This is a genomic window from Rubrobacter taiwanensis (assembly GCF_004337705.1).
Taxonomy (GTDB): domain Bacteria; phylum Actinomycetota; class Rubrobacteria; order Rubrobacterales; family Rubrobacteraceae; genus Rubrobacter_C; species Rubrobacter_C taiwanensis.
Window position 1 is genome coordinate 56,782 of the sequence record NZ_SKBU01000016.1, and the last position, 56,562, is coordinate 113,343.

Below are 56,562 nucleotides of genomic sequence, written 5' to 3' on the forward strand. Positions count from 1 at the left end.
GTTCCTGCGCGCCGGCCTCTCCGAGAGGGACGGAGATGCGCCGGTCGTGCGCTTCGAGGTGCGGGACACGGGGATAGGCATCTCCCCCGAAGCCCGGAGCCGCCTCTTCGAGTCCTTCTCCCAGGCCGACGCCTCCACCACCCGCCGCTACGGCGGCACGGGCCTGGGTCTCGCCATAAGCCGGCGGCTGGTCGAGATGATGGGCGGCGAGATCGGGGTCGAGAGCGAGGTCGGCCGGGGGAGCACCTTCTGGTTCACGGTGCCCCTGCCGGAGGCCCGCGGAGAGGGCGGAGCGGAGCGTCCCGCGGCGGAAGGCGGCGACCGGGATCTCCGGGGGGTGCGCCTGCTGGTCGTGGACGACAACGCTACGAACCGCATGATCCTGGAGCGCCAGAGCGCCTCCTGGGGGATGATCTGCGCGAGCGCCGCCGGGGCCGCAGAGGCCCTGGAGAAGCTCCGGGAGGCTCACGGGCGGGGCGAGCCCTTCGAGCTGGCCGTTCTGGACATGCAGATGCCGCAGACGGACGGCCTCGGGCTGGCCCGGGCCATCAAGTCCGACCCGGATCTCGCCGCGACCCGCCTCGTGCTCCTCACCTCTCTGGGCCAGCGGCCGGCGACGGAGCTCTCCGCGTTCGGCATAGAGGCCTGCCTCACGAAGCCCGTACGCCAGTCCCGGCTCTACAACGTCCTGGCCGCCGTAATAGACGGCGCGGAGCCGCGGGAGGAGCGTGCGGAGGCCGGGCGGGAGCCTTCCGCCGGCGGCCGGGGCCGGATCCTCATCGTCGAGGACAACCCCGTAAACCAGCGGGTCGCCCTCAGGATGCTGCAACGGCTGGGCTACGCGGCCGACGTGGCCGAGGACGGCGTCGAAGCGCTCGAAGCCCTCTCCGGCGGTGCCCCCTACGCCGCCGTTCTCATGGACTGCCAGATGCCCCGCATGGATGGTTATGAGGCGACGCGGGAGATCAGAAAGCGGGAAGAAGGCTCGGGCCGCCGCATACCCATCATCGCGATGACGGCCCATGCCCTTGCCGGAGAGCGGGAGAAGTGTCTCGCCGCCGGCATGGACGACTACATCGCCAAGCCCGTCAAGCCCGGAGAGCTCGGCGCATTGCTGGCGCGCTGGGTCCCCGGCGAAGAGGCAGGGGAGGAGCCCGCCGCTCAGCAGGAGCCGCTCGACGGGGAGGTGCTCGAGGGTCTGCGCCAGCTCGGGAGTGCGGACGAGCCGGGGATTCTGGAGGAGCTCATCTCCATCTTCGTCGAGGATGCCGAAGTCAGGATGGCGGCGCTAAAAGAAGCCTTCGAGCGGGAAGACAGGACCTCGCTCAGAGAGGTGTCCCACGCGCTGAAAGGCAGCTCGGCCAACATGGGGGCCGTCAGGATGAGCGAGACCTGCCGGAAGCTGGAAGAGCTTACAGCCTCGGGAGCACTCGAAGAGATCGGGGAGGCCATTCTGAGGCTCGAAGACGAGTACGAGGCCACCATCGCCGCTCTGAACGCCTACAGAGACAGATCATGAGGGTTCTGATCGCCGAAGACGACGGCGTCTCGCGCCTCATCCTCGAGAAAGCCCTCCGGAAGTCCGGTCACGAGTGTCTGGCCGCCCGGGACGGAGCCGAAGCCTGGGAGCTCTACCGGCGCGAGGACGTGGACGTCATCATCAGCGACTGGATGATGCCGGAGATGGATGGTCTGGAGCTCTGCCGCCGGGTGCGGGAACACGAATCGTCCCGAGACGGCTACACCTACTTCGTCTTCCTGACCGCGCTCGGGGAGAAGGAGCACCTGCTGGAGGGTATCCGGAGCGGAGCCGACGACTACCTCACCAAGCCGCTCGACCGCGAAGAGCTGCAGGTACGCCTCATCGCAGCCTCCCGCGTCACCTCGCTGCACCGGCGGCTCAGCGAGCAGAAAGAGCAGCTCCGGCGGCTCAACCTCCAGCTCTTCGCGCAGGCCCGCAGAGATCCCCTCACACAGCTCGGCAACCGCCTCCAGCTCCGGGAGGACATAGAGGCCCTGCGGGGCAAGAACCGGCGCTACGGGCACACCTTCGCGGCCGTCATGTGCGACATAGACCACTTCAAGCCCTACAACGACCTCTACGGGCACCTCAGGGGCGACGAGGTCCTGCGCGCCATAGCCGCCACGATAGCCGAAAACTGCCGCAGGGAGGATCTGATCTACCGCTACGGGGGCGAGGAGTTCCTGATCATCCTGCCCGAGCAGGACCTTGAGAGCGCGGTCCTCGTCGCCGGGCGCCTCCGCGGAGCGGTAGAGCGGCTGGGAATCCCCCACCGGGCCAATGAGCCGCCCGGCGTGGTGACCATCAGCGCGGGCGTCGCCGCTCTGGAGGCGGACGCAGAGCGGGAGATCGAGGACCTGCTGCGGGAGGCCGACGCCGCCCTCTACCGCGCCAAGGAAGCCGGACGCAATCGAATCGCTCCCGACCCCTGACCCCCGGCGCTACCGCCTCCCCGCGCGCCGGAGCACGGTCCTGAGCCGGGCCGCCAGCTCGTCGGTACTGAACGGCTTGACTATGTAGTCGTCCACCCCGGCCTCAAGCCCCTCGACCACGTCCCGCTCCCCCCGGCGAGCGGTCAGCATGACCACGGGCAACGCAGAGATCCTGGGGTCCGGGTTCTCCCTCAGGGCCCGGACCGTCTGCAGGCCGTTCAGCCGGGGCATCAGGCTGTCCACGATCATCAGGTCCGGCGGCTCCTCCTCGACCCGTTCCAGAGCCTCCCGGCCGTCTTCGGCCTCAACGACCCTGTAGCCGAGCCCCGAGAGCTTCACCGCCACGATGCGCCGGGTGACCCGGTCGTCGTCCACTACCAGAACCCTGGCCCCCTTCATCGCAAGAGCCTCCCCCTCTCTGCGGAAACGCCTTCTGTGGTATCTTCATTCTAGCCGGTGCTTAAGTTCTGTGCCCTCTGAGCCGATACCGGATAAACGATGCTGAATCTGGAACTGATAAAGCTGGCGATCCTTCTGCTGGCCGGGCTCAACCTCGCCATGATCGTGCTCATCGCCGGGGTGAAGGGGGCCCGGGAGCTCCGGCGGCGCCGGCTGAAGAACCTCTACGGCAGGATAGAGCCCGATCTGGACGGGTTCCTGATCTCCGGCCGCCTCTCCGGCGAGGCGCAGGAGAAGCTCCGGCGGCTCCCTCCCTGGGACCGGGAGATCCTGGCGGCCTCGATCATCCGGCGCGTCTCGCTGCTGCGCGGGGCGGAGAGAGAGCGGCTGGTGCGGCTCGCCCGCGAGCTCGGTCTCGTAGACCGCTACCTCCGGCGCCTGAAATCCCGCCGGCGCTGGAAGCGGGCGCAGGCCGCGGAGAATCTCGGCTACCTCGGCGGCCCCGACGTGGTGGAGCCGCTCACGGCGCTGCTCTCGGACCGGGACGAGACGGTGCGGGCGGTAGCGGCCCGCGCGCTGGCCCGCCTCGGGACGCCGGGTGCCGCGCGGGCGCTGGTCCGGAGCCTGGACGACCCCTCGGAGGTTACCAGCCTCCGGGTCGCGGAGAACCTGGAGAAGCTGGGGCCGCTGGCCACAGAGCCGCTCCTGGCCGTCCTGAGGACCCGCAAGCGGCGGGCCCGGGTGCTGGCGGCGCGGATCCTGGGCAACCTCAAAGCTACGGAGGCCCGGGGCATCTTGCGCAGGATCGCGCTTCGCGACTGGGATGTGGACCTCCGGGCGCAGGCGGTGCTGGCGCTGGGCAAGATCGGCAACCCCGACGACCTGCCCGAGATCATAGAAGCCGCCCGGGACGAGGCCTGGCCCGTGCGGGCTCAGGCGGCCAACGCGCTGGGCATGATCGGAGAGGTCTCCACCATCCCGGTGTTGCAAAAGCTCATGACCGACCCGGAGTGGTGGGTGCGGGTCAACGCCGGGCGCGCCCTCTCCAATCTGGGCGAGACGGGAGAAGAGGCGCTCGCCGAGATCCTGGAGGGAGCAGACCCCTTCGCCCGGCACCGCGCCGCCGCCGTTTTAGAGACCCGGGGCGCGATCCGCCGCCTGGTCGAGCGGCTGAGCGAGAGCGAGCGCGCCCGCAGGACCGTCCGGGCCATGATCCGGGCCGGCGCGACCGGTCACCTCCGGCATCTGGCAGACACCCTGCCCGAGGGCCGGGAGAGGTCGCTGCTGCGGGGGCTGCTGGAGGCCGGGCGTGGGGCCTGAGGGTCTCCTGCTCGCCGTCAACTACGCCATCCTCGGCTACTTCCTGCTCATAAACGGGGTGTACATGGCCCTATATGCCCTCTCCTTCGCCGAGATCTCCGACTACGCCCGGCGGGAGACCTTCTCCGGACTCGACGACCTCTTCACCTCCAACTACGCGCCTCCCGTCTCGGTCATCGTGCCGGCCTACAACGAAGAAGCCACGATAGCCGACAGCGTGCGCTCGTTCCTCTCTTTGCGCTACCCGCTGCACGAGGTAGTCGTCGTCAACGACGGCTCGAAGGACGGCACGCTGGAGGTGCTCAAAGAGGAGTTCGACCTCTGGGAGTCGGACCAGCCGGTGCGTCTGCAGCTCGGGACGGAAAAGATAAGGAAGGTGTACGCCTCGGCCACCGAGCGTCTCATCGTGCTCGACAAAGAGAACGGCGGCAAGGCCGATGCGCTGAACGCCGGCATCTGCGCCGCCCGCTACCCGCTGGTCTGCTGCCTCGACGCCGACATCATCCTGGAGGAGGACGCCCTAATCCGGGCCGCCCGCCCCATGATAGAGTCCGGCGAGGTCGCAGCCGTGGGCGGCATAGTCCGGGTCGCCAACGGCTGCGAGGTGGACAGCGGCCGCGTGGTCGAGGTCGGAACCCCCCGCGCCGCCCTCCCGAACCTCCAGATCGTGGAGTACCTGCGGGCCTTCCTCGCCGGCCGGACCGGCTGGAGCAAGCTGAACTGCCTGCTCATCATCTCCGGAGCCTTCGGGATGTTCCGGCGGCAGGACCTCATCGCCGCCGGCGGCTACGCCCGCGACACCGTGGGCGAGGACATGGAGGTCGTAACGAGGATGCACCGCTCCCTGCGCGAGCGCAACCGCGACTACCGCATACTCTTCATCCCGGACCCCGTCGCCTGGACCGAGGTCCCGGACACCCTGAGGGTCCTGCGCCGCCAGCGGGACCGCTGGCACCGCGGCCTCATCGACACCCTGCTGCGCCACCGGAAGATGCTCCTCAACCCCCGCTACGGGACTACGGGTCTGCTGGGGATGCCGTACTTCTTCCTCTTCGAGTTCCTGGGACCGGTGGTCGAGCTCACCGGCTACGTAGCCTTCGCCGCCGGGCTCGCCCTCGGCATCCTGAGCCTGGAGTTCGCCCTCGCCTTCCTGCTCGCCGCCGTGGGCCTCGGGGCGCTGCTCTCCATCTCCGCCGTCTTCCTGGAGGAGCTGCGGCTCCGGCGCTACCCGCGCTGGCGGGACCTCGCCAAGCTCACCCTCTACGGCGTGCTGGAGAACTTCGGCTACCGGCAGCTGAACACCCTCTGGCGCGTGCTCGCGATAGTATCCTTCCTGAGGAAGAACACCGAGTGGGGAGCGATGGAGCGCCGGGGCTTCGACGCTGCGGAGAGAAAGAGCCCGGCCCGCAAGCCCTGAGGCCCGGTACCGGGGGCAGTGGGCCTGCCTGGACTTGAACCAGGGACCTCCACTTTATCAGAGTGGCGCTCTAACCGGGCTGAGCTACAGGCCCTCCCAGGACGGTAAATATACGACACGCCAGAGCCGATGACAAGCTCATTGAACGAGCCCGGGGCGAGAAGTAAAATCGGGTCTGGAGAAGAGAGCAAGACCCAGGTTCAGAGGCTCACGAGAGGAGCACGGCGACAAGATGGGCGCTAACGGGCTTACCCGGATGACACTCTACGGAATCAACATGGACCTCTTTAGCTCGAGTCCTATCGTAATCCTCAAGGTGGAGGACGAGAACCGTTACCTGCCGATCTGGATCGGGCACGCCGAGGCGAAGTCCATCCTGATGAAGATCCAGAACCAGGAGTTCTCCCGCCCCCTGACCCACGACCTGGCAGCGAACATCATCTCCGGCCTCGGAGGGGTGCTGGAGAAGGTCACCGTGACCGAGCTGCGGGACTCGACCTTCTTCGCCACCCTGAACGTGGAGGTGGGCGGCGAGTCGGTGGAGATAGACTCCCGCCCCTCGGACGCCATCGCCATAGCGGTGCGCACCGGAGCCCCCATCTTCGCCGCCGACGAGGTGATAGAGGAAGCCTCGGTCGTGTTCGAGGAGTCCATGGAGGAGACGCCGGAGGAGGAGGTCGTGGACAAGTTCAAGGAGTGGGTGAACCAGATCTCCCCCGAAGACTTCAAGTAGCGTCCGGCGGAACCACCGCGGCGGCTCGCCGCACTCTCTACCCGGAGCTCCGCCGCTCCCCCCGGGCGGTCCCGGGCGGCCTGTACTCCGGATGCGCCTCTAGAAACTCCTCCACAGATCCGGTACCCCACCCGACGAGAAGCTGGTACTCGGGTCCCGCAAAGCGCAGGCTCAGCTGGTTCTCCCGGCGGGCGCTGCGGCGGGCGTACTCCCACGGCGACTCACCGGGCAGCCGCTCCAGCTGCTCGGCGTAGAGTATCCTGCCGTCCTTCCGGGAACGGATCATTATGAGATCCACTGCCCTCTAAGCCTCTCCTCGCGCATCATCAGACCCCGCCCGCCTTCTGGGCTAGCCTTATAAGTATCGACGCGCCCGTCGCGCGATTCAATAGATGCATCGCGAACCCTCAACGCCTACTCCAGGACCAGCAGGCGCTCGCCGCTCTGCACGGCCTGCCCGGCCTCGACCAGAACCTCCCGGACCACGCCGCCCCTGCCGGCCCGGATCTCGCTCTCCATCTTCATAGCCTCCAGCACGCAGACCGCCTCGTCCGGCTCGACCTCCTGCCCGGCCTCGACCAGAACCTTAACTATGGTGCCCTGCATCGGGGCCACGATCTCCCCCTCGCCGGAGGTCGCCCGGCCGGCCCGCCTGCCGCGCCGGGGCCTGCCGTCGCTCCGCCCCTCACTCTCCCCGGAGTACACCTTCACGCGGAAGAGACGGCCGTTGACCTCCACCTCCACCTCGCGGGCCTCCCTCCCGGGGGGCGCGGCAGCCGCAGGCCCTCCGGCCTCGAGCCGCATCCCGGCTATGTGCTCCGGGATGTATCGGGTCGTGTACTCGCCCTTGAGGAAGTCCTCTTCCTCAAGCACCGCCCTGAAGAAGGGCAGCGTGGTCGCCACCCCCTCAACCCGGAACTCCGTCAGTGCCCGGCGCAGCCGTCCCAGGGCGGCCTCCCGGTCCTCGCCCCACACGATGAGTTTGGCGAAGAGCGGGTCGTAGGACTCGGGCACGAGCCCCGGGCCCTTCAGAGAGGAGTCCACGCGCACGCCGGGGCCGCCGGGCTCCTCGTAGGCCGTCACAAATCCGGGGGCGGGAGCGAAGTCCAGCGCCGGGTTCTCGGCGTTGAGGCGGCACTCGATGGCGTGCCCCCGCCAGTCTACCTCCTCCTGCCGGAGACCCAGCTCCTCTCCGGCGGCGATGCGGATACCCGCCCGCACGATGTCCACGCCGGTCACCAGCTCCGTGACCGGGTGCTCCACCTGCACCCGGGTGTTCATCTCCAGGAAGTAGAATTCGTGGTCCTGAACCAAAAACTCCACGGTGCCGACGTTGTCGTAGTCCACGGCCTCGGCGGCGTGGACGGCGGCCCGGCCCATGGCCTCGCGCATCTCCGGGTTCAGGGCCGGGCTCGGGCACTCCTCCAGCAGCTTCTGGTGGCGGCGCTGGATGGAGCAGTCCCGCTCGCCCAAGTGCACGGCGTTGCCGAACCTGTCCCGGATGACCTGGATCTCGATGTGCCGCGGCCCCGGGAGGTAGCGCTCCAGGTAGACCGCACCGTCCCCGAAGTACAGCTCCCCTTCGCGGCTGGCGCGCTCGAAGGCGGCCCCGACCTCCTCCTCGGAGGCCGCCACGGCGAACCCCTTGCCCCCGCCGCCGGCGGCGGCCTTGACGGCGATCGGGTACCCGAACTCACCGGCGAACGCGAGCGCCTCTTCGGGAGAGCTTACGGGCTCCCCGGTGCCGGGCGTGATCGGCACCCCGGCCTTCGACATCAGGCGGCGGCTCTCCACCTTGCTGCCCATCGCTTCGATGGCCTCCGGGTGCGGCCCGATCCAGACCAGCCCCGCCTCCTCCACGGCGCGGGCGAACGGGGCGCTCTCGGCCAGGAACCCGTAGCCCGGGTGCACGGCCTCCGCCCCGCTCCGCAGCGCCGTCTCCACCAGCCGCTCGATGTTCAGGTAGCTCTCGCTCGCCGGAGCGGCCCCGATGTGGTAGGCTTCGTCCGCCAACCGGGCGTGGAGCGCCTCCCGGTCCGCATCCGAGTAGACCGCCACGCTCCCGGCCCCCATCTCCCGCAGCGCCCGGATTATCCGGACCGCGATCTCACCCCGGTTCGCAACCAGCACCTTCTCGAACAACTACCACCCCTCCTGCTGCAGGCGGGCCGCTACGGCCCAGATGGAATCCCTCTCTCCCACGTGCGGCGGGACCGGCCGTCCCGTCCGCGCGGCGAACTCCCACGCGCTGAACCGCGGCCGGACCTTCTCCTGCCGGGCGCCCCTCAAAACCTCCAGCGCGGCCAGGATCGCGGCCGCCTCCTCGGGCGCGGGTTGCGGCTCCATCCGGTTCATCAGAGCGGGATGTTGCCGTGCTTGCGCCGCGGGCGCTCGGGGCGCTTGGTGCGCACCGTCCGCAGCGCGTTTATCAGGTACGGCCGGGTCTCGCGCGGGTCTATGATGTCGTCGAGGTAGCCCATCTCGGCGGCGACCATCGGGTTGTTGAACTGCTCCCTGTAGTACTCGATGAGCCGCGCGCGCTCGGCCTCGGGGTCGTCGGCCTCGGCGATCTGCCGCCGGAAGATGACGTTCACCGCGGCCTCGGCGCCCATCACCGCGATCTCGCCCGTCGGCCACGAGACGTTCACGTCCGCCCCGATGTGCTTGGAGCACATGACGTCGTAGGCTCCGCCGTAGGCTTTACGGGTTATGACCGTCATCTTAGGGACCGTCGCCTCGGAGTAGGCGTAGAGCAGTTTGGCCCCGTGCTTGATAATGCCGCCCCACTCCTGGCCGGTGCCCGGCAGAAATCCCGGCACGTCCACGAAGGTCACGAGGGGGATATTGAACGCGTCGCAGAAGCGCACGAAGCGCGCGGCCTTGATGCTCGCGTCTATGTCCAGCGTCCCGGCGAGCACCATCGGCTGGTTGCCCACCACACCCACGGCGTGCCCGTCCAGCCGCGCGAAGCCGCAGACGATGTTCTGCGCCCACAGCTCGGCCACCTCAAAGAACTCCCCGTCGTCCACCACCAGCTCGATGACGCGCTTGATGTCGTAGGGGTGCTGCGGCGAGTCCGGGATGATGGAGGCCAGCTCCTCCTCCCGCCGCTCCGGCGAGTCCTCCGGCGGGAAGTGCGGCGCGCCGTCGAGGTTGTTCTGCGGCAGGAAGGAGATCAGGTACCGCACATCCTCCAGGCAGCTCTCCTCGTCCGGAGCGGTGAAGTGGGCCACGCCGGAGCGGCTGCCGTGCGTGAGCGCGCCGCCCAGATCCTCGAAGGAGACCTCCTCTCCCGTTACGGTCTTGATCACGTCCGGGCCGGTGATGAACATGTGGCTGGTCTCCTCGACCATGAAGATGAAGTCGGTTATGGCCGGGGAGTAGACGGCGCCGCCGGCGCACGGTCCCATGATTATGCTTATCTGCGGCACCACCCCGGAGGCCTGCACGTTGCGGTGGAAGATCTCCGCGTAACCGGCGAGCGAGACCACGCCCTCCTGGATGCGGGCCCCGCCGGAGTCGTTGATCCCGATGACCGGGCATCCGTTCTGTACGGCGAGATCCATGACCTTGCAGATCTTCTGCGCGAACACCTCGCCCAGAGAACCGCCGAAGACGGTGAAGTCCTGGCTGAAGACGAAGACCTTGCGGCCCAGGATCTCGCCGTAGCCGGTGACCACCCCGTCGCCCAGGGGACGGTTCTTCTCCATCCCGAAGTTGTAGGAGCGGTGGACCCGGTAGCGGTCCAGCTCCACGAAGGTTCCCTCGTCCAGCAGCCGCTCGATGCGCTCGCGGGCGAGCATCTTGCCCTTCTCCCGCTGGCGCCGCACGGCCCGCTCCGAGGCGGGGTGCGCGGCAGCCTCGCGCAGGCGTTTAAGCCCCTCGATCTTCCCGGCCGTCGTGTCTTCTCCGAGCCTCTCCTTTTGCACGGTCAAGCATTTTAACATGCCGTTTGCCGCCGGGTCCCGCGGCCGGTAGAATCGATGTGCAACCCCCTTGAAGAGAGCACCGACCGGCAAGGGACGGAGGAGACCGATGGAGATATTCGAGAAGCTGGCCGAATACCGCTACGAACAGCTGGTCTTCTGCCACGACAAGTCTACCAGCCTGCGGGCCATCATAGCGATCCACGACACCACGCTGGGCCCGGCTCTAGGCGGCTGCCGGATGTGGCCCTACCGCTCGGAAGAGGAAGCCGTCGTAGACGCCCTACGGCTGGCAAGAGGGATGACCTACAAGGCCGCCGCGAGCGGCCTTAATCTTGGCGGCGGGAAGTCCGTGATCATCGGAGACTCGCGTACGGACAAGTCCGAGGCGCTGCTGCGCTCCTTCGGCCGCTACATCGAGACCCTGGGCGGCCGCTACATCACCGCCGAGGACGTGGGCACTTCTCTCGAAGACATGGCCTACATCCAGATTGAGACCTCCCACGTGGTGGGTGTGGACCGGGCCTCGGGCGGCTCGGGAGACCCCTCGCCCTTCACGGCACTCGGCGTGCTGCAGGGGATGAAGGCGTGCGTGGAGGAGGTCTTCGGCGAGACCTCGCTGGAGGGCAGGACGGTCGCCGTGCAGGGCGTGGGCAACGTGGGCTACCCGCTGTGCCGGATGCTGCACGAGGAGGGGGCAAGCCTGATCGTCACCGACGTGAACCGGGAAGCCGTAGAGCGCGCCGTGCGGGACTTCGGCGCGAAGCCGGTGGACCCGGAGGAGATCTTCTCCATAAGCTGCGACATCTTCGCCCCTTGCGCCCTCGGGGCGGTCATCAACGACGAGACCGTCCCGAAGCTGCGCTGCCGGATCGTGGCCGGCAGCGCGAACAACGTTCTGCTGGAGCCCCGCCACGGCGAGGCGCTGGCCGAGCGCGGTATCCTCTACGCCCCGGATTACGTGATCAACGCCGGGGGTCTGATCAACGTCGCCGACGAGCTGGAGGGCTACAGCGCTGAGCGCGCGCGCAAGCGCGTGCTGCGAATCTACGACTCCGTCAAGAGCATCATCCGCATCTCCAAGCGCGACAGCGTCCCGACGCACCTCGCCGCCGATACCATGGCCCTGGAGCGTATAGAGGCCATAAGCTCGATGGAGCGCCTGCACACCGGACACCCCTACGGCCAGCTCTACCGCCGCCGCGAGGCCCTTTAGAGATCCGCCTCACATCGCCGCTCCGGAGAGACGGGCGCGCCTGTACTCCCGCACGGCGGTCTTGAGCGCCCCGAGCGCGAGGGCGGCGTTCTTGGTGCGCCGGCCGACGATGTCCCGCCCCATGATGGCGACCAGCTCCCCGGAGGAGAGCTCCAGCACCTCGTCGAGGGTTAACCCCCTCTCCAGCACGAGCTCCATCAGAAGGCTGGCCCCGGCGATGGTTATGGTGTCGCCCTCCCCCTCGAACGAGAGGTCCTCCACCCGGAAACCGTCGGTCTTGAGGTAGACCGTAACCCACCCCCCGCACTCCGGATTTCCGACCGAGGCCGCAGCGTCGGCCCCGGACAGGACCCCGTAGCGGCGCGGATCGCCGTAGTGGTCCAGAAGCAGCTCCACCCTCTGCCGGCGGGTCATCGCACCTCCCGCAGGCGCCCGGTCTCCACCTCGTAGACGAAGCCGCGCACGTTCTTGTGCGGGATGAACGGGCTGGCCTGTATGCGGGCAGCGGACTGCCGCACGTCCTCCTCTAGATCCCGGAAGGCCTCGAGAGCGAACGCCGGCTTTACCCCCACCTCCTCCTGGATCCGCTCTTTCACCTCATCGTCGGTGAAGGTGAGCATCCCGCAGTCGGTGTGGTGGATGAGTATGATCTCCCGCGTTCCCAGCAGGCGTTGGGAGATCATGAGCGAGCGGATCACATCCTCGGTCACCACGCCACCCGCGTTGCGGATCACGTGCGCCTCACCCTCCCGTAACCCGAGAATCCCGTGCACGTCGATCCGGGCGTCCATGCAGGCGACCACGGCGACGCCCAGACTCGGCGGCGCCGGCAGACCGCCCCCGTCGAACGACTCCGCATAACGCTCGTTGTTCCTCAGCAGCTCGTCCGTAACGCTCACCTTCTCCCCTCCTTCACCGGAAAGAACGGCGCCGGGATCCGGCGGAGCGAATCCCGGCGCTCCGAGCCCCCTCTCCTTCCGTGGCTACCGCTCGATCGGGGCGCGCACCACGTTGCCCCACTCGGTCCAGCTGCCGTCGTAGTTGCGCACGTTCTCGTAGCCGAGCAGGTACTTGAGCACGAACCACGTGTGAGAGGAACGCTCCCCTATCCGGCAGTAGGCGACCACCTCATCGCCTCTCTTCAAACCCGCCTCACCCTCGTAGATCTCCCGCAGCTCCTCGGCGCTCTTGAAGGTCCCGTCCTCACGCACCGCCTTAGCCCACGGCACATTGGCCGCCCCGGGAATGTGCCCGCCCCTCAAAGCACCCTCCTGCGGATACTCCGGCATGTGCAAAAGCTCCCCGGAGTACTCGGCGGGGCTCCTCACGTCGATCAGCGGCCTGCCGGACCTCATGTGCTCCATCACATCGTCCCTGAAAGCCCGGATGGCCTCGTCGTTGCGCTCGCGAACCGGATACTCGGTGCGCGGGAAGGTGGGCACCTCTTTAGTCATCGGGCGCCCCTCGGCCTCCCACTTCTGCCTCCCGCCGTCCATTACCCGGACGTCCTCGTGCCCGAAGAGCTTGAAGACCCAAAGAGCATAGGTGGCCCACCAGTTGTTCCGGTCGCCGTAGAAGACCACCGTGGTCTCCGGCCGGATGCCGTGGCGGCTCATCAGCTCGGCGAAGCGCTCGGGCGTGAGATAGTCCCGGATGAGAGGGTCGTTAAGATCCTCCACCCAGTCTATCTTGACCGCATTGGGGATGTGGCCGGTCTCGTAGAGCAGTACGTCCTCGTCGCTCTCGATGATGCGTACGTTCTCCGTGTCGTCCAGATGCTCGGCCACCCACTCGGTGGTCACCAAAGCCTCCGGGTGCGCATACCCCTTCTCCTGAATCTGCCGCTCCACGTTCGACATTCTCTCTTGACCCTCCTTACCGAAAGGCGGCTTATACTGCTCTGCGCGAAACATTCTAAACCATATCCGACCAATTTTGTCGGATATGGTCGTGGCGGCAGGATTTTTTTCGAATGAGCCGGGGATGCGCCTGTATACTGGGGCACCGGGGACACGGAAGCGGCACTAGAGCGGAGGTTCCGGGAGATGTCTAGGTACGAGGCCCTGATCGAGCGGGCCGTCGCCGGGAGGCTGGGTCCGGAGGAGGTTCGCGAGCTGGCGCGGTTCGTGTGGGAGGAGCCTGCGCCGGCGGTGCGAGCGGCGGCCGGGGTGCGGGACCGCAGCTTCGGGCCGCGGGTCACCTATTCGCGCAAGGTCTTCATCCCGCTCACCAAGCTCTGCCGGGACAACTGCGGCTACTGCACCTTCGCCCGGTCCCCGCGCCCGGGGGAGCGGGCCTACCTGACCCCGGAGGAGGTGCTAAAGATAGCCCGGGCCGGGGTGGAGGCCGGCTGCAAGGAGGCGCTGTTCACGCTGGGAGACAAGCCGGAGAAGCGGTACGGGGAGGCGCGCCGGGAGCTGCGCGAGCTGGGGTTTGAGACCACAATCGAGTATCTGGCGCACGTGTGCGGGCTCGTGCTGGAGGAGACGGGGCTGCTGCCGCATGCCAACCCGGGCGTGATGAGCGGGGACGAGATAGCGGAGCTGCGCCGGGCGGCCGTCTCGCAGGGAATCATGCTGGAGCAGGTCTCGGAACGGCTGCTCGGGAGGGGTATGGCGCACTGGGCCTCGCCGGACAAGGTGCCTGCGCGGCGGTTGGAGACGATAGAGGCGGCGGGCCGGCTGCGCGTACCCTTCACGACCGGGATGCTGATCGGGATCGGGGAGACTCCGGAGGAGCGGGGGGAGACGCTGCTCGCCATCCGGGAGCTGCACGAGCGGCACGGGCACATCCAGGAGTGCATCGTGCAGAACTTTAGGGCCAAGCCGGGCACGCGCATGGAGGGGGCACCGGAGCCTTCGGAGCGGGAGATGTTGGCGGCGATCGCGCTGGCGCGCCTCGTGCTGCCGCCGGAGGTCACGGTGCAGGCCCCGCCGAACCTGGCCGGCTCCGCCGCGAACGGCCCGCCCGCCTACACCCGCTATCTGGACGCGGGGATAAACGACTGGGGCGGCGTCTCTCCGGTCACGATAGACCACGTCAACCCGGAGCGTCCCTGGCCGCATCTGGACGAGCTGGAGCGGGCCACGGAGGAGAAGGGCTACCTGCTGCTGGAGCGGCTCGCGGTCTACCCCCGCTACGCGCTGGCGGCAAACGGCTGGGTGGATGGGCGGCTAGTTCCGCGCGTGCTGGCGGGTATAGACGCCGAGGGGTTCGCCCGGGTCGAGAAGTGGGCGCCGGGCGCGGCTGAGGGGCCGCCGCGGCAGGCGGTAGACGCCGTGCAGGGCCGGAGGCGGTCGCTGCAGCGGCCGGAGTTCGTGCGGGCGCTCGCCGCCGCCGGGGAGCGGGATCTCGCAGAGGAAGAGATAGCGCTGCTGTTCACGGCGCGGGGCAGCGAGCTGGCCGAGCTCTGCCGGGTTGCCGACGAGCTGCGGCGGGAGGTCAACGGCGAGGAGGTCACCTACGTCGTCAACCGGAACATCAACTACACCAACCAGTGCTACTTCCGGTGCGGCTTCTGCGCGTTCAGCAAAGGTCCGAAGTCGCTGAACCTGCGCGGGGAGCCGTACCTGCTCGACACGGCCGAGGTCGCCCGGCGGGCCCGGGAGGCGTGGGAGCGGGGCGCCACGGAGGTGTGCATGGTCGGCGGCATCCACGGCCGGTTCACCGGCGAGAGCTACCTGGACTATGTGCGGGCGGTCAAGGAGGCGGTACCCCGGATGCACGTCCACGCCTTCACCCCGCTGGAGGTGTGGCAGGGGGCGCAGACGCTCGGGATCTCCGTGCGGGAGTTCCTCATCCGGCTCAAGGAGGCCGGTCTGGACACGCTGCCGGGTACGGCGGCCGAGGTGCTGGACGACGAGGTGCGGGCCATCATCTGCCCGGATAAGGTGAACACGGCGCAGTGGGCTGAGGTTATGCGGACGGCGCACGAGATCGGGCTGCGGGCCACCACCACAATCATGTTCGGGCACGTGGACGGTCCGGTGAACTGGGCCCGGCACCTGCTCGTGCTGCGCGACATCCAGCGTGACACCGGCGGGTTCACGGAGTTCATCCCGCTGCCGTTCGTGCACATGGGAGCCCCGATCTTCCTGCAGGGCCGCTCGCGATGCGGGCCTACCTTCGAGGAGACGGTCAAGATGCACGCGGTCGGCAGGATCGCGCTGCACGGCTACATAGACAACGTGCAGGTCTCGTGGGTGAAGGTAGGGATCGAGGGCGCCAAGATCTGCCTGAACGCCGGCTGCAACGACCTGGGCGGCACGCTCATGAACGAGAGCATCTCGCGCGCGGCCGGGGCCAGCCACGGGCAGGAGATGCTGCCGGAGGAGCTGGAGCGGGCAATCCGCGAGATCGGGCGCATCCCGCGCCGCCGCAACACGCTCTACGGTGAGCCGCAGCGAACGTACGCCGCAGGCTAGATTCCTTATGATCCGGACCGGTGTCGAGGAGAGGGATCCCGGACCACGCTTTTGGGGATGGCCCCTTCGACTTCGAGCTGTGCGCTCCTTTGCAGCCCGAGCCTCTTACCTGGTGAGCGGAGACGAGGGCGTCCCCGGCATGGGAAACCCTCCGGTAGCAGTCCTCGCCCCGGTACAGTTCGTAAGACTCTGGCGGTCCCACCTCCTCTGAGACAACCCGAATCGTTGCCCCCGCCGGCGGCGGGGTTACTCGGCCGCCGGACGGCCGGCCTTCAGCGCCGAGCGCGGCTCCTTGAACAGGCCCGGTATCTCCCCAAGATCTGTGTGCCGGTCGCAGATGTCTAGCAGAGCCTGCGAGGTGCACTGGGCGGCGCTTATCACCTCGACCCGGATGCCGCACTCGCTCTGGAGGTATTCGATCGCTTCGACATAGTCTCCGTCGCCGGAGACCAGCACGTAGACGTCGGCGTGCGCGGCGAGACGCACCATGTCCATCACGATCCCCATGTCCCAGTCGCCCTTGTGCGAGACGCTCTTCTCCCCGTCGGGGCTTAAAGTCTCGTGCACGATCAGGGGCTTGGAGCGCACCTTGTAGCCGAAGCGGTTGAGGTTGTAGACGAACGAGCGGGCGCCGGGGGAGTCGTCCGACTCCTGCTTCTCGACGATATAGAAGGTAGCGCGCAGCAGTTCCCGGTCCTCCACCGCCGCCTCCAGCAGCCTCCCGTAGTCCAGCATGCCGCCCCGGTAGTAGCTCTTGATGGCGTGGTAGAGGTTGGAGCCGTCCACGAAGACGGCTACCCGCTGTGATCTTCCAGAGGATCTCATGGCACAGATGTTAGCAGATAAGCCCGCTGCCGGAGCACGGGCCGCGATGGGGTAGAATCTGGCCCCTGCAGCCCCTATCTGAGGCTGACCCGCAGGAGGAGTAGAATGTTTGCGATGAGAGATTGGGAGAACAGGCTTGGACAGGGTATTCAGGTGCTACGTTGAGAGAGAGGCCGGGCACGCGGCCGTGGTCCCGCAGGGAGAGGTGGATCTGCAGACGGCGCCCGAGATGCAGGCCTGCATCGAGGAGGCCTTCGAGGCCAGCCCGGTGGTCATCCTGGATATGAGCGGGATCGAGTTCATGGACTCCACGGCTCTGTCGGTCCTGATCCGGGCCCGGAGTCAGCTGGGGTCCGGCCTCTCGCTGCGGCTCGCCGCCCCCTCTAAAGCCGCCAGGAGAATACTGGAGGTCACAGGGGCCGCCGACTACTTCGACATCTACCCCTCCCGGGAGGAAGCCGCGAAAGGCGAGAGGTAGCCTCTGAACGAGCTCGCAGAGTATCTGGCTGCCCAGAACACGCTGGCCGTGGGCTTCCTGGCGAGCCTCGCCGCAGGGCTTATGACAGCGGCCGGAGCCCTGCCGGTGATCTTCTTCCGGGAGGTCTCCGCGAAGGTGCTGGACGGCTTTCTAGGCTTCGCCGCCGGGGTGATGCTCGCGGCCACCTCCTTCTCCCTGATCCTGCCCGGCATCGAGGCGGCCGGCGGCGGGGTCTACGCGGCTCTGGTCATGGCGGCCGGCATCCTGCTCGGCGCGCTGTTTCTAGACGCCTCAAACCGCTACCTCCCCCACCGCCACTTCCTGAAAGGCCGGGAGGGAGCCGGCGTAAGCCTGCAGCGGATCTGGCTCTTCATCTTCGCGATAACGCTGCACAACTTCCCCGAGGGGCTGGCCGTGGGGGTGGGCTTCGGCAGCGGAGATCCGGAGGGCATACTCAACGGGCTCACGCTCGCCGCAGGCATCGGGCTGCAGAACCTGCCCGAGGGCCTGGCCGTGGCAGCCGCGCTCGTGGGCCTGAAGTACGGCCTGCCGGCGGCTCTCGGTGTGGCGGCCCTGACGGGACTGGTGGAGCCGGTCGGCGGGCTTCTGGGCGTGGCGTTCGTGAACATCAGCGCGCCGCTTCTGCCCTGGGGCATGGCGTTCGCGGCGGGCGCGATGCTGTTCGTGATCTCGGACGAGATCATCCCCGAAACCCACCGCCGGGGGTTCGAGCGCATCGCCACCTTCGGGGTCATGATCGGGTTCGTCGTGATGATGTTCCTGGATATCACCCTCGGCTAGGGAGCCTCTCTGGCATCCTCCACCCCACACGTTACAATCTAACCCCGTGATATCCGACACCAGAACAGTCCGGATCCCCGAACCCCTGCGGAGGCTGGGCGAGGCCTTCCGGCGGGAGGGTCACGAGCTCTACCTGGTCGGCGGCTACGTCCGGGATTACCTGAGGGGGAGCGGCAAGAAGAAGGATATAGACGCCGCCACCGGGGCCCGGCCGGAGGAGACGAAGCGCATCCTGCGCCCGCTCGCAGACTACCTCTGGACGGTGGGCGAGAAGTTCGGGACCATCGGAGCGAAGGTCAACGGGTACTCCGTAGAGGTCACCACCTACCGCAGCGACCTCTATACGGCCGGCAGCCGCCACCCGGAGGTCTCCTTCGGAGAGAGCCTGGAAGAGGACCTGGCGCGGCGGGACTTCACGATCAACGCCCTGGCCGCCGACGCGGAGACGGGCGAGATCTCCGACCCTTTCGGCGGCCGCAAGGACCTGGAGCTCGGCGTGGTACGCGCCGTAGGGGAGCCTCTGGAGCGCATGCGCGACGACCCCTTGAGAATGCTGCGGGCGGTGCGGTTCGAGATCACCCTCAGCACGCGGGAGCGCCCCTTCGCCATAGCCAGAGACCTGGAGGAGGCCATCCGCGAGAATGCCGGGTGGCTCAAGAGCATCTCGGCCGAGCGCATCCGGGACGAGTTCGAGCAGATACTGCTCTCCGAGAACGCGGCCCGGGGCCTGCGCTCGCTGGTGCGTCTGGGCCTGATGGGATACATCCTGCCGGAGTTTCTGGAGACGCTGGACGTCTCGCAGGAGACGGAGTTCCACCACAAGGACGTCTTCGAGCACACCCTGCTCGTGATCGAAGGCACCCCCCAGGACCCGATCCTGCGCAAGGCGGCGCTCTTCCATGACATCGGCAAGCCCCGGACGCTCGTCTACGAGCACCGATGCACCTTCTGCGGGGCGAAGTCGCTGCTGAAGACGGCCGGAGAGGGCGAGTGCCCGGAGTGCGGCGGCCGCACGGTGCCAAAGAAGATACACTTCTACGGCCACGAGAACGTCGGGGCCGGCATAGCGCGCCGGGCGATGAAGCGGCTGGCCTACCCGAAGGACGAGATAGATGCGGTGGCCCACCTCGTCGCCCACCACATGCGCCCGATGAGCTACGCGGTAGGCCGCGACCCGTGGTCGGACTCGGCCGTGCGGCGCTTCATCCGGGACACGCACCTCTCGCGCGGCGACCGGGAGCTGGCGAACGTAGATATGCTGCTCGAGCTGGCCCGGGCGGACATCACGGGAGGGAACCCGCGGCGACGCAGGATGGCCGAGGCGTCCTGGCGCAGCCTGCGGGAGCGGGTGGATGAGATCCGGGCGCAGGACGAGATCGAGAAGCTGACAAGCCCCCTAGACGGCCACGAGCTTATGCGGCACTTCGGACGCGGGCCGGGACGGTGGATCAAGGAGGTCAAGAACTACCTGGAAGCCGAAGTCGTCGAGGGCCGGCTCGGCCAGGACGACAAGGAGCGCGCCTGGGAGCTGGCCGAAGAGTTCGTCCGCGAGCGGAGGCTCCTCGGCGAGGAGTAGGGAGAGGCTGATGGAAGACCCGCTCGTGTCCACGGAATGGCTCGCCAAACATCTGAACGACCCCGAAATCCGCCCCGTGGACATGCGCGGCTACGTGAAGCTTCAGAACGACCCGGAGCGCGGCACCCAGCGCGCCGAGTACACCGGAGCCCGCGAGGAGTACGAGAAGGCCCACATCCCCGGTGCAGTCTACGTGGACTGGACCCGGGACATCGTAGACCCGGAGGACCCGGTGCCGGTCCAGGTCGCGCCGCCGGAGCGCTTCGCGGAACTGATGAGCAGCCTCGGCATCGGGGACGGCACCCTGGTCGTCGCCTACGACCACAAGGGCGACCAGTTCGCCACCCGCCTCTGGTGGGCGCTCATGTACTACGGCCACGACCGCGTCGCCGTCCTCGACGGCGGCTGGAACAAGTGGGTCTCCGAAGGCCGCCCGGTCACCGCCGCCCCGCCGGACGTCCATCCCGCGGCCTTCACCCCGCACCCCCGCCCCGGGTGGCGCAAGACGGCCGGGGAGGTGCTGGCGGCGAGCGAGAGCGGGAGCGCCCTCATCCTGGACGCCCGCGACCGGGAGCAGTACACCGGCGAGCTGCGGCGCGGCAGGCGCGGCGGTCACATACCCGGCGCTAAGAACCTGCACTCGGCCGCCCTGCGCGACCCGGAGAACGGCACCTTCCGCCCCGTAGAAGAGCTGGAGCGGCTGGTGCGCGCGGCGGGAGTACCCGGGGACAGAGACCACCCCCTCATCGCCTACTGCAACGGCGGGGTCGCGGCCACGGTAGACCTCTTCACCCTCTACAGGCTCGGCTACCGGAACCTGGCCAACTACGACGGCTCCTGGAACGAGTGGGGCCCGCGCGAAGACCTGCCGGCAGAGGAGTAGCTACCAGCTCGCCTTGCTGACGCCCGGGATCTCACCCCGGTGCGCCTTCTCCCGGAAGTTGATGCGCGAGAGACCGAACTTCCTGAAGTACCCCCGGCTCCTCCCGTCTATCCGATCCCGGTTGCGCACCCGGGTGGGCGATGAGTCCCGCGGCAGCCGCTGCAGAGCGAACATCGCCTCCCGGCGCTCCCCGAACGACAGGCCCGGATCGTCGAGCATCCGTTTAAGCTCCCGCCGGCGCTCAGCATACCGCGCCACAACCCGCTTGCGCCGCTCGTTCTTCGCTACCTTAGCCCTTCTCGCCACCCGCCGATACCTCCTTTTCGATTTACTGCTATCAATAAAATGATTTTGTAGACCCTAACCAGGTGGATTATCGTGCAATTATGGATAACATACTATCAAATTATCAAATTCGCTAAGCGGTTGAAGGAGCGGTCCGGAGAGTGGCATGGCGGTCACGACCCCGTATTCTGAGCTGGAAGGAGTGGTGCGATTGAAGGTCCGGCGAGACGCGGTGGTGAGGCTGGAGTACGTCCTGCGGGTGGACGGAGAGGTGGTGGATGAGACCCCGGAGGGAGAGCCCGTGGCGGTTCTGCACGGCCGCGCGAGCGGGCTGCCTCCGGGGCTTGAGAGTGTTCTGGAGGGGCGCGGGGTGGGACCGTTCGAGGCCCGGGTGCCGCCGGAGCTCGGTGCGGGAGAGCGCGACCCGGGGCTGGTCCTGATCGCGAGCCGGGAAGACTTCCCGCCGGGGGCTGTGCTGGAAGCGGGAGAGGAGTTCTACTTCGAGGGCGAGGGTGGGGAGGTCCGCCCGGCGCGGATAGTGGCGGTGGAAGGAGATCGCGTGCGGGTAGACGCCAACCCCGCTCTCGCGGGGAAAGTGTTGGAGTATACCGGCATCATCCATGAGGTGCGGGAGGCGACGCCGGAAGAGGTAGAGCATGGCCACGCCCACGGAGAAGGTGGCGTGCACCACTGAGATCGCGGAGGGTTCCCCAATGAAATTCAGGCAGAAGACACCGGTGACCCTGATCGGGGGCTTCCTCGGAGCCGGCAAGACGACGCTGGTAAACCGCCTCATCTCCTCCGGAGAGCGGCGGTACGGGGTGGTGGTGAACGAGTTCGGCGAGACGAGCGTGGACTCCGCCCTGATCGAGGAGCTTCAGGACGGAGGGGTGGCCGAGATCGGCGGCGGATGTTTGTGTTGTGTCGGGCGGGAGGACCTCTCGGTCGCGCTCTACGGTCTGATCTGCCGGGAGAACCCGCCGGAGTACATCCTGATCGAGCTCAGCGGCCTCGCCGATCCCGTACCCGCGGCGCAGCAGCTCCTGACCACCGAGCTGCGGGGGCTGGTGGATCTGGACTCCATCGTGGCGGGCGCCGACGCCCGCAACCTGGAGCGCACGATGTTCGAAGCCCCGGAGGGCAAGGCGCAGCTCGCCTACGCCAGCGTGGTCGTCCTGAACAAGGCAGACCAGGTCGAGGAGGAGACCCTAAGAGCGGCGGAGAAGATCATCCGCAACCTCAACCCCCTCGTGCGGGTAGTCACCGCCAGCTACGCGGCCGTCGGTCCGGAGGAGGTGACCGGGCTAAAGGCCCTGGACCCCGGCTGGAGGCCGCGCGGGCACCGGGTGGAGCACGGGGCCGGGCTGACCACTTTCACGCTGCGCACCCCGGACCCCCTCCCGCTGGAGCGCTGGATGAGCTTCCACCGGCGCATGATCATCGCCCGCCCCGGGAAGGTGCTGCGGGCGAAGGGGATCATCGAGTTCCGGGAGATGGACGGCCCCTTCGTGCTCCAGACCGTGCGGGAGCTCTATACCTTCGACGAGTACGAGGGCGAGCACGACGGTGGAGCCGAGCTGGTCATAATCGGCCGGAACCTGGACGAAGCCGAGTACCGGGCCGCGTTCGAGCGGGTGGCGGCGCGAACCGGGCCGGATCTCTAAGACCGGCTACTCGAGTTCCGCTGCTTCGAGCTGGCGGGATATGGCGGCGAGCTGGTCCCGCCCCGTTATATCCCGGGCGTCCTGCTCGACCCGCACGATCGGCCGCTTCCCGAACCGCCGCTCTATCTCCTCCAGGTACTCGGCCTGCTGCTCCAGCCGGGAGCGCATGAACTCGCCCTCGGCCACTTCGGGGAGCACCCGGTTCACCAGCAGCGCGCCGACCTCTATACCCTCCCCGGTCAGCGCCTCCAGCGTCCGCGCCGTCTCCTCTATGGGGAGGCGCTCCGGGATCAAGACCAGGTAGAGGGTCGTGTCCTCCAGCAGCCGGTGGCGGGCGTGGTGGAACTTGTCCCGGCGCTCGCGCAGGCGGTTCAGGATGGGGTCTTCATCCGAGGACTCGTCCCCGGCGAGGTTCCTCAGCATCCTCTCCATCCCGGCCACCTTCTCGCGCTGGCGCACCATCCCCTCGACCCAGGCGGTGAGCAGGGCGGGGAGGGTCAGGAGCCGCAGCGTGTGCCCGGTCGGGGCGGTGTCGAAGACGATGCGGTCGAACTCCTCCGGGCAGAGGGCGATGAGATCCACGAAGCGGTCGAAGAGGGCGGACTCCTCGGTCCCGGGGCTGGCCTTGGTCAGGTCCAGGTGCTTCTCGACGGTGGGGCGCACCTCGGGGCTGACGGACTTGCGGGAGTCTTCCTTGATCCGCTCGATATACGCCGCCGACTCGGCCGCCGCGTCTATCTCCGCACCCCACAGGTTCTCCTCCACCTCCACCGGCTCGGAGGCGAGCCGGACGCCGAGCAGGTCGCTCGTGGAGTGCGCCGGATCGGTGGAGACGAGCAGCGTCCTCTCCCCGCGCCCGGCGAGCAGCGCGGCGAAGGCCGTGGCGAGAGTGGTCTTCCCCACCCCGCCCTTGCCGCCGAAGAAGGCCAGGCGGCGGGGACCGTGGTGCCTCAACAGCAGAACCCCGACTCAGGGAACCGGTTCATCCCCATCCGCCGGTGCCACCGGTGAAACTCCTCAGCGAACTCCGGGTAGAGCTCGAGCGAGTAGTAGCTCGTGGGGTTCGGGACGCCCAGGGCCTCCAGGAAGAGCATCGCCATGAGCGCGTCCTGCTGCTGGGTGGCCTCCCGCTGCAGCCCCGAGCGCCAGCGGGAGACCATGAACTCGTCGTTGAACTCCTCCAGCTTCCGGTAGAGCTCGACCCAGCGCCGCACCGCTCTTACGCCACCCCCAGCTCGGACCTGACCGCGGCGACGGCTTCCTCGGGCTTCGGGATGCGGCCGGAGAAGAGCACCCTGCCGTCCACGATGATCGCGCCCTGCGAGACCCCGTCTCTCACGCTCCGCAAGATCTCCCGCGCGGGAAGCCCCCGGCGTACGGCATCCCGCAAGATGTTCGGGACGAGCCATATGGCGTTGCGCGGGTCCACGACCGCAAACTCCACGTCCTCGTCGAAGAGCTCGGCCTTGAGTGCCCGGTAGACCTCCCCCATCCTCTCCATCTCCGAGCGGTTGTGCGCGTAGGTGGACTCCTCGCCCAGCTCGTGGTTCACGCCCCCGAGCCGGCCGCAACATCCGGAGCCGGACATCTGCTGGTCCCACTCGCGCACCAGGAGTACCCGGTGCTCCATCACCTCTCCTCTGCCGGAGCCTGCTCCCCGCGCCGCTGGCGCCGGACACGATTGAAGGCGGCGATCGCCTCGACTATCAGCCAGAGCGCCAGCACGAAGATTATAGCGTCGATGACGAAGAGCAGGCGGTCATCCTGCCAGAACTCGCCCAGCTGGATGAAGAGCGCCCAGGTCGTCATCGTCAGCAGGAACACCAGCGGGACGATGGGCGCCAGCGGGTTGCGGCCCCGCATGAACACCCAGAGAGCGATCACGGTGAGCGCCAGCCCGGCCGTGAGCTGGTTGGTCGTGCCGAAGAGCCGCCAGAGCCGGCCGAAGGCGAACTCTCCGACCTCCCCGCCGGGGAAGAGCGTAAGCCCGATGGAGATGAGAACCGCCAGCGTCGCCGCCAGCGTCAGGTTGCGGGCCAAAAGCCGGACCCGGATTATCTGGCCGATCTCCTGGATCACATAGCGCTGCAGCCGCACCGAGGTGTCCAGGCTCGTCCCCGCGAACGTGATGATCACGACCGAGATAAAGATCGCCCCTATCCCGGCCGGGATGCCCAGGTTGCCGACGAACGTCGAGACCCCCTCGACGAAGTAGCCCACGCCGCCGGCCGAGGCGGTCGCGAAGTCGGCGTAGTTCTCCTGCCAGACGGCGGCGGCCCCGAGCCCGGCGGTGCAGGCCAGGATCGAGGCGAGCGCCAGCGAGCCCTCGCCCAGCGAGCCCATGTAGCCTATGTAGCGGGCGTCGGTCTCGTTGGCGAGCTGCTTGGAGGTGGTGCCGGAGGAGACCAGGCTGTGGAAGCCCGAGATGGCTCCGCACGCGATGGTTATGAACAGGAACGGGAACCAGAACGGCGAGCCCTCGGGCAGGTCCGTGCGGATCGCCGGGGCCTCGATCGTGTTGAACCCGACGGCGACACCGAGGAAGATCACGCCCAGCGCGACGAAGAGCTGGTAGGAGTTGATGTAGTCCCGCGGCTGCAGGAGCACCCAGACCGGAAGGCGGGCTGCAAACCAGATGTAGGTGAAGATGAGCAGCACCCAGACCACCAGCGGGTCGGTCCCCAGAGCGTTGGCTATCGGGTCTACCGTGACCGGGAACGCCTGGCCGACCGGGATCATCGCGTAGAGCAGGACCAGAGCGATGGTGGTCGGCACCACGATACCCATCCGCAGCCGGTAGAAGACCTGGCCGAGGACTATGGCTATCGGGATCACGGCCGCCGACGGTATCACCGCGCCCGGGTTGTTTATAAAGAGGGTCCCGATCACGATGGAGAACACCGCGTTCACCAGCGTGAGCAGGAAGAAGATTATCACCAGAAAGAGCGTGCGGGAGCGCGGGTTGATAATCGACTGCGTCAGCGTGCCCATGTTCTGCGCCCGGTGGCGGGCCGAGACGACTATGGAGCCGAAGTCGTGCGCCCCGGAGGCGAAGATGGTGCCGAGCGTCACCCACAACAGCGCCGGCAGCCACCCCCAGAAAACGGCGATCGCCGGACCGACTATGGGAGCCGCCCCGGCGACCGAGGTGAAGTGGTGCCCGAATAGTATGTGTTTGTTGGTCGGTACGTAGTCTACTCCGTCCTCGAACTCGCGAGCCGGGGTTACGAAGTCCTTATCCAGCGCATAGACCCGCTCGGCGAGATACTTGGAGTAGTAACGGTACCCGAGAAAGAAAGCAACGAAGACTGCTAGAGCAACTACGATTGCCGGCAAGGCTGCCTCCTATCTTCAAACGAACGCACCTCTCCCCCGAGAGCGTTCAAACCCTGTCCCTGTGCGGTAGTATGAACTCCGGGTAGCCATATTGCAAGCAACGACGACATAAGAGGCAACAAGTACTGCACCGGCAGCAACGAGCCCGGAGGATAAGTGTGGAGAGCCCGACGTACGGCGACGTGATCGCCTCCACCGATCTCGCGGCCACGGCCGAGCTGGCCTACCTGGACCGCTCCGGCACCCCCCGCCTCAGGAGCGTAACGCCGATGCTGATGCGGGGAGAGCCCGTCGTAACCCTCACCTACGCGGACGCCGATCTGGCGCGCGAGATCTCATCATCCCCGCGGGTGTGCCTGGTCTTCTCCGACTCCCGGCTGGCATACGCCGGATGGACGCCGCTCGCCGTTCAGGCCCGCGCCGAGCTAGAGCCTGACCCGGAGGGCGACACGTTCCAGGACCACCTCCTGGACCAGGAGCTGCGCAAGTTCCCGCCCTCGCGCCGGTATCTGGACAGCATCCTCCTGCGGCGGGAGAACTGGTGGTACGTGCCGCGCCTGATCCTGCGCTTGAGGGAACTGGACGCCCCGCTCCCCGTCGGCCGCCGCCGGGCTCCGGAGCACGGCGTGATCGCCTGGCGCGCCGGCTCCGGGCTGCTGGCGGATTCGGTGCGGGTGGACGACTGGGACTCGGACCGCATCCCCCTCCGCTCGCTCGCCGGCAACGAGGGCTTGGGGCTGGCCGACGCCCCGGCGGCGCTCTTCTACCACGACTTCTCCGTGCCGGACATGGAGCTGCGAACCTCGTTCCTCGTCACGGGCAGGCTCACTAACGGCCGGCTCAGGGTCGAGGAGCGGGCCGGATCGCGCAGCCTCGGCAAGCTCCCCGGTCTCATCGCCCGGTGGCGTGCGGAGCGGCAACTCAGGAAGCGCTGCGAGGCCGGTATAGACGGGAAGCCGTAGAGGCTATTCAGGCGAACCCCAGCCCCCGCCGCCCGGCGTGCGGACGGTCACGGTGTCGCCCGGCTCCAGCTCCCGGTCGGCCTTGGCCGGAAGCTTCTCTCCGTTGAGCAGGTTCTCCCCGGGCCGGCCGGGTTTGCCGCCCTCCGCACCGCGCGGCGCGTGGCGGCGGCGGTCGGTCAGAAGCGAGAGGCTGGCAGGTTCCAGCACCCGCACGGTGCGCTCGACGCCGTCCCCGCCGCGGTGCCTCCCCGCCCCTCCGGAGCCGTAGATGAGCTCGTAGCGCTCGACGCGCATCGGGTACTCCAGCTCCAGCGCCTCCACGGGCGTGTTGAGGGTGTTGCTCATCCCCACGTGCACGCCCGAAGGGCCGGGGCCCCGCGAAGAGGCCCCCTGCCCGCCGCCGATGGTCTCGTAGTAGGTCCAACCCCGGCCGCCGATGATCACGTTGTTCATCGTCCCCTGCCCCTGGGCCGGAAGGTCCGCCGCGCCGGAGAGGGCGAGCAACACCACATCGGCGATGCGGTTGGAGGTCTCCACGTTGCCGGCCACCACCGCCGAGGGCGGCCCGGCGTTCACCAGGCTGCCCTCCGGGGCCCTTATCTCCAGCGGAGCGTAGGTGCCGGCGTTGGCCGGGACGTCACCGGGCAAGAGGACTCTGAGGGCGAAGTAGCAGGCCGAGCGGGTGACCGGGAGCGGGCAGTTCACGTTGCCCGCCACGGCGCCGGCCGTCCCGGCGAAGTCTATGGTCATGGAGTCGCCGCTTATGGTCACCTTCGCCCGGATGGGGATGTCCTCGTCGGTCGTGCCGTCGCCCTCCATGCAGTCTTCGGCCTCGTACTCGCCGTCGGGCAGCCCCCGGATGGCCTCACGGGTGCGGCGCCCGGTGTAGGAGATCACCTCCTCGAACGCGGCGAGCACCATGTCTCTGCCCCGGCGCTCGACGAGCTCGGAGAGGCGCGTTTCGGCCAGGTTGTTGGCCGCGATCTGGGCCCTGAGATCGCCGCGCCGGATGGCGGGCGTGCGCACGTTGGCGAGCAGGAGATCCAGCACGTCCCGCACGTACTCCCCGCCGCGCACGAGGCGCACCGGCGGGATGATGATGCCTTCCTGGTAGATCTCGCGCGAATCGGAGGGCATGGAGCCGGGGCGCATCCCGCCCACGTCCGAGTGGTGGGCGCGGGTGACGGCATAGCCCAGGATCTCTCCCCCGCAACTCACGGGCGAAACGAGGGTTATATCCGGCAGGTGCGTCCCGCCGGAATAGGGGTCGTTGATGGCGAACACATCCCCCGGTTCCGGCCCGCGCCGCATCACCGCCGCAACCGCCTCCGGCATCGCCCCGAGATGCACCGGGATGTGCTCGGCCTGCGCCACCATCCGGCCTTCGGCGTCGAAGAGCGCCGTCGAGCAGTCCCGCCTCTCTTTGATATTCGAGGAGTAGGCGCCCCGGATCAAGACCGCCCCCATCTCCTCGGCTATCCCCGAGAGCGCGCTGGAGAGCACCGAGAGGGTCACCGGGTCCAGCCCGCTAGCCATCTTCCCGCTCCAGAACCAGCGTCCCCGCCCCGTCTATGGCGCCGCCCCAGCCGGGACGCACGACGCAGGTGGACTCCCTGAACTCCACTATTGCGGGACCCGACACCTCAGAGCCCTTGCCCATCTCCTCCCGCCTCAGCACCGGCACCTCCAGCCACTCCCCGCCGAAGTCTGCCTCCCGGCGGGCGGGTTCGGCTTTCCCTTCCGGGGACGGCTCTTTGAGCTCCGGTTTGTCTACCGGCACGGTGGCGATGAGGCGTAGATTGACCAGCTCCACGGTCTCATCCTCCATCCGGTAGCCGTAGCGCCGCTCGTGCGCGGCGTGGAAGCGCTCCTCCAGCCTCTTCAGCTCGTCCGCCTCCACCGTAAGCTCGAAGGACTGCCCCCGGTAGCGCAGATCCGCCCGGCGGGTGAACTCCGGGGACTCGAGGTCCCCGGCGGCGGCCTCCTCCAGCGCCCGGAACCTCTCTTCCAGCTCGCCGGTCTTCACGCTCTCCAGATCCGCCAGCAGCGGGCTCACGTAGTCGCGCCGCAGGTCGGAGATGGCGAGCCCTAAAGCGCTGAGCACCCCGCCGGCTCTGGGAATCAGCACGGTCTTTATCCCCAGCTCCTCGGCTAAAGAGCAGGCGTGCATCCCGCCCGCTCCGCCGAAGGCCAGCAGGGCGAACTCGCGGGGATCGAGGCCGCGCTCGACGCTGATCACGCGCAAAGCGCGCACCATCTCCGCGTTCGCCACCCGCACCACACCGCGCGCCACCTCCCCGGCCTCGAGCCCGAGCTTCTCGCCCAGACCGCCCAGCGCCTCCTCCGCCAGCTCGCGCCGCAGCACCACCTCGCCGCCGAGCTCGGCCCCGTCGGCGAGGTATCCGAGGAAGAGGTTGGCGTCGGTGACCGTGGGCTCCCCGCCGCCCCTGCCGTAGGCGGCGGGACCGGGCTCCGCCCCGGCGGAGTGCGGTCCGACGCGCAGAGCGCCCCCGGCGTCCGCCCAGGCGATGGAGCCGCCTCCGGCGCTCACGGTGTGGATGTCCACCATGGGGAGCTTGATCGGGACGCCCGCCACTACCGACTCCGTGGTCGTCTGCGCCTCGCCCCCGAGGACGGCCGCCACGTCCGTGCTCGTGCCGCCCATGTCGAAGGTGAGAACGTCGGCGTAGCCGCTCGCCCTTGCAGCGTAGGCCGCTCCCACAACCCCTCCCGCCGGTCCGGAGAGGACGAACGCCGCGGAGCTCGCGGCCGCGTCCTCTATGCGCGACACCCCGCCCGAGGACTGCATGATGAGCGGGGCGGGCATCCCGGCTTCTTTCACCTTACCGCCCAGGTTCTTCAGGTAGGCGGCGAGCCGGGGAGCCAGGTAGGCGTCGGCGGCCGTGGTGGAGAACCGCTCGTACTCCCGGAACTCCGGCAGCACCTCGCTGCTCAAAGAGACGTGCACCTCCGGCAGCGCACCCCGCAGCGCCTCCCCCACGCGCCGCTCGTGCTCCGGGTGGGTAAAAGCGAAGAGCAGACAGACCGCCACCGCCTCTACCCCCGCCTCCCCGAGCTCGGAGATGACCCGGTCCAGATCCTCCTCATCCAGCGGGACGAGCTCGCCCGCAGGCCCCATCCTCTCTCTAACGGTGAAGCGCAGCTCGCGCGGGACGAGGGGAGGGGGCCGGTCCCGGGTAAGATCGTACAGAGAGGGGCGGTTCTGGCGCGCGATCTCCAGCACATCCCGGAAGCCCTCCGTGGTGATAAGCGCCGTGCGGGCTCCGCGGCGCTCCAGCAGGGCGTTTGTGGCCACCGTCATCCCGTGCGCCAGAGCCGCAACCGCCGCGGCCTCCACCCCCGAACTCTCGATGGCGTTCATCACGCCCACGGACTGGTCGCGCGGGGTTGAAGGGACCTTCGCGGTGACGATCTCTCCCGCGCCGAGCGCCACCAGGTCGGTGAACGTGCCGCCCACGTCTACGCCGAGGCGCATCACCTCAGATCACCCCGAAAGCAGTCAGGATCAGTCGCACCCCAAGCCCGGTGGCGACCAGGACGACCAGCCCGCCCAGCACGTTCGTCACGACCCCGTTCTTGAACTCGCCGAGCAGGTCGCTCCGGTTCACCGCGAACAGGAGGAACGCCGCGATTATCGGGAGCAGGACGCCGTTGGCGGCCTGGGCGAAGACGATGGCCTGCACCGGCTGCGTGCCCAAGACCGCGAAGATGGTCCCGACGACTATGATCGCCGCCCACACCGCCTGGAACCTGCGGCTGGAGAGGTTTCTCTCCCACCCTAGTGCGCCGGAGGTGGCGTAGGCTGCGGCCAGCGGAGCGGTGATCGCGCTGGTGAGCCCCGCCGCCAGCAGGCCCGCGGCGAAGAAGTACCGGGCGGCCGGACCCAGCAGGGGTTCGAGCTGCTCGGCCATCGTGGCCGCGCTGTCTATCTCGATGCCGCGCTCGAAGAACGCTCCGGCCGCGGTCGCCACGATGGCGAGCGTTATGAGGCCGCCCAGCACGATGGAGAACGTCGCGTCGAACCGGCTCTCGGCGAGCGCCCGGTCCGTCGGGACGGACTCGGGCCACTTCTCCTGCACGCTGCTGGCGTGCAGGAACAGGTTGTAGGGGACCACGGTGGTGCCGATCAGGGCCACCGCCGTGAGCAGCGCCCCGGCCGGGAGGCTCGGCGCGAAGATGCCCGCCAGGATATCCGTAAGGCTCGGACGCACGATAACGGCCGTCGCCACGAAGACGAAGCTCATCACGGCGACCAGCGCTACCAGCCCGCGTTCCACTAACTTGTACCGGCCGGAGGCCAGCAAGGCGAACGCCCCGGCCCCGACCACCAGCGCCCACGCCTGCGTCGAGCCGCCGAGCAAGGCCTGGAGCCCTAAAGAAGCCCCGGTTATGTTCCCCACCTCGAAAGCGGCGTTCCCGAAGGTTATGGCCGCGATCACCAGCAGCACGGCTCCCCACTTGATGAGGGGATTCCGGAAGGTGGTTCTGAGCGCCTCCCCGAGCCCCTCCCGGCTCACTATGCCGAGCCGGGCGCTCATCTCCTGCAGCACTATCACGGCGAAGATGGAGAAGACCAGCGCCCAGAGAAGAGCGTAGCCGGTGCTCGCCCCCGCCACGCTCGCCGTGGTCACCGTCCCCGGCCCGATAAACGCCGCAGCCACCAGCAGCCCCGGTCCCAGCCGTCTCAGTCGCTCCGCCAGTGCTCCGCTCCTCTCACCCTGAAATCAGATCTCGTACTCCGGGTTGAGGCGGTCGGTGATGAACATGTGGCCGGGGCTGTGCGTGATCACGAGCGGCACCCCGGCGTTCCGGATCGCGACCTGCGGGGTCACCCCGCAGGCCCAGAAGACGGGGATCTGGCCCTCCTCCAGCTCGACCGGCTCCCCGAAGTCCGGGCGGGAGAGATCCCCTATCCCCAGCCCCGCCGGGTCCCCGACGTGCACCGGCGCGCCGTGCATCGCCGGGTAGCGGCCCGTGATGGAGACGACGCGCGGGATCTCATCCGCCCGGTAGGGCCGCATGCTCACGACCATCGGGCCGGAGAAGGGTCCTGAGGGGACACACTCCCGGTTCGTGACGTACATCGGGACGTTGCGCCCCTGCTCCACGTGCGCGAGCCTCAGCCCCGCCGCCAGCAGCGCCGTCTCGAAGGTGAAGCTGCACCCGAGCAGGAAGGCGACCAGATCACGCCGCCAGTAAGCCGTTATCTCCACCGGCTCGCCCGCGAGCCTGCCATCCTCGTACACCCGATACCTCGGCACGTCCGTCCGCAGATCCGCGCCCGGAGCCAGGGCGGCGGGTTCGGGCGAGCCGGCGTCGGTCACCTCCAGAACGGGGCAGGGCTTCGGGTTGCGCACGCAGAACTTCAGGAAGTCGAAGGCATATTCTTCCGGCAGGATCACCAGGTTCGCCTGCACGCGCCGCCGGGCGAGCCCGCCGGTCGGCCCGGTGTACTCCCCGGCCCGGATGGCCGCCCGCAGCTCTGCGGGCGGCAGCTCCCTCATCTCCGAGACGCTCATCCCCCAGAATCCTAGCACAGCGCTTGCGCGGGCGGGGTGGACCTGCAAGACTGAGCGCGAAGGCGTCCGGGAGGAGGGGCATTCTATGTCACCGGCGGTGCTCATCTCGATAGCTGTTGTAGCAGTTGCCCTGATCTTGCTTCTCATCCTCAGGTTTCAGATGCATGCCTTCGTGGCGCTGCTGCTCGTCAGCTTCCTGACCGCCCTCGCCGCCGGGATACCGCCCGGGGATGTCATCGGCATCATCCAGGAGGGAATGGGCAACACCCTGGGCTACATAGCCGTAGTGGTGGGTCTGGGCGCGATGTTCGGGGAGCTGCTCAGGATCACCGGCGGGGCCGGGCAGATCGCGCGCACGCTGGTGCGGGCCTTCGGGCAGGACAGGGTCCAGTGGGCGCTCGGGCTCACGAGTTTTCTGGTCGCCATTCCGGTCTTCTTCGACGTGGGCCTGATCATCCTCATCCCCCTCGTCTACACCCTGACCAAGCGGTACGGCCGCTCGCTGCTCTACTACGCCATCCCGCTGCTGGCCGGGCTGGCCTCCACGCACGCCTTCATCCCCCCGACGCCGGGACCGGTCGCCGTCGCCGGGATCATAGGGGCCGACCTCGGCTGGGTGATCCTGTGGGGAACGATAGCGGGGCTTCCGGCGGTGGCTGTGGGAGGAGTCTTCTTCGGGCGCTACATAGCGGACAGGATCCGCGTTGACGTCCCCGAGTACATGGAGCGGCCGGAGGAGGAGGCGGAGAAGGAGGGCGTGACCACCCCTTCTTTCGCGCTGGTCGTGTCCATCATCCTGATCCCGCTGGCCCTCATCCTGGTCAATACCCTCTCGGACCTGGCGCTGGCGGAGGACAGCCTCGCCAGAAACGTGCTGACGCTAATCGGGCATCCCTTCTCGGCTCTGACGATAGCCGTGCTCCTGGCCTTCTACGTGCTCGGCGTCCGGCATGGCTACTCCCGGGAGGAGGTCCAGGGAGCCGCGAGCAAGGCGCTGGAGCCGGTGGGGCTCATCATCCTGGTCACCGGCGCGGGCGGCGTGTTCGGCAACGTGCTGCAGGAGAGCGGGATCGGAGACGCCGTCCAGGGCATCATGGAGGCCTCGAACCTGCCCATCGTCCTGCTCGCCTTCCTCGCGGCCGTCTTCGTGCGCGTCTCGCTCGGCTCGGCCACGGTTGCGATGGTCACATCGGCCGCCATCGTGGCTCCGGCCATCGAAGGAGCGGGCTACTCCGCGCCGCTCGTAGGCGCGATCGTCGTGGCCATCGCCTCGGGAGCCACGGTGCTCTCCCACGTCAACGACTCGGGCTTCTGGCTGGTCAGCCGGTTCCTCGGCCTCTCCGAGAAGCACACGCTCCAGTCGTGGACGGTCATGGTGACGCTCGTGGGCCTGACCGGCTTTCTGACGGTCCTGAGCATCAGCCTGTTCCTTTAGGCACCTGCCGCCGCAAGGCCTCCGCGACCCGGAAGGGGTCGGAGGCGACCACCGAGGCCGCATACAGCTCCATCGCCCCTATGTCCGAGGTGCGGCCGGCCGGGTCTCCCCGGTCCACTATCCGCACCACGGCCGGGAATCCGCTCCACTCCCGCCCGCCGGGAATAGGCGGCAGCAAGAAGGCCGCGTTGAACGAGCGCACGCCGAGTTCGTCCACGCAGCTCCGCAGGACAGCCCCGACGGCGCGGCGCAGAGACCTGTCCTCCAGACTCCTCCCGAGCAGCCAGATCTCCTTCTCTTTGACGGGCGCGAGGCCGGCGAAGCCCCGCACCCCTTCCGGGCAGGGGAGATCCAGCCCCAGCGCGGCATGCACCCGGTAGAGATCGTCGAAGTAGTCGCCGCCGCACCGGGCGGCGTAGGCGGCCGCGTCGCGGCGCAGGCGCTCCACCTTCGGGTAGTGCGCACCGCGGGCGGCGGCGAGCTGAACGTGGCCGTGGATGATGGAGCCGCCCGCCCGCCAGAGGCAGTTCCACATCGGGAAGAAGTACCGGGCCTCCGGATCCTCCTCCAGCACCCGGCGGTGCCACTCCAGCCCGACGGCGAGGTAGTCATCTACTTTCTCAGGGGTGAGGTGCAGCGGGTTGTGGTCGTCGAAGATCACGAGCCCGTGGTAGCCGTCGTACTTGGCGACGTTGGAGGCGGTGACGGAGTGCTCGCCCCGGACGCGGCCGAAGGTGTCGGCGGGCGTCCCCTCCTCCGGATTGCAGAACGGGTCTCCGGCGGTGCTCGCTATCTCCTGCTCCAGCTCCAGGTCCGTTCCCGTGTCCATCGGTCGGGCCGCCCGCAAGCCGTTGAAGAGCGTGCCTTCCAGCGTGATACGGTTCGTGACCCGCACTATCCGCTGTTCGCGCACGGCGTCCACAGAGCCGAAGGACTTCTCTATCCAGGGGTGCATGCTCCCGGGCGGCACCAGGCGTCCGGTCGTGGCGCTCACCTCGAAGATGCGCTCGAAGACCGCCCGCTCGCCGGGGTCCAGGGCTTCGACCAGATCCGGGAGGTCGGTGATCGCGGGCTTCACCGGGCTTCCAGCCGCTCCAAGGTCCCGCAGAGCAGCTCGAAGAACGCCTCCACGTCCAGGTCCACGCCGACCTCCGCGTTGGGCGGCAGCCCCCACACCCCGTGGTAGTCGCAGACCGTCTGGCCGCGGGTCAGCTCGCTCTCGCACTCCACCTCCACGCGCATCGGGCGGGTCTTGAGGAGGGCGGGGTCTACGACGGCCGCGACGGCGACCGCGTCGTGGATCGGGGGCGCGTCGAGGGCGTAGACCTCCCGGTATGTGGAGGCGAAGAACTCCAGCAACCCCGCGACGGCCTCGCCGACCGGGCCGAGCCTCCGGATCCGGGCCCGCCGCTCCGGCGTCGCTCCCGCCAGATGCGTCACGTCCAGTCCGACCATCGTAACCGGCAGGCCGCTGCCGAAAACTATCCGGGCGGCCTCCGGGTCCACGTAGATGTTGAACTCCGCCGCCGGGGTGGTGTTCCCGAGCCCGATGCTGCCGCCCATGAGCACGATGCCATCCACGTTCTCCTTCAGGTCGGGGCGCTCCCGCAGGAAGGCCGCCACGTTGGTCATCGGTCCCGTGGGGATGAGCGTGACGGGCTCATGAGAGCCGCCGACAACATCCGCCATCAGCTCCACCGCCCCGCGCCCGTCGGGCCCGAACGCCGGGGCCGGGATCTCGGGACCGTCCAGCCCGCTCTCACCGTGGATGTTCTCGGCCGTGTAGAGCTCCCGCTCCAGGGGAGCGGCGGCTCCGGCGGCGACGGGGACATCACCGCGCCCGATAAGAGACAGAACCCTCAGCGCGTTGCGGGTGGTCTTCTCCAGCGGGACGTTCCCGGCGACGGTGGTGACGCCGCGGAGGTCGAGTGCGGCGCAAGCGAGCAGGAGGGCCACAGCATCGTCGTGTCCGGGATCCATATCCAGCAGGACGGGCTTCACAGAGCGGCTCCTTTCCGCACGCGCCTCCGGGATGTAGGGTAGCACAGGCGAGAGCTTCGCCGGAGACCGGGTAACTATATAATGCAGGATGCGCAGTCTATCCGAGGAGGAAGGGGAAGATGGACCGCTTTCAGGCCTACCGGGTCCACGAAGAAGACGGCAAGCCCAGAGGACGCCTGGAGGAGATCACGCTCGACGATCTCAACGAGGGCGAGGTTTTGATCCGCGTCCGCTACTCCAGCGTCAACTACAAGGACGCGCTGGCGGCGACCGGCAAGGGCAAGATCATGCGCAGCTTCCCGAAGGTGGCCGGGATAGACGCCGCCGGGGTGGTCGAGGCCTCCGAAGACCCGCGTTTCTCCGAGGGGGACGAGGTACTCGTGACCGGCACGGGGATCGGCGAGGAGCGCGACGGAGGATACGCCCCGTACCTCCGGCACTCGGCGGACTGGCTCGTGCCCCTCCCGGAGGGGCTCTCCCTGCGGGACGCGATGGCCATCGGCACCGCCGGCTTCACCGCCGCCCTCTCCGTCTACCGGATGGAGAAGAACGGCCTCGCGCCGGAGAACGGCCCGGTGGCCGTGACCGGCGCCACCGGCGGCGTGGGCAGCATCGCGGTGGACATCCTGGCCGGTCTGGGCTACGAGGTCACCGCCATCACGGGCAAGGAGTCCGAGCGCGACTACCTGAAGGAGCTGGGAGCGAAGGAGGTCGTAAACCGCAACGAGCTGGAGATGGGTGAGCGGCCGCTGGAGAAGTCCATGTGGGCCGGGGCGGTGGACACCGTCGGGGGCGGCGGGGTTCTGGCCTGGCTCACCCGCACCGCCAAGCGCCACGGGAGCATCGCGGCGTGCGGCAACGCCGGCGGCTTCGACCTGAACACGACCGTCCTGCCGTTCATCCTGCGCGGCGTGGATCTGCTCGGCATAGACTCCAACTACTTCCCGATGGAGGAGCGCAAGCAGATCTGGGAGCGCCTCGCCAGCGACATGCGCCCCCGGCACCTGCAGGAGATCTCGCACGACATCCCCTTCTCCGGGCTGCCCGGGGCCTTCGACCGGCTCATAGAGGGGAAGGCCCGGGGCCGGATGGTGGTCGAGATCTCCTAAAACAGGAGGTAATAAAGATGAGCCTTGAGGAGTACCGCAGCTTCCACCGCCGCTCCATAGAGGAGCCGGAAGCGTTCTGGTCCGAACAGGCGGCGGCCGTGGACTGGAACCGGCGGTGGGACGAGGTGCGGGACTACTCCCGCCCGCCGTTCGTGCGGTGGTTCGCCGGCGGCGAGACCAACCTCTGCCACAATGCCGTAGACCGGCACCTGCAGGAGCGGGGCGAGCAGACCGCCCTCGCGTACGTCTCGACCGAGACGGGCGAGCGGGCGGAGTACACCTACCGGGAGCTGTACGCCGAGGTGAACGCCTTCGCCGCCGCGCTGCGCGGGCTCGGGGTCGGGAAGGGCGAGCGCGTGATCATCTACATGCCGATGATGCCGGAGGCCATCTTCGCCATGCTCGCCTGCGTGCGGCTGGGTGCCATCCACTCCGTCGTCTTCGGAGGCTTCGCAGCGCACAACCTCGCCAAGCGCATAGACGATGCGAAGCCGAAGGTGCTCATCACGGCCGACGCCGGGATGCGCGGCGGCAGCGTAGTCCGCTACAAACCCCTTGTGGACGAGGCGCTCGACGCCTCCCGGCACCCGCCGGAGAAGGTCGTCGTCTGCCACCGCGGGATAGACGAGGAGATGCCCGTGGACGAGGGCCGCGACCTCGACTACTCCGGGCTGCGGCAGGAGCACGCCGGGGAGGAGATCCCGGCCGAGTGGGTGGAGTCGAGCCACCCGAGCTACATCCTCTACACCTCCGGCACGACCGGGCCCCCCAAGGGCGTGCAGCGCGACACGGGCGGTTATGCGGTGGCGCTGGTCTCCTCCATGAAGCACATCTTCGCCTCGGAGCCCGGCGAGACGATGTTCACCGCCTCGGACATCGGGTGGGTCGTGGGGCACTCGTACATCGTGTATGCCCCGCTCATGTACGGCATGACCTCCATCGTGTACGAGGGACTCCCCATCCGGCCCGACCCCGGCATCTGGTGGAAGATCGTGGAGGATTACGGTGTGAACACCATGTTCACCTCCCCGACCGCGATCCGGGCCTTAAGAAAGCAGGACCCGAAGTACATGCGGGAGCACAACACCTCCTCTCTGCGCAACCTCTTCCTGGCGGGCGAGCCGCTGGACGAGCCGACCTCCCGCTGGGCCTCCGAATCCCTGGGCGTGACGGTGCGGGACAACTACTGGCAGACGGAGACCGGCTGGCCGATCCTGAGCAGCCTGCTGCCGGGGCTCGAAGACGAGCCGGTCGTCCCCGGCTCGGCGGGCTTTGCGGTCTACGGCTACGACCTCAAGCTGGTGCACGAAGAGTCGGGCGAGGAGGTCGGACCCGGCGAGCGCGGGGTGCTGGCCATCAAGCCGCCGCTGCCGCCGGGCTGCATGAGCACCGTGTGGGGCGACGACAAACGGTTCGTAGACACGTACTTCTCGGACTTCCCCGGCGACGAGCTCTACTCCACCTTCGACTGGGCCACCCGCCGCGAGGACGGCCGGTACTTCATCATGGGCCGCTCGGATGATGTGATCAACGTCGCCGGGCACCGGCTGGGGACGCGCGAGATCGAGGAGGCCATCAGCGACCATCCGGACGTGGCCGAGGCCGCCGCCGTCGGGGTGAAGGACGAGTACAAGGGCCAGGTCGTGGCCGCCTACGTGGTGCCGAAGGAGAGCGCGCCGGCGGGAGAGGAGCTGGAGGAGTCCATCAAGGAGATCGTGGCGCAGAGGATTGGGCGGATCGCCCGCCCGGAGATCGTGCGCTTCGTGGGCGCGCTGCCCAAGACCCGCTCGGGCAAGCTGCTGCGGCGCAGCATCCAGGCGCTGGCCGAGGGCCGGGAGACCGGCGACCTCTCGACCATAGAAGACCCGGCCGCCCTGGAGGAGATCAAGGCCGCAACCCCGCAGAGCCGCTGATGCCGCAAGCCATAGGGTTCGACATCTACGGGACGCTAGTGGACCCGCTGGAGATGAACGAGCACCTCCGGCCACTGGCTGCAGATAAAGCGGACCGCCTCTCGGAGCTGTGGCGGCAGAAGCAGATCGAGTACACCTTCCGCAAGGCGCTCATGCGCCGCTATGAGAACTTCGGGATCTGCACCCGGCAGGCCCTGGAGTTCGCCGCCGCCTCTCTGGGAGTGGAGCTCTCCGAGGAGGACAAGAACAGCCTCCTCGAAGAATACCAGAACCTGCGCCCCTTCCCGGACGTGCTGCCGGGCCTGGAGAGGCTGCGGGCGCAGGATCACACCCTCGTCACCTTCTCCAACGGCGTCGAGGCGGCGGCGCGCGTGCTGCTGGAGCGGGCCGGGATACTGCCGCACCTGAGCGGCGTGATCAGCGTGGACGACGTGGAGAGCTTCAAGCCCGATCCCGTCGTCTACGCCTACCTGGCCAGGAGGTTAGACCGCCCGGCGGAGGAGGTCTGGCTCGTCTCCTCCAACCCGTTCGACGTGATCGGGGCTAAGTCGGCGGGGCTTAAAGCGGCGTGGGTGAAGCGCAGACCCGATGCGGTCTTCGACCCGTGGGGAATCGAGCCGGACGTGACGGTGAACAATCTGGAGGAGCTGGCGGAGAGGATCAGCTAGCGGGCAGCACGGAGAATCCCTCCTTTCGTAGCCGCCTCGCGCAGCCGATCGTCCAGACACACGAACTCCCGGCCGGCGGGGTTGTTCTCGCACCAGCGCAGGGCAGCGGCAAGTTGCAAGGCGTCTGCCGCGCACAACGGATGGACGGCCAGCAGCCGTTCAGCGAGAGAGCGCAGCCGGTTCGTGGGTTGCATCTCCGACCAGTTCCCGGAGAAGGTTTCCAGTACACCTCTCTGGCTCGCCCCTCTTCGGCGGTAGAGATCCCACCCTCTCGTAAGCAGCGCTTCAGTGCAGAGACGCATTCTATCCGGGCACCCCACCACACCACCATATCCTCATCCTCCCGCAGCAGGTCCCCTTAGGGCTTCCGAAGCTTACTACGGCCGGCATAGGCCCCGGCCCCTGCCCGGGAGGTTGTGCCGAAAGACGCCGTCCAGAGCGCACGGATACCAGTACCGGGCGGGGCGGGTTTGGCTTCGTCAGCCGGACCTCTGCAAGATTCCCATGAGGTGGTCGGGCATGTCGGTAAACATCCCCTCCACTCCGAGGTTCAGGAGCCGCAGCATGTCCGCCCGCTCGTTGACGGTGTAGGGGTGCACCACGAGGTTCCGCCGGTTGGCCTCCTGGACGAGCCCGGCGTCCACCAGGTCCTTATCCGGCCCGATGCCGTTCGCGTATTCGGCCGCCGCGTCCAGAAGCTCTTCCCGGTCCTGGCCCGCCACCATCTCCGGCGAGTAGAGCTGTACCAGGAAGAGATCTTCGTCCAGCTCGCGCAGGAGCTGCAGCGACTCCGGCGAGAAGGACTGCACGATCACGCGGTCGGTCCCCAGCAGGCCGTTCTCGTCTAGCACCTCGATCAGCCGCCGTTCCATGCCCGGGTGTGCCTCCGGCTCTTTGGTCTCTATGTAGAGCCGGGCGTCTCTCCCGACGAGGTCTATGACCTCCTGCAGGGTAGGCACCTCCTCACCGGCGTACTCCTCGCCGAACCACGATCCGGCGTCCAGCCGCTTTATCTCCTCCAGGGTGAAGAGCCCTGCGATCCAGGGCTCCCGGTCCGGGTAGACCTCCTCGGCGTCGGTGGTGCGCTCCAGCGAGACGTCGTGCAGAGCGATGAGGGCTCCGTCCTGCGTCATCTGGAGGTCTACCTCGATGTAGTCGGCACCCATCCCGAGCGCCTTCGCGTAGCTGGCGAGGGTGTGCTCCGGGGCGTAGGCCGAGGCCCCCCGGTACGCGATGACGGCGAACTCCTGCGGCTCGAACTCCCGGGTCACGGTCAGATCGGGGGGAGACGGCTGGTGAAAGGCTGCGAGCGCAACCACCGCCACGGCCGCCGCTAGCAGCACGGCGGCCGTGGCGGGCCGGGTTCTCAGGTACTCCAACACGCGTCCATTATACGCGCCGGGCGACCGTACCCTACCGGGCGGTCTGCGGGATCTCGTGGTAGCGTTCGGGGTCTATCTCCCGCACGGAACCGTCGGCGACGCTCTGCAGGATGCCGTACAGCCCGGTCTCCACCGCCCGGGTGAGCTGTCCCTTCTGCTTCTGGCCGTAGGTCCAGGTCTGTCCGCGCACCTCGAAGAGCACCGTTCCGCTGCCGTTCAAGGCGAACGATCCGAGCGCCGTGCCCGGAAGATCGAGGCCCTGCGGGTAGAGCGTCACGTTCTTGAAGGGCGAGCTGCCCATAGCCTGCAGCGCGTCGTAGGCGGCCACGTTGAGCTGCCGGGAGAAGTCGAAATCGTAGCGGTCGGCGTACTCGGCGTACCTGGCCCCCTCGGGTGTCCGGGGGTCCGGCACGAACTGGGCGCTGAGGGAGAGCGTTACGTAGTCCCCGTCCTCGTCCCCGACGCGGTAGCAGGGCCCCTGGTGGTGCAGGTCGACGAAGACGTCCACCCGGCCGAAGCGGTCGAGCAGGTCCCGGTAGACGTCGCGCACGGCCTGGGCCTCGGGCGTTATGTACCAGCCGGGCCTGCTGGAAGAGCCGGGGAAGTCCTGCGGCCGCGGCACGTAGTCCAGATCCGGGTTGAAGTCCCGGTTGACGTCGAAACCGGGGCGCTGCGAGTAGTCGTCGTTCTGCAGCCGCCCGGTGTAGTAGTTCCAGGCCGGCCGGGCTCCGGCGAGCTGCGGGAAGCGCTCCACGACCTCCTGCCAGCTCATGTCGTTGCCCCGCCGGTCCAGCTCGGCGGCGTCCGGGTTCATCTTCGGCATCGCCACGAGCGTTATGTTCTCGCGGATCTCCCGTGCCCGGGCGGAGTCGCTGGAACCGAGGTACCGGAGCATCGAGAGGAGAGCCTCGGTCCCGGTCTTCTCGTTGCCGTGGATCTCGCTGGTTATGAGCGCTACCTGATCCCCGCTGCCCACGGTAGCGGCGAAGATCTCACGCCCGCGATTGGAGTGTCCCACGACCTCGACGCCGACGCGCCCGCCGCTCGCACGCTCTATCTGGGCCAGCTGGCGCTTGAGCTGTTCGTGGCTCGTCCAGCCCGCACTGGAGGTGTCTCCCGTCTCGGTGCCGCAGTGAGCGTTGGCGGATTGAGCGGCCGCCGGCGAACCGGGTGCCAGCAGCGCCGCCACGATGGCGGCCGCCGCCACGAACAGCGCGGCCAGCAGGCTGCCCAGGAGCGGTTTCAAGCGTGCCAATGCATCCAACCCCATCCTCCTTCTCTCGCTATCCCACCAAGCAGCTAACAGCTTAACTCTCCGGCGGGCCCGGGTAAACCCGCTACACGGCCCCGCCGCGCCTCAGCTCCTCCAATGCCTCCGGCCCGCAGCCGAGCTCCCGCAGGATGGCCTCCGTGTGCTCGCCCACCTCCGGGATCGGTCCCAGACTCGCCCCCAAACCGTCCACCGGCGGCGAGAGGGCGCGCAGGGCTCCGACCGGCGACCCCACCTCCGCCCACCGGCCCCGCGCCGCAAGCTGCGGATGCTCTATGAACTCTCCTACGTCGCGTAACCGGGCGTTGGCTATGCGGGCGCGATCGAGGCGGGAGATCGCCCCTTCCGAAGACAGCCTCCCGAACACCCCCTCTATGACCGCACCCAGCTCCTTCTGGTTTGCTACCCTCCTTGAGTTGCTCTCGAAGCGGGGGTCTCTGGCCAGTTCGGGACGTTCCAGCACCGCCTCGCAGAAGCGCTCCCACTCCCGCTCGTTCTGGATGCCCAGGAATACCGTCTTCCCATCACCGCATACAAAGGGTCCGTAGGGGGCTATGGCGGCGTGCCTTGCCCCGGTGCGCTGAGGCGGCTCGCCCCCGTAGAGAGTGTAGTAGAGGGGGTAGCCCATCCACTCTCCTAAAGCCTCTAACATGGAGACCTCCAAAGACGCCCCCTCCCCGGTGCGCTCCCGCCTGAAGAGCGCGGCGAGTATGCTCGAGTAGGCGTACATCCCGGCAGCGATGTCGGCGACCGAGATGCCGACCTTGGAGGGGGTATCCGGCGTGCCGGTGATGGAGACCAGCCCCGCCTCGCACTGCACCAGGAGGTCGTAGGCCTTCTTGTCCCGGTAGGGGCCCGAGGAGCCGTAGCCGGAGATGGAGCACACGATGAGGCTGGGGTGCCGCTCTCTGAGTGCTTCGGCTCCAAACCCCAGCCTCTGTGCCGCTCCTGGGGCCAGGTTCTGCACGAAGATGTCGGCCCGCTTTAGTAGCTTCTCAAGAATATCGCGGGCGCGCTCGTCTTTGAGATTGAGCGTGATCGACTCCTTGGAGCGGTTGAGCCACACAAAGTGGCTGGACATCCCCTTCACCGTCTCGTCGTAGGAGCGGGCGAAGTCTCCAACTTCGGGACGTTCGACCTTTATGACTCTTGCGCCTAAGTCTGCGAGCTGGCGGGTGGCGAAGGGGGCGGCCACCGCCTGCTCTAAAGAGATCACCGTGATACCTTCGAGTGGCAGCATCCTAAAACGACCTCGGCAGTCCCAGCACGTGCTCGGCGATGTAGGAGAGGATGAGGTTGGTGGAGATGGGCGCCACCTTAAACAGGCGCGTCTCGCGGAACTTCCTCTCCACGTCGTACTCGACGTCGTAGCCGTAGCCCCCGTAGGTCTGCATCGCTACGTTGGCCGCCTCCCAGGCGGCATCGGCCGCAAGGAGCAACGCCATGTTCGCCTCCGCTCCGCACGGCTCTCCGGCATCGAAGAGTTGCGCCGCCTTAAAGCGCATGAGGCTCGCCGCCTCCACGCCTATGTGCGCCCTTGCTATGGGGAACTGGATGCCCTGGTTCTGGCCGATGGGCCGCCCGAAGACGACGCGCTCTTTGGCGCGCCGGGTCGCACGGTCTACGAACCACCGGCCGTTGCCGATACACTCTGCGGCGATCAGGACGCGCTCGGCGTTCATCCCGTCCAGAATGTAGCGGAAGCCTTTGCCCTCCTCGCCGATCAGGGCGCTCGCCGGAACCTCGAGGTTCTCGAAGACGAGCTCGTTGGTCTCGTTGTTGATCATCACCCGCCGGGGTTTTACCGTCATGCCCACCGCTTCGCGCAGATCTACGAGAAAGACCGAGAGTCCCTCTGATCTCTTCCTCACCCGCTCGCGCGGCGTGGTCCGGGCCAGAAGCAGCATGAGGTCGGAGTGCTGAACGCGGGAGATGTAGATCTTGCGCCCGTTTATGATGTAGCGGTCACCTTCTTTGCGGGCGAAGGTCTTTATGGAGGTCGTGTCGGTACCGGCCTCCGGCTCCGTGACCCCGAAGGCCTGAAGGCGGATCTCTCCTGTGGCTATCTTCGGCAGATACTCCCTCTTCTGCTCCTCAGAGCCGTGCCTGAGAAGCGTCCCCATCACGTACATCTGGGCGTGGGCGGGCTGGGCATTGCCGCCGCTCCTGTTGACCTCCTCCAGGATCACCGACGCCTCGGCCAGGCTCATCCCCAAGCCCCCGTACTCCTTCGGGATGAGCGCGCCGAGGTAGCCTTCTTCGGTCATGGCCCGGACGAACTCCTCCGGGTACCCGCGCCTGGCATCCAGCCCCCGCCAGTAGGAGTCGGGGAATCGCCCGCACACCTCGCGCACCTCGGCCCGCAGGTCCTCGAACCCCGCGGTTCCGCTCATCCTGTCAGTGTGCGAAGATCCGCCGAAAGCCTCTGGTAAGCCGGTTTTCTGCGCTGTTTCTGTGCCATACCGGTCTCCGGATCATGATAGCACGGGCCATATAAACGAAGTCCGGGAATTGATGAGCTCAGAGGATCTGTGAGGATTCAGGCCCCAGCCCAGGAAGCCTGTGCTGTCGTTCGCGCTGTTCCTGGTAACCTACATTTCTGACAGCCGGAGACGGGAGCGGAAAATATTCAGGATGATTGACCGTACGCGGGAGCCCGCCTGAAGCGGGATGCGGGGGACGCCGCAAAATGCAGGGGAGGGAGAGAAGACAACCCCGGCGCAGCTCTCCCGGGCTCTCCGGGCGGCGCTGCCTTTCGCCCTCGGCGGCGCGGTCCTGCTTTTGCTCCCGGAGACGCTCGACTCTCCGGCCCGCTGGGCGCTGGCGATCACGGCCGGCACGCTCACGGCCTGGATACTCGAACCCGTGCCGCTGGCCGCGACCTCGATCCCGGTCATCTTCGCGCTGGCGGCGAGCGGCGCGGCCTCGCCCGACCAGGCGGTCTCGGGGTTCGGCTCCGCACCGACGCTCCTGCTGGCGGCGGGCTTCATGATGGCGGCGGCGCTCCAGAAGACCCCGCTGGCCCGCCGGCTGACCTACACCTTTCTGCTCCGCGTGCCCCCGGGCAGCGGCGGTGTTCTGGCCGGGCTGCTCGTGGCTCTGATGGTTCTGGCGGTCTTCGTGCCCTCGACGGTGGTGCGGGCCGTGGCGCTCTTGCCGGTCGTGGTGGCGATCGCCGAGGCGTTCGCCCGGCACGGGTCGCCGAACGGTGCCAAGCGGCTTCTGCTCGGCCTGGCGTTCGGAGCGACGCTCGGCGGCATCGCTATCCTGCCGGCGGCTGTCGTCAACGTGCTGGCCGTGGACCTCGTCGTCGAAGCGGGGGGCGAGAGGATCACCTACTTCGACTGGTTACTGCTCACCTGGCCGGTGGCTCTTCTGGCGTTCCTGGCCCTGTGGCTGGGGCTGGTCCTCCTCTTCCCCACCCCGGAGGAGCGCGCCCTGGACCGGGAAGCCATCGCGCAGCGCCTGGCGGAGCTGGGACCGGTGACTGGCCGGGAGCTGAGGCTCGCCGGCATCCTGGTGCTCACCGCCGTCCTCTGGTGCCTGGAGTCGGTGACCGGCTGGCACCCGGCGGTGCCGGCCTTCCTGGCCGTCGCCCTGATGACGGTCTCGCCGTTGCGGGTCGTGTCGTGGTCCGAGGTGCTGGAGATCTCGTGGAGCTCCATCTTCATGTTCGGAGCCAGCCTCTCCTTAGCGTTCACGCTCAGGGACACGGGGGCCGCCGCCTGGGTCGGGGAGCAGCTCCTGGGCGCCGGAGCTGCAGAGCTGGCCCGTTTTGGAGCCGTCGCCGGAGTGCTGGTCGTCGGCGGGATCATGCTCGTCTACCAGCTAGCGTTTGCCGGATCTACTCCCGCAGCGGCCACGCTCCTGCCCATCCTGCTGGCGGGTGCCGGAGCGCTGGAGCTGTCCGGTGCGGCGGTCGGCGTCACGGTGGCGCTCGCCGGGCTGGCGACGTTCGTTCTGCCGTCCCAGGCGATGGCGAACCTCATCACCTACGAGACCGGGCTGTACGGCTCGCGCGACCTGCTGCGGGTCGGACTGCTGTTGACGGCAGTCTTTCTGGCGATACTGGGCGCTGTGGCGGCGCTGTGGTGGAGGCCGCTCGGCTTTGTCTGATCGAGGAGGAGTGAGATGCGCGAGATACACGTAGAGCGGGTGATCGAGGCGGTGCGCGAGCTGTGCGTCGAGGCCAACACCTGCCTGAGAGAGGATCATCTCTCCGCCCTGAGACAGGCGCTCGAAGAGGAGGAATCCCCGCTGGGGCGGGAGGTGATCGGGCAGCTGCTCGAGAACGCCGAGGTCTCCTGCCGGGAGTGCGTGGCGTTCTGCCAGGACACCGGATACGCGGTCTTCTTCGTGGAGCTGGGACAGGAGGTGCGCTTCGTGGGCGGCGGTCTGGAGGAGGCCATCAACGAGGGGGTCCGCCGGGGCTACCGGGAGGGGTACCTGCGCAAGTCCATCGTGGAGAGCCCGCTGCGGCGGACGAACACCGGCGACAACACCCCGGCCATCGTCTACTACGAGTTCGTGCCCGGCGACCGGCTCGGGCTGACCCTGCTGGTCAAGGGTGCCGGATGCGACAATATGAGCGCCATAAGGATGCTCACCCCGGCCCAGGGAGTGGAGGAGATGAAGCGGTTCGTCGTCGAGACCGTCGAGAAAGCGGGCCCGAACGCCAGCCCCCCGGTCACGGTGGGAGTGGGGATCGGGGGCACGTTCGAGAAGTCGGCGCAGCTGGCCAAGAAGGCGCTCACCCGGCGCTCCAGAGAACCCAGCCCGGACCCGGAGCTGGCGGCCCTGGAGCGGGAGATTCTGGAGGAGATCAACGCCACCGGCATCGGTCCCGCCGGCTACGGCGGTACGGTGACGGCGCTGGCGGTCCACATCGAGAGCCACCCGACGCACATCGCGGCGTTCCCCGTGGCGGTGAACGTAGACTGCCACTCCCACCGCGTCCGGGAAGTAGAGCTGTGAGCGGCGGGTACGTCTCCCTCACCACCCCGCTCTCGGTGGAGGACATCGAGCCACTGCACGCCGGAGACCTCGTACGCCTCAGCGGCGTGCTCTACACGGCGCGCGATGCGGCACACGCCCGCATGGCCGGGGCCCTCACGGCCGGAGAGCCGCTGCCCTTCGACCCCGAAGGTCAGGTAGTCTACTTCGTGGGGCCCACCCCCGCCCGCCCCGGACACGCCATTGGACCAGCAGGCCCCACGACGGCCTCCCGCATGGACCCGTACTCGCCCCTGCTAATAGAGCGGGGGCTCAGGGGCATGATCGGCAAGGGAACCCGCTCGGCGGAGGTGCGGGAGGCGATGCTCCGGTACGGCTGCGTGTACTTCGGCGCGGTGGAAGGAACGGCGGCCCTGCTGGCGCAGTGCGTGAAGGAATCCGAGGTCGTAGCCTACGAGGACCTGGACGCCGAAGCCATCCGCCGGCTCGTCGTGGAAGACTTCCCGGCCGTGGTCGTCAACGACCTGCACAGCGGTGACCTGTACGAGGAAGGCCGGAGGCGCTGGCGCAGAAGAGAGTAGAGGGAGGAGAAGGATGGCCGAGAAGGAAGGCTGGCGAGGAAGGTTCTTTGAGGACTTCGAGGTCGGTGACGTCTACCACCACCCTTTAGGCCGTACAATCACCACAACGGACAACATCTGGTTCACCCTGCTCACCCAGAACACCGCCCCCATACACTTCGACCACCACTACGCCAAACAGACCGAGTTCGGCAAGCCCCTGGTAGACTCCACCTTCACCCTGGCGCTGGTGACCGGCCAGAGCGTTTCGGACGTCTCCCAGAACGTGTTTGCCAACCTGGGCTGGGAGGAGGTGCGGCTGCCCAACCCGGTCTTTGAGGGGGACACGATCTACTCCCGGTCTGAGGTTTTGGAGAAGAGAGGGTCGCGCTCGCGCCCGAAGGTGGGGATCGTGAAGGTGAAGACGACCGGCTACAACCAGGAGGGGAGGGTTGTGATCACCTTCAAACGCACCCTCATGGTCTACAGGCGCGGACATGCTCCAGAGATGCCACGCGTCGAGCCGGAGCGCGGGGGTCCTTGACGCAAAGGCTCCGCCTCTCCTACAATTCGCAATAATCATTACAGGTGAACCAAGGAGGCGAGGCGTGGAGATCACCGCGGCGGTCGTGCGGGAGAAGGGGCGGCCGTTCTCCGTTGAGCAGCTGGAACTGGAAGGGCCCCGGCCCGGGGAGGTCTTGGTGCGGGTCATTGGGGCCGGGATCTGCCACACGGATCTGATCGTGCGCGACCAGTGGTACGAGGTACCGTTGCCGGCCGTGCTTGGGCACGAGGGCTCCGGGGTGGTGGAGGCCGTCGGCGAGGGTGTCACCAAGGTTGAGGTCGGGGATCACGTCGTGCTCAGCTACCTCTCGTGCGGCGAGTGCGCCAACTGCAAGCAGGGCAGGCCGCCCTACTGCTTCAAGCTCTACGAGCTGAACTTCGGCGGCGCGCGGCCGGACGGGAGCAGCGCCATCCGCCAGGACGGGCGCACCATCCACGGCCACTTCTTCGCCCAGTCCTCGTTCGCCACGTATGCTCTGGCCACCGAGCGGAACGTGGTCAAGATCCGGCGAGATGTGCCGCTGGAGATCATGGGACCTCTGGGCTGCGGCATTCAGACCGGGGCGGGCGGGGTGCTCAACTCCCTGCATCCTGTGGCCGGGACCAGCATCGTGGTATTCGGCACGGGGTCTGTGGGGATGAGCGCCATCATGGCGGCCCGGGTCGCGGGCTGCGCCACGATCATCGGGGTGGACATCAAGCCGGGGCGGCTGGAGCTGGCGAGGGAGCTGGGGGCCACCCACACCATAAACGCCTCGGAGTCGGGGGATCTCGTCGAGGAGATCCGGGAGCTCACCGGCGGGGGCGCAGACTACACGGTGGAGACCACCGCCTCGCCCGCGGTCTTCCGGCAGGCGGTCGACTCGCTGACGCTGGGCGGGGTGTGCGGCCTGATCGGGGCCGCGGCGCTCGGGACGGAGGTCAGCCTGGACATGAACAACATACTCTTCGGGCGGACCGTGCGCGGCATCATCGAGGGCGACAGCATACCCGACATCTTCATCCCGCGCCTCATCGAGCTCTACGCCCAGGGCCGCTTCCCGTTCGACCGCCTGATCCGGTTCTACGAGCTGGACGAGATCAATACCGCCGCCGAGGACTCCGAACGCGGAGAGGTGCTAAAGCCCGTGCTGCGTATGGGGTAGCAGCCGGGGGTTGAGCAATTCCAGAACCCATAAATCTGCTCCCCCGAGCAGCTCTACTCTGGGAGTTGTTTGTGTGCCGTAGAGCCCCGGATTATCAGTTGGCTGCCGAACTCTACGTGCTCAAACGACCGCCCAGGGCTCGAAACGCGCCGGACCATTAACTCTACCGCCGCCCGGACCATGTCGGAGATTGGCTGGCGCACGGTTGTGAGGTCGAAGGTCTTCCAGGAAGCCATGCCGATGTCGTCAAAACCGACTACCCATACATCCTCGGGAATTCTTACACCTGCCTCGCGAGCCGCATCGATCGCACCCAGAGCTGTCAGGTCGTTTGCACAGAAGACGGCCGTAGGGGGAGCATCGCACTCGATCAACTCGCGCATGGCCCGCCGGCTCCGGTGATATGAGAAGTCCCCCGGCTGCCGCAGAACAGCTCCCGGATCAAATCCATGAGCTCCAAGCTCCTCAAGAAAGCCCTTCTCCCGCTCGATTGCGGTGCTCGCCTTCTGGTTCCCGGAGATCAAACCGATCCGCTCGTGCCCATGACCGGCAAAGTACCTGGCAACGATCCGCCCGCCGCCGAGATTGTCGGTGGTAACCCTGTCGCAGTCTATATCCTGAACGTAACGGTTGAAGAGCACTACAGGAGCGCCCTGGCGCACCGCTTCTTTGAGTACGGCAGAATCAGACGTCGCGGTAGTGAAGATAACCCCGTCAACCAGTCTCTGCCGGATGGCCCCCACAGCCGCCGGCTCTCCCGCCTCTCCGGAGTTCCACAGGGTCATCCGACGCTCCACCGCCGCCAGCTCCCGGCAGAAAGCCTCCACAACCTCCGGATAAAATGGGTTGGTGATGTCTTCGACCACAACACCAACCGTCCCTGTCCTTCGAGTTATCATCGCACGCGCCAGACCGTCCGGCGAATAATTCATTTCGCGCAGAACGCGCAAGACACGCTCCCGGGTCTCCGGCTTCACACCCGGGTGATCGTGCAACACCCGCGAAACCGTCGTCTGCGAAACCCCCGCAGCGCGAGCCACATCCCGGCTGGTAGCCATCAAACCTCTCTCGTCAGCGCAAAGCCCCGCATGACCATGTAAAATCCGTTCCTATGCGCTCCATCTCCGATGCCAGCTCCACCATTATATGCTCAGAAAGAATGCCAGATTTACTCACTACCGCGCGCAAGCGTTTAGAGAATAACCCGCCCCGAGGGACATAGCCCGCGCAGATTCTCCGCGTATTGCCCCGCAAACCACTGACGATGCTTGACACGCAGACTACTAAGCTCTAGAGTGTGGCCAGGTGGTGATGAATACGTATTCATCACTTGGGAGCAGGAGAGAGGACTTCGAGAGTTGGTGGCAGGACTATGAAGGTTCTCATTGCGGAGGATTCGCCTGCGGTGGCGCGGGGTGTAGCTTCGGTGACTCGCAAGGGGTGGCTAGGCTCGCTGTTGCGAAGCCAGGAGGTGCCACGGCGCGTCTTGAGCGTGTACTACCCTTATTATTTCCAGTCTTGGAAGGTCACAGCTACCAGGAGTTTTGGGAGAGAAGTAAGGGCGCGGCTTCTCACGGGGGTCAACGGCAGGAGTCGGTCGACGGGTCCTGCCAGTGAGTGGCCTTCTATGGCGGAGGAGGATCTCAGCGGCCACGAGGTCATCCCGCCTCTCACTTCGGAGGGTGAGGCCAGGGAGCTGGCGTGGGAATACGCGGAGAGATTCGTATTCCGCAATTACCGCCCGAGTAAACCGCCCAGAATAGAGGCAGAGGAATTTGCTCTGGTCTACGTGCCCTACCACGTCTATGCGAGGCAGGGCCAGCCGCTCCGCAAGGCGGCGCTGGTTGAGGGGTTCACAGGGGCTGTGGGGAAAGTGAAAGATGTTCCGGAGGTCTTTGAGGTTGTCGCGGCTGTGAAAGCCCCCGCGACGTTCTTTACTAACAAGGAAGGGCAGTTTAGATGAACATGATCGCGTTGTGGTTCACGCTGATGATTCTGGCCTGGGTTCTTGCCGCCTACGTATTGTGGGGAACGGACATCGTCGTTTCGCGCGAGGAAGAAACGGGGAGTGACGAGGGGAGAGGAGGGTAAGGGGTGAACGACCCTGTAGTATTCTGGTCGTGGATATTTCTGATAGCCTTCGTTGGCCTCTTCATCGCCATGGGATACATGGGCATGAGGAGGACCAAGACCGCCGACGACTTCGCGGTGGCCCGTAGCTCCTACGGCCCGTGGGTATTGGGGCTCGCTTTCGTCGCGACTGTCGCCAGTGGATCGACGTTCTTGGGGATGCCCGGCCTGGCGTACGATCTCGGTTTCCCCAGCCTCTGGTACCCGATCCTCTATCCGATCGGGATCTACCTGGGGATGCTGATGAGCGCCAAGCTGATAAAGACGATGGGAGACAGGTTCGGGAACCGCTCGATCCCCGAGTTTGTGGGGGCGCGTTACGATTCGGACTTTCTCAGGCTCGGCATGACGCTAGTCTCCTTCCTCCTTCTGTTCTACATAACGGCCCAGCTCGTCGCTGCCGCCACGCTCTTTCAGGTCATGATGGGGATGCCCTACATCCCGGCCCTGTTCTTCACAGCGGGGGTGCTGCTCGTCTACATCGTGATGGGCGGCTCGCACGCCGACATACTCACCGACGCGGTACAGGGGCTTCTGATGCTAAGTATCGCCGTGGCGATCGCCGTCATGTTCTTTACGGGTTTCGGAGTAGAGGGCGGCCCAACAACGATAAACCAGAGGGTAGACGAGATGACCGGCGCCGGGTGGGACACGTTCTTCATCCCCGGACATCCCACCTTTGGAGCGGCATGGCTCGTTATCTTGCTGCTGATCGCCCACCTGCCGTTCGGTATCCTGCCCCACCTCGGCAACAAGTTCATGGCACTGAGCAATGCCCGACAGATGCGGCAGTTCGCCATGTTCGCCATTATCGCTGGGGGGATACTGCCGATGATGGCTCTCGGAGGTTTCGTCGGCGCCGCTGTAATTGGTCCCGGTCTCGACAGGCCAGACCAAGTTATCCCCGTGCTCTTCACGGAGGTCTTCCCGCCGATAGTGGCCGCATTTCTCGCCGTAGCGATCATCTCGGCGGTGCTCTCGACCTCGGACGGGCTGGTCGTCTCGGTGTCGCAGCTTCTGGCCAATGATCTCTACAGGAAGCAGTTCGCCAGGAACCAGCCCGAAGAAGTTGTGGACCGGCGGGCGCTCTTGATCGGCCGGATCGGGGTCGTCCTGGCTCTAGTGGCCGGCATAGCCCTGGCCTGGAACCCGCCGGAGTACCTGGCGGTTCTCCTGTGGGTCGGCGTTGGGGGAATAGTGTCCGGCCTGGCGGGACCGGTTCTGATCGGGAGCCTCTGGAGAAGAGCGACCAAGACGGCCGCGATCATCTCCTTTGTGGCGGGAGTGGCTGCCTACGGCTTCTTCTACCTGCCACTGATAGACCCCCTGGGGTTCGCTCCCGGTCCGGAGGCCGGAGAGGGGAACCCCTTCGCTGCGGGGGGTATGGGAGTTATCGTCGGCTCAATAGTCATGTTAGTGGCGACTCCTCTCACGAGGCCGATGCCCGAGGAGTTCGTCGACCGGGTTTTCGGTGAGAGAAGAAGCCCGGCAAGGGAGGCATAGCAGGGAGGTTCAAGATGGAGTACCTGAAGAAAGGTCAACCGCAGGAAGAAGGAGCTACCCGGCAGATCAGAGACGCGGTGAGCGAGATTCTGTCGGCGGTAGAGAAGGAGGGAATCGCCGCAGTAAGGCGCTACTCCGAGAAGTTCGACGGCTGGAACCCACAGTCCTTTGTGGTCTCCGAAGAAGAGATAAGGCGAGCTGAGGAGTCGGTTGAAGACGAGCTCAAGGAGCATATAGAGTTCGCCAAAGAACAGGTCCAGAACTTCGCCAGGCTCCAGAGAGAGACGCTCACAGACTTCGAGAAGCAGACCCTGCCCGGTGTCGTCCTCGGCCAGAAGCAGATCCCGGTTAACGCGGTGGGCTCCTACACCCCCTCGGGACAATATCCCATGTTCGCTTCCTCGATCATGACCGTCGCCGTGGCCAAGGTGGCGGGCGTGAAGAGGGTGGTAGCAATTGCCGCGCCGCACAGAGGAGAGGACGGCAAACCGTACGGCATCTACGAACCGATGCTCTACACGATGGCCAGTTGTGGAGCGGATCAGATCCTGTGCCTCGGCGGGGTACAGGCGTTGGCCGCAGTCGCTTTTGGCATGGAAGAGGTGGAGCCGGTGGATATGATCGTGGGAGCCGGCAATGCCTACGTCGCCGAGGCCAAGCGCCAGCTCTTCGGAGAGGTGGGCATAGACCTGCTTGCAGGACCCACCGAGATCGCCATCATAGCCGACGAGACGGCCGAACCGCATCTACTGGCAGCCGATCTGCTGGGGCAGGCCGAACACGGTCCAACCAGCCCGGCCGTTCTTATCACCACCTCGCGGGAGGTAGGCGAGGAGACCATAAGGGAGGTGGACCGCTGGCTTGAAGGTGACTGGCCAACCAAAAGGATGGCCGGCGAAGCCTGGAGAAACCACGGAGAAGTCATCCTCTGCGAGAGCGACGAAGAGATGGTTAAGGTCTCAGATGAGATAGCCCCCGAGCACCTTGAAGTGCAGACCAGAGACCCTGAATGGTTTCTTGAGCGGCTTACCAACTACGGTTCGCTCTTCCTCGGAGAGCATTCGACGGTAGCCTACTCCGACAAAGCCATCGGCACAAACCACGTCCTGCCGACCAACCGCGCCGCTCGTTACACCGGCGGCTTATGGGTAGGCAAGTTCACCAAGACCGTCACCTACCAGAAGGTCAGCGAAGAGGGCACCCGTCAGGTTGCGCCGGCCGCCGCGGCCATCTCTGATGGAGAGCTGATGTACGGTCACGCGCTGACATGCCGTATCAGGCAGGAGAGGGCGAAGCAGTCTCCAAAACCTCCGCTTTGAAACGCGGAAGAACGAGCCACAGAAGCCTTCAGCAACCGGAGTAATCAGGGGTTGGCTGAAGCAGAAGCCTACCGCCCGGTGGTGACGCCGCCCTGGGCGACGGGCTTCGCCGGTGCCGGGCCGGGAGCGAACGCCTTCTCGCCCGTGATCGCCTGCCCGACGATGAGCATGTTGATGTCGTGGGTGCCCTCGTAGGTATAGGCCCCCTCGATATCCGCCATGTGCTCCATCACCCGGTAGTCGAGCAGGATGCCGTTGCCGCCGAGAGCCTCCCGGGCCGTGGCGGCGATCTGCCGGGCCTTGGCCAGGTTGTTCATCTTGAGCATCGAGATCATGGCCGGGTTCGCCTCTCCCCGGTCCTTGAGCCGGCCGACGTGGATGCAGGCGAGCTGGGCGAGCGAGATCTCGTTCACCATGCTCACCAGCTTCTGCTGCGTCAGCTGGAACGACGCGATGTTTCTCCCGAACTGTTGCCGCTCTCTGGCGTAGGCGAGCGCGACCTCGTAGCAGTCCATCGCCTGCCCGAGGCCGTCCCACGCCACGCCGTAGCGAGAGTGGGTGAGGATGGAGAGGGTGGAGCCGAGCCCGGTCGCTCCGGGCAGCCGGTTCTCTTCAGGAACGCGGCAGTCCTCCATCGTTATGTGCGTCTGCCACACGGCGCGCTGGGAGCCCTTGCGCGGCAGCACGGCGGTCCGGTAGCCGGGGGAGTCCTTCTCGACGAGGAAGCCCGCGATCTTGCCGTCCTCAGTCCGGGCCCAGATCACGGCCACATCCGCAAACGAGGCGTTGCCGATCCACTTCTTCTCCCCGTTTAGCACCCAGTCGCCGCCGCTCCTCCTGCGGGCGGTCGTTCGCATGGAGCCGGGGTCGCTGCCGGCCTCGGGCTCGGTGAGGCCGAAGCAGCCGATCTTCTCGCAGCGCGCCATCTCCGGCAGCCAGCGCTCCTTCTGCTCCTCGCTCCCGAGCTCGTAGATCGCGGTCATCGCCAGGCCGCTCTGCACGTGCAGGAAGGTGGCTAAAGACCCCGAGCCGCGCGCGATCTCCTGGACCGCCAGCCCGTAGGCGACGTTGTTCCAGCCGGCGCAGCCGTAGCCCTCTAGCGCACCGCCCATCACGCCGAGCTCGCCGAGGGCCGGCAGCAGGTCGAAGGGGAACTCCGCCCGGTCCCAGTAGTCCGGCATTACCGGGACGGCCTCCCGGTCCACCCACTCCCGCACGCGGCCCCGGACCTCCTTCTCCTCATCGCCCAGAAGCGAGTCCGCGTTTATGAAGTCCGTGGGCTGCGGCGCGCGCTTTACCTGCTCCGGCGTAACTTCCATCTCTCCTCCTAAAGTGGCTGCGAACCGCATATACATTATGCCGCAGGGTGAAATACAATGATGCAGGGATCGCGTAAGGCCGGGAAAGGAGCTCGCATGCAGCAGCAGGTGGGGAAGGTCTACAGGACGGAACTCTCGCCCGTCAGCTTCCTGGAGCGCAGCGCCTACATCTTCCCCGACAAGACGGCCGTCGTGCACGGAGAGCGGCGCTACACCTACCGGGAGTTTGCGGAAAGGGTGAATCGCCTGGCCTCGCGGCTGCGCGACGCGGGGCTGGAGAAGCACGACCGGGTGGCGTTCCTCTGCCCCAACATCCCGGCCGAGCTGGAGGCGCACTACGCCGTTCCGGCCGCCGGCGGCATCCTCGTCGCCATAAACATCCGGCTCTCTCCGGATGAGATCGGCTACATCCTGGAGCACTCCGGGGCGAAGTTCCTCTTCGTGGACAGGGAGCTGGAGCCGCTGGTCGAACCGTCGGACCTGAGCGGCATCGAGGTGGTGCGCGTGGATGATGCCGGCGAGCCCGGCGACCCGTACGAGGACTTCCTCTCCGAAGGCTCGCCGGAGCCGGTCGAGAGCTGGCTGGAGGACGAAGAGGAGACCATCTCCATAAACTACACCTCCGGGACGACGGGCCGGCCGAAGGGCGTGATGTACACCCACCGGGGCGCGTACCTGAACGCGCTCGGGGAGGTGATCGAGACCGGCATGAGCTACGACACCACCTACCTGTGGACCCTGCCGATGTTCCACTGCAACGGCTGGTGCTTTACCTGGGGCGTAACGGCGGTCGCCGGGACGCACGTGTGCCTGCGGAAGGTGGACCCGGCCGTGATCTGGGACCTCTTCCGCTCCGAGGGCGTAACGCACTACTGCGGCGCACCGACGGTGCAGGTGGGGCTCGTCAACCACGAGAAGGCCAGGCCGCTGGAGCAGGAGGTCACCGCCGCGATCGCGGGCGCTCCCCCATCCCCCACCCTGCTCGCCCAGCTGGGTGAGCTGAACATCCGGCCGATCCACGTCTACGGCCTCACCGAGACCTACGGCCCCAT

Annotated in this window: 55 protein-coding genes and 1 tRNA gene (2 of these 56 cut by a window edge); 28 read left to right on the plus strand and 28 right to left on the minus strand. The window is 67.2% G+C overall.

The genetic code is table 11. The features are described from left to right. Both E0L93_RS09950 and E0L93_RS09955 read left to right on the plus strand, forming a co-directional pair. Positions 1-1,519: the 3' end of a PAS domain S-box protein gene (locus tag E0L93_RS09950; protein ID WP_132691465.1), read on the plus strand. It extends 3,281 nt beyond the left edge of the window; the window shows 1,519 of its 4,800 coding nt (coding positions 3,282-4,800); its start codon lies off the left edge, out of view; the stop codon is at positions 1,517-1,519. Next, positions 1,516-2,454, plus strand: coding sequence for a GGDEF domain-containing response regulator (locus tag E0L93_RS09955; protein WP_132691467.1), 939 nt, complete (start codon positions 1,516-1,518; stop codon positions 2,452-2,454). The genes E0L93_RS09950 and E0L93_RS09955 overlap by 4 nt, the downstream gene beginning before the upstream one ends. 9 nt (positions 2,455-2,463) lie before the next feature. On the opposite strand, the gene E0L93_RS09960 is transcribed toward E0L93_RS09955, so the two are convergent. Beyond that, entirely contained in the window at positions 2,464-2,853 is a 390-nt protein-coding gene (locus E0L93_RS09960; RefSeq protein WP_132691469.1) for a response regulator transcription factor, read from the minus strand. A gap of 99 nt (positions 2,854-2,952) precedes the next feature. Between E0L93_RS09960 and E0L93_RS09965 the strand changes: the two genes are divergently transcribed. Further along, positions 2,953-4,173, plus strand: a complete 1,221-nt coding sequence (locus E0L93_RS09965; RefSeq protein WP_132691471.1) for a HEAT repeat domain-containing protein — start codon at positions 2,953-2,955, stop codon at positions 4,171-4,173. Continuing rightward, positions 4,163-5,590 (plus strand): glycosyltransferase family 2 protein, encoded by a 1,428-nt coding sequence (locus E0L93_RS09970; protein WP_207890418.1) that lies wholly within the window; start codon positions 4,163-4,165, stop codon positions 5,588-5,590. The genes E0L93_RS09965 and E0L93_RS09970 overlap by 11 nt, the downstream gene beginning before the upstream one ends. 19 nt (positions 5,591-5,609) lie before the next feature. Here E0L93_RS09970 and E0L93_RS09975 read toward each other — a convergent pair. Then, positions 5,610-5,684 (minus strand) — tRNA-Ile (locus E0L93_RS09975). Positions 5,685-5,822: 138 nt separating this feature from the next. On the opposite strand from E0L93_RS09975, the gene E0L93_RS09980 reads away from it, so the two are divergent. Continuing rightward, positions 5,823-6,323, plus strand: a complete 501-nt coding sequence (locus tag E0L93_RS09980; protein ID WP_132691473.1) for a bifunctional nuclease family protein — start codon at positions 5,823-5,825, stop codon at positions 6,321-6,323. A gap of 37 nt (positions 6,324-6,360) precedes the next feature. On the opposite strand, the gene E0L93_RS09985 is transcribed toward E0L93_RS09980, so the two are convergent. The 4 genes from E0L93_RS09985 to E0L93_RS10000 all read right to left on the minus strand — a co-directional run bounded on the left by E0L93_RS09985 (position 6,361) and on the right by E0L93_RS10000 (position 10,252). Continuing rightward, on the minus strand, positions 6,361-6,621 hold the full coding sequence (locus tag E0L93_RS09985; protein ID WP_132691475.1) for a hypothetical protein: 261 nt from the start codon (positions 6,619-6,621) through the stop codon (positions 6,361-6,363). A 116-nt stretch (positions 6,622-6,737) separates the two neighbouring features. After that, on the minus strand, positions 6,738-8,465 hold the full coding sequence (locus tag E0L93_RS09990) for an acetyl/propionyl/methylcrotonyl-CoA carboxylase subunit alpha (RefSeq protein WP_132691477.1): 1,728 nt from the start codon (positions 8,463-8,465) through the stop codon (positions 6,738-6,740). Then, positions 8,466-8,669 (minus strand): hypothetical protein, encoded by a 204-nt coding sequence (locus E0L93_RS09995; RefSeq protein WP_132691479.1) that lies wholly within the window; start codon positions 8,667-8,669, stop codon positions 8,466-8,468. Positions 8,670-8,677: 8 nt separating this feature from the next. Further along, on the minus strand, positions 8,678-10,252 hold the full coding sequence (locus E0L93_RS10000; RefSeq protein ID WP_243638191.1) for an acyl-CoA carboxylase subunit beta: 1,575 nt from the start codon (positions 10,250-10,252) through the stop codon (positions 8,678-8,680). 106 nt (positions 10,253-10,358) lie between these two features. On the opposite strand from E0L93_RS10000, the gene E0L93_RS10005 reads away from it, so the two are divergent. Next, positions 10,359-11,465: a Glu/Leu/Phe/Val dehydrogenase dimerization domain-containing protein gene (locus tag E0L93_RS10005; protein ID WP_132691483.1), complete on the plus strand. Its 1,107-nt coding sequence runs from the start codon at positions 10,359-10,361 to the stop codon at positions 11,463-11,465. A 9-nt stretch (positions 11,466-11,474) separates the two neighbouring features. Here the strand turns inward: E0L93_RS10005 and E0L93_RS10010 are convergent, their stop codons facing one another. From E0L93_RS10010 to E0L93_RS10020, 3 genes are all read right to left on the minus strand, one after another. Continuing rightward, entirely contained in the window at positions 11,475-11,879 is a 405-nt protein-coding gene (locus E0L93_RS10010) for an iron-sulfur cluster assembly scaffold protein (protein WP_132691485.1), read from the minus strand. Further along, complete coding sequence (locus tag E0L93_RS10015; protein WP_132691486.1) at positions 11,876-12,364, minus strand: beta-class carbonic anhydrase; 489 nt, start codon at positions 12,362-12,364, stop codon at positions 11,876-11,878. Before E0L93_RS10015 ends, E0L93_RS10010 begins: the two co-directional genes overlap by 4 nt. Before the next feature lie 84 nt (positions 12,365-12,448). After that, entirely contained in the window at positions 12,449-13,324 is an 876-nt protein-coding gene (locus E0L93_RS10020) for a sulfurtransferase (RefSeq protein WP_132691488.1), read from the minus strand. A 186-nt stretch (positions 13,325-13,510) separates the two neighbouring features. On the opposite strand from E0L93_RS10020, the gene cofH reads away from it, so the two are divergent. After that, positions 13,511-15,889, plus strand: a complete 2,379-nt coding sequence (gene cofH, locus E0L93_RS10025; protein WP_132691490.1) for a 5-amino-6-(D-ribitylamino)uracil--L-tyrosine 4-hydroxyphenyl transferase CofH — start codon at positions 13,511-13,513, stop codon at positions 15,887-15,889. Between the two features lie 246 nt (positions 15,890-16,135). Here cofH and E0L93_RS10030 read toward each other — a convergent pair whose 3' ends face one another. After that, a complete protein-coding gene (locus tag E0L93_RS10030) occupies positions 16,136-16,714 on the minus strand; it encodes a LabA-like NYN domain-containing protein (RefSeq protein WP_132691492.1) in 579 nt (192 codons plus the stop codon). Between the two features lie 136 nt (positions 16,715-16,850). Here E0L93_RS10030 and E0L93_RS10035 point away from each other — a divergent pair, with 136 nt between their 5' ends. From E0L93_RS10035 to E0L93_RS10050, 4 genes are all read left to right on the plus strand, one after another. Continuing rightward, positions 16,851-17,192: an STAS domain-containing protein gene (locus E0L93_RS10035; RefSeq protein WP_165874288.1), complete on the plus strand. Its 342-nt coding sequence runs from the start codon at positions 16,851-16,853 to the stop codon at positions 17,190-17,192. A gap of 81 nt (positions 17,193-17,273) precedes the next feature. After that, positions 17,274-17,993, plus strand: a complete 720-nt coding sequence (locus tag E0L93_RS10040; RefSeq protein WP_132691496.1) for a ZIP family metal transporter — start codon at positions 17,274-17,276, stop codon at positions 17,991-17,993. A 46-nt stretch (positions 17,994-18,039) separates the two neighbouring features. Continuing rightward, positions 18,040-19,569 carry a tRNA nucleotidyltransferase/poly(A) polymerase-related protein gene (locus tag E0L93_RS10045; RefSeq protein ID WP_132691498.1) on the plus strand — a complete coding sequence of 510 codons (1,530 nt, stop codon included), beginning with the start codon at positions 18,040-18,042 and terminating at the stop codon, positions 19,567-19,569. A gap of 10 nt (positions 19,570-19,579) precedes the next feature. After that, positions 19,580-20,452, plus strand: a complete 873-nt coding sequence (locus tag E0L93_RS10050; protein ID WP_207890419.1) for a sulfurtransferase — start codon at positions 19,580-19,582, stop codon at positions 20,450-20,452. On the opposite strand, the gene rpsN is transcribed toward E0L93_RS10050, so the two are convergent. Beyond that, positions 20,453-20,758: a 30S ribosomal protein S14 gene (gene rpsN, locus E0L93_RS10055; RefSeq protein ID WP_132691502.1), complete on the minus strand. Its 306-nt coding sequence runs from the start codon at positions 20,756-20,758 to the stop codon at positions 20,453-20,455. Positions 20,759-20,903: 145 nt separating this feature from the next. Here rpsN and E0L93_RS10060 point away from each other — a divergent pair, with 145 nt between their 5' ends. Next, positions 20,904-21,431: an FKBP-type peptidyl-prolyl cis-trans isomerase gene (locus E0L93_RS10060; protein WP_207890420.1), complete on the plus strand. Its 528-nt coding sequence runs from the start codon at positions 20,904-20,906 to the stop codon at positions 21,429-21,431. A gap of 19 nt (positions 21,432-21,450) precedes the next feature. Continuing rightward, positions 21,451-22,401, plus strand: coding sequence for a CobW family GTP-binding protein (locus E0L93_RS10065; RefSeq protein WP_132691506.1), 951 nt, complete (start codon positions 21,451-21,453; stop codon positions 22,399-22,401). 6 nt (positions 22,402-22,407) lie between these two features. Here the strand turns inward: E0L93_RS10065 and E0L93_RS10070 are convergent, their stop codons facing one another. The 4 genes from E0L93_RS10070 to E0L93_RS10085 are packed head-to-tail and all read right to left on the minus strand — an operon-like array spanning position 22,408 to position 25,737. Then, a complete protein-coding gene (locus E0L93_RS10070; protein WP_132691508.1) occupies positions 22,408-23,355 on the minus strand; it encodes an ArsA family ATPase in 948 nt (315 codons plus the stop codon). Then, positions 23,352-23,615, minus strand: coding sequence for a cory-CC-star protein (locus tag E0L93_RS10075; protein ID WP_132691510.1), 264 nt, complete (start codon positions 23,613-23,615; stop codon positions 23,352-23,354). Before E0L93_RS10075 ends, E0L93_RS10070 begins: the two co-directional genes overlap by 4 nt. Positions 23,616-23,620: 5 nt before the next feature. Further along, a complete protein-coding gene (locus E0L93_RS10080) occupies positions 23,621-24,031 on the minus strand; it encodes a hypothetical protein (protein ID WP_207890421.1) in 411 nt (136 codons plus the stop codon). Continuing rightward, positions 24,031-25,737 (minus strand): carbon starvation CstA family protein, encoded by a 1,707-nt coding sequence (locus tag E0L93_RS10085; RefSeq protein ID WP_132691514.1) that lies wholly within the window; start codon positions 25,735-25,737, stop codon positions 24,031-24,033. Before E0L93_RS10085 ends, E0L93_RS10080 begins: the two co-directional genes overlap by 1 nt. A 158-nt stretch (positions 25,738-25,895) precedes the next feature. On the opposite strand from E0L93_RS10085, the gene E0L93_RS10090 reads away from it, so the two are divergent. Beyond that, positions 25,896-26,699 (plus strand): pyridoxamine 5'-phosphate oxidase family protein, encoded by an 804-nt coding sequence (locus E0L93_RS10090; RefSeq protein WP_132691516.1) that lies wholly within the window; start codon positions 25,896-25,898, stop codon positions 26,697-26,699. A 3-nt stretch (positions 26,700-26,702) separates the two neighbouring features. Here E0L93_RS10090 and E0L93_RS10095 read toward each other — a convergent pair whose 3' ends face one another. The 4 genes from E0L93_RS10095 to E0L93_RS10110 are packed head-to-tail and all read right to left on the minus strand — an operon-like array spanning position 26,703 to position 32,239. Then, the gene (locus E0L93_RS10095) at positions 26,703-28,235 is read right to left on the minus strand and encodes a hydantoinase B/oxoprolinase family protein (RefSeq protein ID WP_132691518.1); all 1,533 of its coding nucleotides are present in this window, start codon (positions 28,233-28,235) and stop codon (positions 26,703-26,705) included. Further along, a complete protein-coding gene (locus E0L93_RS10100; protein ID WP_132691580.1) occupies positions 28,228-30,195 on the minus strand; it encodes a hydantoinase/oxoprolinase family protein in 1,968 nt (655 codons plus the stop codon). The genes E0L93_RS10095 and E0L93_RS10100 overlap by 8 nt, the downstream gene beginning before the upstream one ends. A 4-nt stretch (positions 30,196-30,199) precedes the next feature. Further along, on the minus strand, positions 30,200-31,420 hold the full coding sequence (locus tag E0L93_RS10105) for an Nramp family divalent metal transporter (RefSeq protein WP_132691520.1): 1,221 nt from the start codon (positions 31,418-31,420) through the stop codon (positions 30,200-30,202). 24 nt (positions 31,421-31,444) lie between these two features. Continuing rightward, entirely contained in the window at positions 31,445-32,239 is a 795-nt protein-coding gene (locus tag E0L93_RS10110; RefSeq protein WP_132691522.1) for a putative hydro-lyase, read from the minus strand. An 85-nt stretch (positions 32,240-32,324) separates the two neighbouring features. Between E0L93_RS10110 and E0L93_RS10115 the strand changes: the two genes are divergently transcribed. After that, a complete protein-coding gene (locus E0L93_RS10115; protein WP_132691524.1) occupies positions 32,325-33,674 on the plus strand; it encodes a GntP family permease in 1,350 nt (449 codons plus the stop codon). On the opposite strand, the gene E0L93_RS10120 is transcribed toward E0L93_RS10115, so the two are convergent. Continuing rightward, positions 33,658-34,752, minus strand: coding sequence for a hypothetical protein (locus E0L93_RS10120; RefSeq protein WP_132691526.1), 1,095 nt, complete (start codon positions 34,750-34,752; stop codon positions 33,658-33,660). The genes E0L93_RS10115 and E0L93_RS10120 overlap by 17 nt on opposite strands. Beyond that, complete coding sequence (locus tag E0L93_RS10125) at positions 34,749-35,675, minus strand: nucleoside hydrolase (protein ID WP_207890423.1); 927 nt, start codon at positions 35,673-35,675, stop codon at positions 34,749-34,751. The genes E0L93_RS10120 and E0L93_RS10125 overlap by 4 nt, the downstream gene beginning before the upstream one ends. Positions 35,676-35,794: 119 nt before the next feature. Here E0L93_RS10125 and E0L93_RS10130 point away from each other — a divergent pair, with 119 nt between their 5' ends. Genes E0L93_RS10130 through E0L93_RS10140 form a run of 3 tightly spaced genes read left to right on the plus strand, consistent with a single transcriptional unit; the run spans position 35,795 to position 39,365 of the window. Further along, a complete protein-coding gene (locus E0L93_RS10130) occupies positions 35,795-36,784 on the plus strand; it encodes an oxidoreductase (RefSeq protein WP_132691528.1) in 990 nt (329 codons plus the stop codon). 17 nt (positions 36,785-36,801) lie between these two features. Next, positions 36,802-38,697 (plus strand): propionate--CoA ligase, encoded by a 1,896-nt coding sequence (locus E0L93_RS10135; RefSeq protein ID WP_132691530.1) that lies wholly within the window; start codon positions 36,802-36,804, stop codon positions 38,695-38,697. Continuing rightward, complete coding sequence (locus E0L93_RS10140) at positions 38,697-39,365, plus strand: haloacid dehalogenase type II (RefSeq protein WP_132691532.1); 669 nt, start codon at positions 38,697-38,699, stop codon at positions 39,363-39,365. The genes E0L93_RS10135 and E0L93_RS10140 overlap by 1 nt, the downstream gene beginning before the upstream one ends. On the opposite strand, the gene E0L93_RS16120 is transcribed toward E0L93_RS10140, so the two are convergent. From E0L93_RS16120 to E0L93_RS10160, 5 genes are all read right to left on the minus strand, one after another. Beyond that, entirely contained in the window at positions 39,362-39,559 is a 198-nt protein-coding gene (locus E0L93_RS16120; RefSeq protein ID WP_207890424.1) for a hypothetical protein, read from the minus strand. The genes E0L93_RS10140 and E0L93_RS16120 overlap by 4 nt on opposite strands. A gap of 285 nt (positions 39,560-39,844) precedes the next feature. Then, a complete protein-coding gene (locus tag E0L93_RS10145) occupies positions 39,845-40,747 on the minus strand; it encodes a glycerophosphodiester phosphodiesterase (protein ID WP_132691534.1) in 903 nt (300 codons plus the stop codon). Positions 40,748-40,778: 31 nt separating this feature from the next. Next, positions 40,779-42,002: a M14 family zinc carboxypeptidase gene (locus tag E0L93_RS10150; RefSeq protein ID WP_207890425.1), complete on the minus strand. Its 1,224-nt coding sequence runs from the start codon at positions 42,000-42,002 to the stop codon at positions 40,779-40,781. Between the two features lie 82 nt (positions 42,003-42,084). Further along, the gene (locus tag E0L93_RS10155; protein WP_132691538.1) at positions 42,085-43,257 is read right to left on the minus strand and encodes a CaiB/BaiF CoA transferase family protein; all 1,173 of its coding nucleotides are present in this window, start codon (positions 43,255-43,257) and stop codon (positions 42,085-42,087) included. A 1-nt stretch (position 43,258) separates the two neighbouring features. After that, entirely contained in the window at positions 43,259-44,410 is a 1,152-nt protein-coding gene (locus E0L93_RS10160; protein WP_132691540.1) for an acyl-CoA dehydrogenase family protein, read from the minus strand. Between the two features lie 277 nt (positions 44,411-44,687). On the opposite strand from E0L93_RS10160, the gene E0L93_RS10165 reads away from it, so the two are divergent. The 5 genes from E0L93_RS10165 to E0L93_RS10185 all read left to right on the plus strand — a co-directional run bounded on the left by E0L93_RS10165 (position 44,688) and on the right by E0L93_RS10185 (position 49,239). Continuing rightward, positions 44,688-46,133, plus strand: a complete 1,446-nt coding sequence (locus tag E0L93_RS10165) for an SLC13 family permease (protein WP_132691542.1) — start codon at positions 44,688-44,690, stop codon at positions 46,131-46,133. A 15-nt stretch (positions 46,134-46,148) separates the two neighbouring features. After that, entirely contained in the window at positions 46,149-46,991 is an 843-nt protein-coding gene (locus E0L93_RS10170) for a fumarate hydratase (protein ID WP_132691544.1), read from the plus strand. Then, positions 46,988-47,551, plus strand: a complete 564-nt coding sequence (locus tag E0L93_RS10175; protein WP_132691546.1) for a FumA C-terminus/TtdB family hydratase beta subunit — start codon at positions 46,988-46,990, stop codon at positions 47,549-47,551. The genes E0L93_RS10170 and E0L93_RS10175 overlap by 4 nt, the downstream gene beginning before the upstream one ends. Positions 47,552-47,564: 13 nt before the next feature. Next, on the plus strand, positions 47,565-48,074 hold the full coding sequence (locus E0L93_RS10180; protein ID WP_132691548.1) for a MaoC family dehydratase: 510 nt from the start codon (positions 47,565-47,567) through the stop codon (positions 48,072-48,074). A gap of 64 nt (positions 48,075-48,138) precedes the next feature. Then, positions 48,139-49,239 (plus strand): NAD(P)-dependent alcohol dehydrogenase, encoded by a 1,101-nt coding sequence (locus tag E0L93_RS10185; RefSeq protein ID WP_132691550.1) that lies wholly within the window; start codon positions 48,139-48,141, stop codon positions 49,237-49,239. Positions 49,240-49,292: 53 nt separating this feature from the next. Here the strand turns inward: E0L93_RS10185 and E0L93_RS10190 are convergent, their stop codons facing one another. Further along, a complete protein-coding gene (locus tag E0L93_RS10190) occupies positions 49,293-50,297 on the minus strand; it encodes a LacI family DNA-binding transcriptional regulator (protein WP_132691552.1) in 1,005 nt (334 codons plus the stop codon). 428 nt (positions 50,298-50,725) lie between these two features. On the opposite strand from E0L93_RS10190, the gene E0L93_RS10195 reads away from it, so the two are divergent. Genes E0L93_RS10195 through hisD form a run of 4 tightly spaced genes read left to right on the plus strand, consistent with a single transcriptional unit; the run spans position 50,726 to position 54,191 of the window. After that, positions 50,726-51,202, plus strand: a complete 477-nt coding sequence (locus E0L93_RS10195) for a hypothetical protein (RefSeq protein WP_132691554.1) — start codon at positions 50,726-50,728, stop codon at positions 51,200-51,202. Then, on the plus strand, positions 51,199-51,330 hold the full coding sequence (locus E0L93_RS16460) for a hypothetical protein (RefSeq protein ID WP_279387480.1): 132 nt from the start codon (positions 51,199-51,201) through the stop codon (positions 51,328-51,330). Before E0L93_RS10195 ends, E0L93_RS16460 begins: the two co-directional genes overlap by 4 nt. Before the next feature lie 3 nt (positions 51,331-51,333). Then, positions 51,334-52,872, plus strand: a complete 1,539-nt coding sequence (locus tag E0L93_RS10200; protein ID WP_207890426.1) for a sodium:solute symporter family protein — start codon at positions 51,334-51,336, stop codon at positions 52,870-52,872. Positions 52,873-52,886: 14 nt separating this feature from the next. Further along, positions 52,887-54,191 carry a histidinol dehydrogenase gene (gene hisD, locus E0L93_RS10205; protein WP_132691556.1) on the plus strand — a complete coding sequence of 435 codons (1,305 nt, stop codon included), beginning with the start codon at positions 52,887-52,889 and terminating at the stop codon, positions 54,189-54,191. Positions 54,192-54,259: 68 nt separating this feature from the next. Here hisD and E0L93_RS10210 read toward each other — a convergent pair whose 3' ends face one another. Next, a complete protein-coding gene (locus E0L93_RS10210) occupies positions 54,260-55,510 on the minus strand; it encodes an acyl-CoA dehydrogenase family protein (protein ID WP_132691558.1) in 1,251 nt (416 codons plus the stop codon). Between the two features lie 96 nt (positions 55,511-55,606). On the opposite strand from E0L93_RS10210, the gene E0L93_RS10215 reads away from it, so the two are divergent. After that, positions 55,607-56,562: the 5' portion of an acyl--CoA ligase family protein gene (locus E0L93_RS10215; protein ID WP_243638188.1), read on the plus strand. The gene runs 637 nt beyond the window's last position; 956 of the gene's 1,593 nt are visible here — the first part of the coding sequence; it begins with the start codon at positions 55,607-55,609; the stop codon falls past the right edge of the window.

Coding starts and splice junctions, on each gene's coding strand:
- E0L93_RS09955 (WP_132691467.1), top strand. CDS start 1,516: ATGAGGGTTCTGATCGCCGAAGACGACGGCGTCTCGCGCCTCATCCTC.
- E0L93_RS09960 (WP_132691469.1), bottom strand. CDS start 2,853: ATGAAGGGGGCCAGGGTTCTGGTAGTGGACGACGACCGGGTCACCCGG.
- E0L93_RS09965 (WP_132691471.1), top strand. CDS start 2,953: ATGCTGAATCTGGAACTGATAAAGCTGGCGATCCTTCTGCTGGCCGGG.
- E0L93_RS09980 (WP_132691473.1), top strand. CDS start 5,823: ATGGGCGCTAACGGGCTTACCCGGATGACACTCTACGGAATCAACATG.
- E0L93_RS09995 (WP_132691479.1), bottom strand. CDS start 8,669: ATGGAGCCGCAACCCGCGCCCGAGGAGGCGGCCGCGATCCTGGCCGCG.
- E0L93_RS10005 (WP_132691483.1), top strand. CDS start 10,359: ATGGAGATATTCGAGAAGCTGGCCGAATACCGCTACGAACAGCTGGTC.
- E0L93_RS10010 (WP_132691485.1), bottom strand. CDS start 11,879: ATGACCCGCCGGCAGAGGGTGGAGCTGCTTCTGGACCACTACGGCGAT.
- E0L93_RS10020 (WP_132691488.1), bottom strand. CDS start 13,324: ATGTCGAACGTGGAGCGGCAGATTCAGGAGAAGGGGTATGCGCACCCG.
- cofH (WP_132691490.1), top strand. CDS start 13,511: ATGTCTAGGTACGAGGCCCTGATCGAGCGGGCCGTCGCCGGGAGGCTG.
- E0L93_RS10030 (WP_132691492.1), bottom strand. CDS start 16,714: ATGAGATCCTCTGGAAGATCACAGCGGGTAGCCGTCTTCGTGGACGGC.
- E0L93_RS10040 (WP_132691496.1), top strand. CDS start 17,274: ATGACAGCGGCCGGAGCCCTGCCGGTGATCTTCTTCCGGGAGGTCTCC.
- E0L93_RS10050 (WP_207890419.1), top strand. CDS start 19,580: ATGGAAGACCCGCTCGTGTCCACGGAATGGCTCGCCAAACATCTGAAC.
- E0L93_RS10060 (WP_207890420.1), top strand. CDS start 20,904: ATGGCGGTCACGACCCCGTATTCTGAGCTGGAAGGAGTGGTGCGATTG.
- E0L93_RS10065 (WP_132691506.1), top strand. CDS start 21,451: ATGAAATTCAGGCAGAAGACACCGGTGACCCTGATCGGGGGCTTCCTC.
- E0L93_RS10080 (WP_207890421.1), bottom strand. CDS start 24,031: ATGGAGCACCGGGTACTCCTGGTGCGCGAGTGGGACCAGCAGATGTCC.
- E0L93_RS10095 (WP_132691518.1), bottom strand. CDS start 28,235: ATGGCTAGCGGGCTGGACCCGGTGACCCTCTCGGTGCTCTCCAGCGCG.
- E0L93_RS10100 (WP_132691580.1), bottom strand. CDS start 30,195: ATGCGCCTCGGCGTAGACGTGGGCGGCACGTTCACCGACCTGGTGGCG.
- E0L93_RS10110 (WP_132691522.1), bottom strand. CDS start 32,239: ATGAGCGTCTCGGAGATGAGGGAGCTGCCGCCCGCAGAGCTGCGGGCG.
- E0L93_RS10115 (WP_132691524.1), top strand. CDS start 32,325: ATGTCACCGGCGGTGCTCATCTCGATAGCTGTTGTAGCAGTTGCCCTG.
- E0L93_RS10130 (WP_132691528.1), top strand. CDS start 35,795: ATGGACCGCTTTCAGGCCTACCGGGTCCACGAAGAAGACGGCAAGCCC.
- E0L93_RS10135 (WP_132691530.1), top strand. CDS start 36,802: ATGAGCCTTGAGGAGTACCGCAGCTTCCACCGCCGCTCCATAGAGGAG.
- E0L93_RS10140 (WP_132691532.1), top strand. CDS start 38,697: ATGCCGCAAGCCATAGGGTTCGACATCTACGGGACGCTAGTGGACCCG.
- E0L93_RS16120 (WP_207890424.1), bottom strand. CDS start 39,559: ATGCAACCCACGAACCGGCTGCGCTCTCTCGCTGAACGGCTGCTGGCC.
- E0L93_RS10155 (WP_132691538.1), bottom strand. CDS start 43,257: ATGCTGCCACTCGAAGGTATCACGGTGATCTCTTTAGAGCAGGCGGTG.
- E0L93_RS10160 (WP_132691540.1), bottom strand. CDS start 44,410: ATGAGCGGAACCGCGGGGTTCGAGGACCTGCGGGCCGAGGTGCGCGAG.
- E0L93_RS10165 (WP_132691542.1), top strand. CDS start 44,688: ATGCGGGGGACGCCGCAAAATGCAGGGGAGGGAGAGAAGACAACCCCG.
- E0L93_RS10170 (WP_132691544.1), top strand. CDS start 46,149: ATGCGCGAGATACACGTAGAGCGGGTGATCGAGGCGGTGCGCGAGCTG.
- E0L93_RS10180 (WP_132691548.1), top strand. CDS start 47,565: ATGGCCGAGAAGGAAGGCTGGCGAGGAAGGTTCTTTGAGGACTTCGAG.
- E0L93_RS10190 (WP_132691552.1), bottom strand. CDS start 50,297: ATGGCTACCAGCCGGGATGTGGCTCGCGCTGCGGGGGTTTCGCAGACG.
- E0L93_RS16460 (WP_279387480.1), top strand. CDS start 51,199: ATGAACATGATCGCGTTGTGGTTCACGCTGATGATTCTGGCCTGGGTT.
- hisD (WP_132691556.1), top strand. CDS start 52,887: ATGGAGTACCTGAAGAAAGGTCAACCGCAGGAAGAAGGAGCTACCCGG.
- E0L93_RS10210 (WP_132691558.1), bottom strand. CDS start 55,510: ATGGAAGTTACGCCGGAGCAGGTAAAGCGCGCGCCGCAGCCCACGGAC.